Below are 56,572 nucleotides of genomic sequence, written 5' to 3'. Positions count from 1 at the left end.
GGCAGGCCGATGCATCACGAATACACGGAAAGCATCATGAGCCAATCGCCCTCTACTTCGCGCCCGTCGGGCTGTCCCATCGATCACGCGGCGCTTGCCGCGATGCCAAGCCCCACCGGCTGCCCCGTCAGCCCGCGCGCGGCCGAGTTCGACCCCTTTGGCGATGGCTATCAGCAAGACCCGCCTGAGTACGTGCGCTGGGCGCGCGAGCAGGAACCCGTGTTCTACAGCCCCAAGCTGGGCTACTGGGTGGTGACCCGCTACGAAGACATCAAGGCGATTTTTCGCGACAACATCACTTTCAGCCCGTCCATCGCGCTGGAAAAAATCACCCCCACCGGCCCCGAGGCCAATGCCGTGCTGGCGTCGTACGGCTATGCCATGAACCGCACGCTGGTCAACGAAGACGAGCCCGCCCACATGCCGCGCCGCCGCGTGCTGATGGACCCGTTCACGCCCGAAGAGCTCAAGCACCACGAGCCCATGGTGCGCCGCCTGACCCGGGACTACGTTGACCGCTTCATCAACGACGGCCGCGCCGACCTGGTCGACCAGATGCTGTGGGAAGTGCCGCTGACCGTGGCGCTGCATTTCCTGGGCGTGCCCGAAGAAGACATGGAGCTGCTGCGCCAATATTCCATCGCGCACACGGTCAACACCTGGGGTCGCCCCAAGCCTGAAGAACAAGTGGCCGTGGCGCATGCCGTGGGCAACTTCTGGCAGTTGGCCGGCAAGATCCTGGACAAGATGCGCCAAGACCCGTCCGGCCCCGGCTGGATGCAATACGGCTTGCGCAAGCAGCAGACGCATCCGGAAGTGGTCACCGATTCCTACCTGCATTCCATGATGATGGCCGGCATCGTCGCCGCCCACGAAACCACCGCCAACGCATCGGCCAACGCCATCAAGCTGTTGCTGCAACACCCCGACGCCTGGCGCGAAATCTGTGAAGACCCCGACCTGATTCCCAACGCCGTCGAAGAATGCCTGCGCCATAACGGCTCGGTCGCGGCGTGGCGCCGCCTGGCCACGCGCGACGTCGAAATCGCCGGTGTGCCGATTCCGGCAGGCTCCAAGCTGCTGATCGTCACGTCGTCCGCCAACCACGACGAAGGCCAGTTCAACGACGCCGACCTCTTCGACATCCGCCGCGAAAACGCCAGCGACCAACTCACCTTCGGCTATGGCTCGCACCAATGCATGGGCAAGAACCTGGCCCGCATGGAAATGCAGATCTTCCTGGAAGAACTTACGCGCCGCCTGCCGCATATGAAGCTGTCGGAACAGGCGTTTACCTATGTGCCCAACACCTCGTTTCGTGGGCCGGAGCACTTGTGGGTGGAATGGGACCCGAAGCAGAATCCGGAACTGGCGTCGCCGGCATTGCTGAATAATCAGCACCCGGTGCGCATCGGCGAGCCTTCGTCGCACGCCATCACGCGGCCCGTCGTCGTGCAGAGCGCGGTCCAAGCCGCTGACGGCATCCTGCGCCTGCGTTTGGTGTCGCCCGATGGCAAGCCGCTGCCGCGCTGGACGCCGGGCTCGCACATCGACGTGGAATGCGGCGACACGGGCTTGTCGCGCCAATACTCCTTGTGCGGCGATCCTTCGGAAACCGGTGTATTTGAAATTGCCGTGTTGAAGGAAACAGAAGGCCGAGGCGGTTCCGCGTGGATGCACGCCAACGCGACGCCCGGCGCGCGCTTGCGCATCCGTGGGCCGCGCAATCACTTCCGCATGAATGAAGCGGCCGACAAGCTGATCTTGATTGCCGGCGGCATCGGCATCACCCCCATCAGCGCCATGGCGCGACGCGCCAAGGAACTGGGCCTGGATTACCAACTGCATTACAGCGGGCGGTCACGCAGCTGCATGGCGATGCTGGACGAACTTGTCGCGTTGCACGGCGACCGCCTGCATGCCCACGTCAAAGACGAAGGCACCCGCGCGGATTACGCGGCGCTGTTGTCCCAGCCGGACGCCGGCACGCAGATTTACGCCTGCGGTCCGCAAGGCCTGCTGGATGGCTTGGCGGCGTGCTGCGCCGCGTGGCCGGAAGATGCGCTGCGCGTGGAACACTTCCATTCCACCTTGGGCACGCTGGACCCGTCCAAGGAACAGCCGTTTGAAGTCGTGCTGAAAGACTCGGGCATCGTCATCAACGTGCCCGCTGATCAGACCTTGTTGACCGCATTGCGCGGCGCCAATATCGACGTGCAAAGCGACTGCGAGGAAGGCCTCTGCGGGTCGTGCGAGGTGCGCGTATTGGAAGGAAATATCGACCACCGCGACGTCGTGCTGACGCGCGCCGAACGCGACGCGAACAACAAGATGATGGCGTGCTGCTCACGCTCGTGCGCGGGTGGCAAGGTGGTGTTGGAGTTGTGACGGTGAACTGACCGACCCGGCTACCAACCGCGCCATTGTGGATACCATCCGCCTGCACGGCGGATGGCTACACATTCATTAGTTCGTTTATCCCCCCTTCCCGCCCCGCCTGCGCCCAAGCGCCCGCGCCGGCGTTTTTGCGTGCGCCACCCCTAGTAAAAAAAGCGGTGTACATGCCGCCAGCAGGGAAACCACGCGGGCGGCAAACCCGTAACCCGCGTGATAGCGTGCCTCACGCGGGCGTCATCCCAGCCAGCAGCAGATGTATCGCAAGACTCGATCTGTAGGGAGCCGAGCATGCAGAAGAATCTGGCCATCTTCTTTGACGGTACGTGGAACGAACCCAACGACCGCACCAACGCCTACGAGCTTTACAAAGCCGCGCCGGAAACCAGCACGCAGGAAACCCTGTATATCGAAGGCGTCGGCACGCAAGGCCAAGGCCTGTGGGCCGCCATCGACAAATTCCTGGGCGGCGCATTCGGCGCCGGTCTGTCCGCCAATATCCGCCAGGGCTACCAATGGCTATGCCAACGCCAGGAAGCCGGCGACCACATCTTCCTGTTCGGCTTCAGCCGTGGCGCGTACTCGGCGCGCAGCCTGGCCGGCATGGTCCGCAAATGTGGCCTGCTCAAAAGCCCCACTGACGACAACGTTGCTGAAGCGTACGCGCTATATCGCGATGATTGCCTGCCCTCGTCCATCGACGCCATTTCGTTTCGCGCCCAGTTCTCGCGCGACACCGACCTGCATTTCGTTGGTGTCTGGGACACCGTGGGCAGCCTGGGGATACCCGTCGGCGGCATTTCGTTTCCCGGGTTTTCAAAGTTCTATAACTTCCACGACACCGAACTGAGCAACCACGTCCGCAACGCCTATCACGCCATCGCAACGAACGAATACCGCGAACCGTATTTCCCAACGCTATGGACAAGGCTGGCAACATCCGAACCGCGCCCGCCGGACAGGCCGGTTGAACAGCGCTGGTTCATCGGCGCGCACTCGGATATCGGCGGAGGATATCGCGACGGGAGTTTGCAGACACTACCGGCAGCGTGGATCCAGGAAAAGGCGCGGCAGGTGGGGTTGGAAGCCGGCACCGCGCAGCGCATCTCCACCGACTATGACCAGTGCAATCCGCACGACTCGTACAAGGAGTTCACCGAGAAGGTGCTGATCCATGTGAAAAAGCAGGCGCGGATTTGGGATGGCGAGACCGTGTTGAATCTGACGGTGGATGAAAGAGTGGTGAGGCGGGTGGAAGGGAACGCGGAGTATTTGAAGGAGTTTCCGAATTTCAGAGAGGCGGTGGCGGGCTTGCCGGTGGGGCGGGGGTAGCCCAGGCGCTTGCCTCGCACATCCAAATTATTAAACCTATCCAAGACCGGCTAGGTCCCGAAGTGATAGCGAGTCCTATTGCATCAGATATCCGGAAAGCGAGACCAAACAGCAGGGGGCACAAGAAAACCGGTGTCAGCACGAGCAGGCCTCTTACCGCCGAAGATCGTCGAGAAAGTTCCAGATACGTGTCGTCCAGATAGTTCGGGGCGCATTCGCGCAGCGCCGGAGCCACTTCCGGCGGCTCGTTCGGACTCGGAAGATCACGCTTCCATCCTGCGCAGGGAGGATTGAGCGTCGATCTGGGCATCACGCTTCCTCCGTCATGCTGATGCGGACGTAGCTGTTAAGGTCACCCCTGTCAGGCGCAATCGTGATTGATCTCATCACCGCCCTCTCCCCTGCACTCCAACCCACGCGAACCTTCGCTAGATCGCGACTCCCAATCCATCGCCTCCGGCCACTCCACCCGAGGCGCCCACCGCAATGCCAGGTTGTACGCCGGCACATCGTTCGCGTCGCGCGGTTCGATGTCGCACGGCGGCAAGGCTTGCGGGCCTTGTTGCATATAGGTGCAGACGTAGGCCCAGAGGTTGTCCAGGTCGTGGTTGTAGGTGCTGAGGTGAAAGCGTTCGATGACGTCGTTGGTACCGGGTTTGACGATGGCGAGGGACACGCCCCACTTGATCATCAAGCCCCCGCCGGAGGTGACGCCCCATTGCTCCCAGACTTCGGCGCGCACGTCGTCCCAGGGGTAGCTGGCGGTGGTGACGTACCAGCGGGTGAACGGGTTCCACCAGACCATGTGGAAGCCGTAGACGTAGATGCGGCGGCGGGCGCGGTTGAAGCGGATGGGGAGGTCACGTGGGGGGGAGACGTCGGCCAGATACAGAAATGCAGTCATCCAGACACCAATTGCCAAAACGAACACAGCAATCCACAGCGTCGACCAATCGCTCGTAGTGAACGCTCTGGGATGATCCACCAGCAAACTCCAAATGACGCCAGGTACTCCGATGATCGTCGCATAGAGCATAAATGGGATAAGCAGCAACAACACCCCACGTATGCGGGATGATCGACGAGACAGTTCCATGTAGACATCATCAACATGATTGGGCGCGTTTTCACGCAAGCTAGGAATTGCATCGGGACGGTCATTTGGGCCGGGCAAGTCGCGTTTCCATCCCAAGCAGGCCGGGCTGAGTTTGGGTTGAACCATTACGCGTCCTCGGTCATGCTGATGCGGGCGTAACCGGTAAGGTCATCCCTGTCAGGCCAGAACGTGATCTCGATCGTGGCGCTCTTGATACTGTGCATGGGTCCGAGCCAGTATCGACAACTCAAGACGGGAGATTCTCGGGTTGGCAAACTCTGATCTTCTGGCAGCAAGTATTTATACGAATCCAATCCAGGGGCCCACCGCATGCTGTTGTGGTGCATTGCCGCAAGCACGCCCTCTGACAGTTTTGGACCTCGCCGTCCGCTTCTTTCCACGCCAAAGCTCTCTAAAAGCAGCCTGAATTCGAAGCGCGATATCGTGGGGTCGAACCCTGGCAACACGATCCGATAGGCCAGTTCAATTCCCGATTCGACCCCGCCCGTTGCCTGGATCTGCAGAGTGTCTGACGTTAGAAGCAAATCGGTATCCATTACCCGCTTGGCGGAATGAAAGCCCAGGGTTGCATCCATTCCTATGACCGCAGCGTTCAACGCCGAAATCGCCGCGTCGATTTGGTCAGCCCCCTCCCAACGACGTTCTTGTTCTGCTTTGCCAAAGTAGGACCGACGGGCCCACATTTCCAGACTGTCCGACTCAAGAGACTTGGCGTTTTTTCCGACAACGAAAGCGGCCAGTCCAAGCACGATTCCCAGGCCCAGTGGCCCTAACAAGGCTCCGTCTACCAAGATGCCAAAGATGCTCGCGGCAGCACCGAAGAGTGAAATGAAGCCACTCAACTTGTACTGTTTTCCCGCGTCGACATCTCCCAATAAATCCGTCCGAACTTCCGCCGCGAAACTCCCCACCCCATCGGCCACCCCTCCCAACCCCGTGATCACCCCTCCCGCCTTGATCAGCGTCTTTCCCATCCCGATCGCCCGCGTCACAGCACCGCCCTCCGCCGCCGCCACTCGGCGCATGAACGGCTGCACGCTTTCGGCGCCAATCCTCAGCGTCAACCCACCCGCCTCCACACCCGCCCCCAGCAGCCCCACCCCTGCCCCATACAACGCGGCCATCGCTTCCGGATGCCTTGCACCAACAGTCTCCCGCGCCGCCTCCAGGCTGGTACGCACGCTGTCATGCAGGAAATACAAACTGACCAGTGGCAGCGCGCCATAACCCGACCCGACAGACAATCGCTTTAGACTCGTCAGCCCATTCTTCGCGAACTCCCGCGCGTGGGCCGCGCTTAACTCCAAACCCTTTAGCAGTTGCGCAGCCGGGGCTTCCAGGTTCTTCATGCCGACCGAGATCTTTCGCATCGCGCCATGCGACGCCTTGCGCGCCGCATCTTCCGCTTGACGGACCACACCTTCCACCTGGCGCGCCACATTTTCTACTGGATCGCCGGCTACTTTCTCAAAGGCGTTGATTCGCTTCCGGATCTCTTCCGCGCTGCCTTCCATCCACAACGTCACGTCAATCAGCGTATTGCGCACCGCCGGGTCCGGGATGCTGATCAAGCCGGCGAACACAAACGCGCGCACGCGCCGGCTGGCGTCTTGTTGCAGGGGCTCGCCGACGCGTTGCAGCTCTTCGGCGCAGATGGACAGCAGTTCCCCCACCGTGAGTTGAATCACCACCTGCGTCATCTGCGCCTTGCGGTACAGCCACGCACCGCCCACGTGAACCGCATCGACGGCGGCTTTGGAACCGGCGCTCAAATGTTGATTCAGGCGCTTGCTGGCGCCGTGCATGGCGGTCAGCAGTTGGTCGGCGGCGTCTGCCGCTCGGCCTTCTCGCCATGCACCGATTTCTTTGCTGCTGATGATGCTCTTGACGGCGTCGAAGTATTTTCTTCCGGCGTCGTTGGCAACCGCCCCGGCGCCGAACAGAGGGATAAAGGTGGTCTGCAAAAAGGTCTGATGGCCGTTCAAGGCCAGATAGGCGGCGCTGTTGGGATCACTTAGCAACGACTGCCACGCGGTGCCGGTAGGCCCCAGCGTTTCGGGTTTCGTCGACGCGGCGTCAGACGCAGGCATCGCATCGGTGATCCCGCCGTCCAAACATGCACCAACCGCAATCAAGCGCAGCAGACGCGATCGTTCATCGGTATCGGAATAGTCCATTGCCACGATGCGCTTCCACGCCGCGCTGCCCACTACCTGCGCCCAATCCTTGCCATACGCATCGATATCTTTTTCAAACCGCTTGATGTCGCGGTCATACCGCGCCTGAAAGCTCGCCCGGCCATGGCGGCGCGGTTCAGCGGGGGGATTTGTTTCCCAGTAGCGTTCTTTCAATCGTTCAATGCGATTGGTGATCTTGGCTTGCACACGTTCTTGCCGTTCACGCGCAGGGTCCCAGAACACGGGTGGCGTGCCGGACTCGCTGGGCATGATGTCGAGCAAGGGTGTCGGGCTATCCATTGTCTCGGCGTCGGCCTGCACGGCGTACATCTGTTGAATCGCCAGCAGGCATTGCGAGGTCAGGTAGGCATAGCGGCGAGTCGGCTCTTCGGACCACAAGCGCTTCTGCGTATAGGCGGCCAGGCGGACGTTGTTGAGTTCTTCGGCCATGCCGATCGGGTCGGGCAGAACCAGCCCGGTCACGCCTTGCGGCAAGCGGTGCTGCCGTTCCATCAGCGTCAGGTAGTTACGCATGCCCGTGGCTTGCGCCACGCGCGATGACCAGCTGTGGACACTGCCGAAGTCGTCGACACCGCTGACATACTCCGCCACGTGTTTGTTCAACGGATGCGCATGTTCCAGCGCCAGCGCGGTGCCTCCCGCCGTGGGATCGTCCCGCAACTTGGGCAGATCCACGATGACAAACCGTAGCGGGTAATTGGCATTCAGATCGTCGCCTGACTTGTACGCATCCAGCACGGCCGTCGGCCAAGGGTCTTGCGAATACGCGATCCAGGCCAGCTTGTACTGATCAATGTCGATACCAATGAACGACGCGGGCAAGTCGTGGGCGGCCTGAACGCAGCGTTCGGCCAGCGGAGCAGGCTCGTCGCGCGCCATCTCGTAGGGATTGAAATGCCGCATATGGCCCGCATCGGTCACTTGATAGGCATGCCATACCCTGCGGTCCAGCAGCACATACACATAGCCCTTGCGCATGATGCGCAGCGATTCTTGCAGACCAGGATGCGACAGCGCACCGCGCACATGTAAAAACGGGCTCTTGGCCACCACCGCCGGGCGCAGCAGCAGAATCGGCACGCCGTTGCGTTCGCAGGCGTTGCAACTGCCGGATGGCAGCGGCAAGGTTTCTTCGACGATGTCGACAAGCGATTGGCTGAGCGTCATGCGAACACTCGAAGGCCAAGGGTCTGGCTGGCAATGCAAAACGTTGCGGGGGTAGGCATGACGGGCTCCGTCGTCGTGTCGGCCATGGCGGCCGGGAGGCTTCCGAAGGAAGCGCTAGCCGGACTCATGCAACATCCATGCCAAGCGTCACGTCCTGTCAATAAGCTCCATGGAATCAATGGCTTGCCATGCGGCTAAGACACTTACGACGGAGCTCTGATCGGAATCCCTACGAAACCGCCGTTTTCCCCCAAGAAAACGGGCCAGTTTTGACCCGATAAAAGAATATCGCTATTGAATCAATGGCTTGTAGCGGGTCAAAATTGGCCCGATCGGGCCAAATCTGGCCCACGCTGTGAAGAATGACCGCACGCCCCTCTTCCCTAAGGATGCGAACCATGGTTCTCGATCTGTCATCGCACTATGTTTTGCTGGATGCCGCCGGGGCAAGAGGAACAAGCCCTGTACGTAGCGCACGTCCAAGGCCAGGCCCATGATGATGCCGCCCGCCAGCACCAGCAGCCACAAGCGTGCAGGATCGGCACGTGGTTGCTTCTGACACCCCCGCTTGCCTTGGTTCATGTCTTTCCGCAAAAAAAACCCCGACGATTGCTCGCCGGGGGAGTCCCTGCACACACAACACAGCTTGCTCAGTTCGAATACACCTTGATCTGGTCGCTTTTCAGCACGTCCGGGGTCAGGTTCTTTTCGATCCAGCCCATCGACGTGTCTTCCACCCCCGGCGTCACCAGCTCCGCCGGCACGATCGTAATGTCGGCCAGCACCTTGAACGGGTACTTGTCGCTCTTCTTGGTCACGCCGAACAATTGCGCTTCCAGGCCCTGGCCGTCAGCACGGTGCATTTTGACTTCGCGGCCGTAGCCCTTGAACGACACGTCGTGCATGGCGGCGGCCACTTGTTCCGGGGTGGGCCAGGCGCCGTTGTTGTCCTTGATGGCTTTCTCGTAGCCTGCTTTCAGGCCCTGGATGGCTTGCACCATGTGGTAGACCGAGTAGATCGGATAGGCGCCGGTCTTGTCGTGGAATTTCTTCACGAAGGCCTGGTGCTTCGGATCGTCCTTGGTTTCCGGGTGCAGGAAGTAGTGATCGCCGCGTGCGCCGACGTAAACGCCTTCGGGCAAGGCGTTGCCAAGGCGTTCCAGCGAGCTTTCGGCCAGCGACAGCACGAAGGTAGAGTTCTTGAACAGGTTGCGCTGCGAGGCCTGGCGCACGAAGTTGTCCAGGTCGCCGCCCCATGACGTGGACACGATGACGTCGGGTCGCAAGGCTTGCAGGCGGCTGATTTCCGTTGAGAAGTCGGCGGCGCCGAACTTGGGGAACATCTCGGCCACGACCTTTACGTCGGGCTTGAATTTCTTTAGCGCGGCCAGGAAGATGTCGCGCGAATCGCGGCCCCAGGCGTAGTCCTGGTTGACGATGGCAATCGTCTTGAAGTCGGGCTTGACCTTCATCAGGTACAGCACCTGCGCGACCATTTCGGTGGTGGCGTTGGCTTGCGTGCGCACCACATACTTGTACTTCTTGCCTTCCAGCGCCTTTTCCGTGCCGCAGTCCCACAGCACGTTCAGCACCTTCAGGTCTTCGGCAACGGGGGCCACGATGTTGCAGTGGCCGCTTGAAATAGCCGACAGCATCACGCGCGTGCCGCCCTCGGCCAGGCGGCGGTATTCGGACAACAGCTTTTCGCCACCGCCGCCTTCGTCGATGTAGCTGGGCACAAGCTTGACGCCGTCGATGCCGCCCGCGGCATTGATGTCCTGGATCAGGATTTCGGCCGCATCGCGCGCCGGCACGCCGAACACGGATGCCGAGCCCGACAGGAAGGTCGAGATGCCGATGTTCAGTTCCTTGGGCTTGTCGGCGGCGCCGGCCAGCGCCGCGAAGCCGGACAGCAGGGTGGCGCCTAACAGCGCGGCCAGTCTTGAGGTTTTCATGGTCTTGTCTCCAGTGTTGTAGTCGGGTCTATGCCCTTAGAAAACGATGGCGTCGCGCAGGCTGCCGCCGGTGGCGAGGTGATCGAACCCCTCGTTGATCTGGTCCAGCGAAAACGATTTGCCCATCATCCGGTCCACCGGCAGGCGGCCCGCCTTGTACAGGTCGATATAGCGGCCGATGTCGATGGCGGGTACGCCGGAACCCAGGTAGCTGCCGCGTATGTCGCGCTCTTCGCCGACCATCTGCGAGAGCGATAGCGGGAAGCTGAACTTGGGGTTGGGCAGGCCCGAGGTAACGGTCGCGCCGCCGCGCCGGGTCAGCTTGTAGGCGGTTTCAAAGGCGGGCACGGCGCCCGCCATGTCAAAGCCGTAGTCCACCCGGCCGCCGGCCAGATCGAACAGGTCGTCGTCGGTCTTGACCTGCTTGGGGTTGACGACGTGGGTGGCGCCCAGCTCTTTGGCCAGCGCCAGTTTTTCGTCGCTGAGGTCGATGGCCACCACGCGGCGCGCACCGGCCGCTACCGCAGCCAGCAAGGCCGACAGGCCCACGCCGCCCAGCCCGACGATGGCAGCGGTGTCGCCCGCCTTGATGCGCGCACGGTTCAACACCGCGCCCGCGCCCGTCAACACGGCGCAACCGAACAGCGCGGCTTCGCGATGGCTGAGTTCAACGTTGACCTGCACGCACGACCGGCGCGACACCACGGCGTATTCCGCAAAGCAGGACACGCCGGTGTGATGGTTCAAGTATTCGTCGCCGATGTGCAGGCGGCGGTCGCCACCCAGCAAGGTGCCTTGCGTGTTGACGGCGGCACCGGGTTCGCACAGCGCGGGGCGGCCTTCCATGCAGGGGTTGCAGCAGCCGCAGCTGGGCACAAACACCATGGCCACGTGATCGCCGGGTTTCAGGTCGGTGACGCCGGGGCCGGTCTCGACCACTTCGCCGGACGACTCATGCCCCAACACGATCGGCACGCCGCGCGGGCGGTCGCCGTTGATGACGGACAGGTCGGAATGGCACAGCCCGGCCGCCTTGATGCGCACCAGCACCTCGCCCGTGCCGGGCGGGTCCAGATCGACCTCGGTGATGGTCAGGGGCCGGGTCTGGGCATAAGGGCCGGGCACCCCTACGTTACGCAACAACGCCGCTTTGATTTTCATGCGCTGACATCCAAGTAGAAGCAATACGGGCTAGAAGCGATGCGGAGCGAAAGCAATACGGACCAGTAGCCATGCCGACCGGCAACCGGCCCGCAGGCACCGGCCCGATCACAGCCTTACACCGTGCGTCCGCCGTCCACGGGGAACTCCACCCCGGTGATGAATTCCGCTGCGTCGCTGGCCAGGAACAAGGCCGCCGCCGCCACGTCCGAGGGCTGGCAGAAGCGGCCCAGCGGAATGGTGGACACGAACTTGGCGCGGTTCTCGGGCGTGTCGGGCAGGCCCATGAACAGCTCGAACATGCCGGTGATGCCCATCACCGGGCAGATGGCGTTGACGCGGATGCCGTCGGGCCCCAGCTCCACGGCCATCGATTTGGACAGCACGTTGACCGCGCCCTTGGACGCGTTGTACCAACTAAGGCCGGGGCGCGGGCGGATGCCGGCAGTCGACCCCACGTTAAGAATCACGCCGCGCTTTTGCTTGCGCATCACGGGCACCACGGCTTGTGCCATGTGGTAGATCGACTTCACGTTGATCTCGAACATGCGGTCGAACATGGCCTCGTCCACGTCCAGCATGGGCTGGTTCTTGTGGGTGATGGCGGCGTTGTTGACCACGATGTCGACGGAACCAAATTTTTCCTGGCAGACGCGCACGACGTTGTCGATGTCGGCGCGGCTGGACACGTCGGCCTTGACCGCCAGCGCGGCGGCGCCCACTTCGGCAGCCACGCGGTCGGCGGCTTCCTTGTTGATGTCGGCGATGACGACCTTGGCGCCCTCTTTCGCATACAGCTTGACGATGCCCTCGCCGAAACCGCTGCCACCGCCCGTGACGATGGCGACCTTACCCTGCAACTGACTCATGACTTGACTCCGATATGCGTGGCGATCATTCGCCGTAGAACTGGATCAGCGTTTTGGTCGTGCTCATTTCTTCCAGCGCGATGAAGCCCTTCTCACGACCATGGCCGCTTTTCTTCACGCCGCCGAACGGCAGCTCCACGCCGCCGCCCGCGCCGAAGCCGTTGATGTAGACCTGACCGCACTTGATGCCGCGCGCCACGCGCTGCTGGCGTCCGCCGTTCTCGGTCCACACCGCGCCCAGCAGCCCGTAGTCGGTGGCGTTGGCCAGCCGGATAGCATCGGCTTCGGTGTCAAACGGCAGCGCCACCAGCACGGGCCCGAAGATTTCCTCGGTCAACAAGGTGCTGTCGTGCGAGGGTGCGGAAAACAGTGTCGGCTTCACGAAGTAGCCGCCAGAAGGCACGCCGTCGGCAATGGCGCCTTCGGCCGCTACGGTCAGGCCATCGGCCAGGCCCTTGGCGATGTAGCGGTTGACGCGGTCAAACTGCGCCTTGTTGACGACGGGGCCGCAGGTCAGGTCCATGTCCGGCGTGCCGGCGCGCACCTTGTAAAATTCGGCGGCCAGCGCCTTCATGAAATCGGCATAGACGCCGCGCTGCACCAGCAGGCGGCTGCCCGCCGTGCAGGTTTGCCCGGTGTTATGCACGATGCCCTTGACGATGGCGGGAATGGCCAGCTTGTAGTTGGCGTCGTCGAACACAATGTGGGCCGACTTGCCGCCCAGTTCCAGCACGCACTTGACCGCGTTGACGGCGGCGGCCTGCTGGATCAGCACGCCCACTTCGTTCGAGCCGGTGAAGGTGATGAAGTTGATGTCGGCGTGACGCGACAGGCTGGCGCCCGCCTCTTCGCCCAGGCCCGTCACGATGTTCAGCGCGCCCGGCGGAAAGCCCACTTCCAAGGCCAGCTCGGCCACGCGGATGATGGACAGGCAGGCGTCCTCGGCGGGCTTGACGACGCTGGCGTTGCCCATGGCCAGTGCCGGGGCCACGCTGCGGCCGAACATCTGCGCCGGGTAGTTCCACGGAATGATGTGGGCGGTCACGCCCAGCGGCTCGCGGATCAGCTGGACGGAATAGTCTTTCTGAAAAGGAATGGTCTGGCCGTGCACCTTGTCGGCCGCGCCGCCGTAAAACTCGAAGTAGCGTGCCAGCACCGTGATGTCGCCGCGCGCGGTGGACATGGGCTTGCCGGTGTCACGCGATTCCAGACGCGCCAGTTCTTCGTGATGCGCCAGCACGGATTCACCCAGGCGCAGCAGCAGGCGGCCGCGCTCCAGCGCCGTCATGCGGCCCCAATCGCCATCCAGCGCGGCGCGCGCGGCACCAACGGCAGCGTCCACGTCGGCTTGCTGACCACGCGGTATGGTGGTGAACACGTCGCCGTCCACCGGCGACACCACCTCTATGGTGCGCCCGTCCAGCGCATCGACCTGACGGCCGTTGATAATCATCTGCGTCATGCAAAGTCTCCGGTAATCAATTCAAGGTGATCGAGCCGCGCTCGATCGTCCAGATCTGGTCTGGGATATCGCCCAGCAGCTTCACGTTGGACTCCGTGATGACGACGCAAAGGTCGGGCTGCAATTCCTTCAGGCGCCCCAGCGCTTCGGTGTAGTCGCGCGCAAGCTTGGGGGCCAGGCCCTGGAACGGTTCGTCCAGCATCAACAGCCGCGTGCCGACCATGATGGCGCGCGCCAGCGCCACCATCTTTCCCTGCCCGCCAGACAGCGCCGAACCGGACCGGCCCAGCATGGGTTCCAGCTGCGGCACCACCTTCAGCACGGTCTGGATGCGGGCGGCGATTTCGGTCTTGGACTGGCCTTGCACTTCGCAAGGCAGGTTCAGGTTTTCGGCCACGGTCATGGTCGGGAAGATCACGCGGTCTTCGGGTGCATAGCCCACCTTCAACGCCGCGCGTTTGTGGCCGGGCATGGCCGTCAGGTCGGCGCCGTCGAACGCGATCTTGCCGGACTTGATCTTGGTCAGGCCCATGATGGCGCGCAGCAACGTGGTCTTGCCCGCGCCGTTGCGCCCCACGATGCCGATGGTTTTAGATGATTCAAAACTGGCGTTGACGTCGCGCAGGATGCGGTTGCCTGCCAGGTCTACGTTGATGGCCGATAGGTTCAGCATGGTTCAGGCCCCCAGCACTTCGCTTTTGATCTGCGGGTTGTTCAAGACTTCGTCCGGCGTGCCGTCGGCCGCCACCTTGCCGGCGATCCAGGCGGCCACGCGCGTGGCGTAGCGCGACACGATGTCCACGTCGTGCTCGACAAACCAGCTGGTCACGCGGCGCTCGTCCAGCGCGTGCATCACGGTTTCCATCAAGGCGAATTTGTCTTCGGACGCGACCCCGCTGGTGGGCTCGTCCATGATGAGCAGCTTGGGGCGCAGCGCCAGCGCCATGGCCACGTCCAGCAGCTTGCGCTTGCCCTCGGGCAGTTCGATGGAAGCTTCGTCGGCTTCGGGCAGCAGGCCCACCAGGTCCAGCGTGGCGTCCACTTCCGTTTCGTCGATGGTGCTTTCCAGCGAACGGAACCAGCTCAGTTCCTTGTTGCGGCGCGCGGCGGCAATCTGCACGCACTGGCGCACCGTGTGCTCGGTGAACAGCTGCGGTAACTGAAACGAGCGGCCCAGCCCCAGGCGCACGATCTTGCGCGGCGCCATGGCGGTGACGTCGCGCCCGTCGAAAACCACGCGGCCCTTGGACGGCGCCAGGTAGCCCGTGCAGATGTTGATGAAGGTGGTCTTGCCCGCGCCGTTCTGGCCGATGACGGCCAGACGTTCGCCTTCGTGCAACTCAAAGTTGATGTTGTCGGCCGCGATCACGCCGCCGAACGCCAGGTAAAGGTCTGTGGTTTGAATAAGCGGTTTCATCATCAGTTCCTGACCGGCGCTTGCGTATTGGCGGAAACGCGCGCTTGCAAGGTGGCGTTGGCGCGGGCGCGGGCCCGGGCCCGGGCCTCATCGCGCTTTCGCGTGGCGATGCGTTTCATGATCTGACCGACAAACCCGGTGGGAAACATGAAGATCACCAGGATCAGCGTCAAACCCAGCAGGAACTGCCACAGGCCGGGGAAGTAAGCGGCCGACACCAGCTTCACCGTTTCAAAACCGACGGCGCCCAGGAACGCACCGGCCGCATGGCCCGCGCCGCCCAGGATGGTGATGAACACGAATTCGCCCGAGCGCAGCCACGACCCGATCTCGGGGGTGACCAGGCCCTGCATCAAGGCCAGGATCGCGCCCGAGAAGCCGACCACCACGGCCGACAGCAAATACCCCTTCCACATGATGAAGTAGGCAGAAAAGCCCAGGTATTCAATGCGCGTTTCGTTGGTCTTGATAGCCGACAACGCCTGCCCGCTGCCCGAACGGAAGTAGCGCTGCACCCACCAGGCCAGCACCAGCGACAACACCAGCGTCAGCACCAGCAACGCACGTTCGAAGGACTCGCGCTCCATCAGCACGCCGGCCATTGTCGGGCGCACGATGCGCATCCCGTCCGAGCCGCCGGTCAACGTGTACAGCTTGCCCAGCAAGGCGAACAACACCATGCTCAACGCCAGGTTCAGCATGCCGAAGAAGATGCCGCGATAGCGCACCACGAACAGGCCGATCACGATGGCCGCCAGGAAGCTGGCGACGACGCCCGCCATAATCAGCAGCAGCGCGTCGGTGCCCGGCATGGCGCGCGCCAGGAACGCGACCGTGTAGGCAGAGATGCAGGAATACATGGCATGGCCGAACGAGATCTGGCCGGCCCGCGCCATCACCGACACGCCCAGCGCCGCGATGGCGTAGGTCAGGCCGATGACGATGGGGGTGATCGTCCAGGACAGGCTATAGCCAAGAGCTAGCGTGGCAATCGCGGCCACGAGGCTGAGTACGACGACTTTCATCAGATCCTCCGGGCTTGGGCGACGGTGAACAAGCCATGCGGCCGGATGATCAGCACCAACACCATGATGATGTACGGCACCGCCACTTCCAGTTCGGGCGCGGCGTACACGGCAATGGCGCGGATGACGCCGATCAGCAGCGCCGCGATCAGCGCGCCGGTGATCTGGCCCAGCCCCGCCGTGGCCACCACCGCGAACGACAGCACCGTCATGTCGGTACCTGCGCCCGGCACCAGCGACGTGGTGGGCGCGGCCAGCGCGCCGCCCAGCGCTCCCAGGATGGTGGCGATCACAAAGGTGACGTAGCCAATCTTCTTGGCGTTGATGCCCAGCGAGGTGGCCACTTCACGGTTGTGCGTGGTGGCGACCGTCTGCTTGCCCAGCTTGGTGTGGCGCAGGAAATACTCCAGGCACACGTAGGCCAGCACGGCCGTCACGGGCACCACCACCAGTTGGTAGGTGGTGTAAGTGATGTCGCCGATTTCGATATTGCCCAGGCGGTTCACGACTTCGCTGGCGCTGTAGGGCTGCGCGCCCCACAGCAGGCGCTGGATGTCTTCCAGCATCAGGAAGCCGCCAAAGGTGATCAGCAGTTTCAGGATGGGGTCGTAGTTCTGCGCGCGGCGGATCAGCACGAACTCCATGATGCTGCCCAACGCCAGGCCGACCGCGATGGCAGCCGCGAACAAGGCGGCGAACAGCAGGAAGGGGGAATCGGTTTTGGGCGCCAGGAACATGACGAGGCTGGCCGCGGCATAACCGCCGAAAGCGTAGAAGGCGCCATGGGCAACGTTCAAGATGCCCATCACGCCGAACACCAGGGTTAACCCCATCGACACCAGAAATAGCAGACTGGCGTACGCCACGCCATCCACCAAGGCGAGAGGCAGTAGATCCAAGGTCAAGCGTCTTCTCCCAATACGCTAAACACCTGCCCCGTCCGCGATGCGTTGCCGGGGCAACTGGCATCGCCGGCAAGGCGGCGTGGGCACATGGCCCGGGCGTGCGCGTGGCGCGCCCTTGTCTCGTTATCAACCTTGCCGCCTTGGCTTCGAACGCGAATCGAAGCGGGACGGAAGGCACTTTTAGGGACCGGCGCGATCACTGGCAAGCGCCACTTTTCGTACTAGTCCGATGTGCAGCGAAGTATAGGGACGCCCCTTTTGAGCGCCTATTTATCTTTGCGCAAGCCGGGTTTCACAAGCGATAGAGAGGCCGTGCTCGCCGTGTCGGGCGCATGCGGGTTTACCTGAATCATCGCGGCCATCGGCGCGCGCGTTTGGTAATCGGGGATGATGCGCAGGTGCGGTTCATCGGGCAATTGGACGTAACGGCCTAGTCCATCTGGCGTGAGCGCGCCGACGTCCATCCGGGCTAGCGCCGCGCCTTTGTCGTCGTCGATGGCGATGCGCAGGCCGGACGGATTCAGGCCATACGATTCGCCGGGCTGCGGGGTCAGCACGCGATCGCTGCGAGCTTGCGAAAACAGCGACAGGAAGTCGTCTGCGTCGAAGGCGGGGGGTGTGGGGGGGGTTGCACTGCCCGGCATCGCGGCCCAACCCTGCGCGGCGCGTGTGTACGTCGCCGTGGATGCGGGCGTGGACAGCGTGATGCGCGCCGCCTGCGCGGCGTTCCACGCGTACAGCCGCGCCGGCTTGCCGGTGTCGTCATGCAGGTGCGTGTGGCCGCCGTGCGCGGCGGGCGAGTCGACGGCCTCGTGCCATTGCCAGGCGGACAGCGCAACGCCCGCCGCCAGCAACATCAGCCAGCCACGCCCCGCGTTCATCGCCGCCTCCACCACAGCAGCAGGCCCGTCATCAAGGCCAGCAACGGCAAGGCCACGGTACTGGTCCAGAACACGGTGCGCATCTGGCGATTGGTCAGTTCAACGCGGCGGTTTTCGTAATGGCGCGGGCGTATCGTCAACAAGGCGTCTTCACCGGCCAGCAGCGTGACGGCGCTGGTAAAGAGCGCACCGTTGCCCAGCGTGGCGAAATGGCGGTTGGTGGCGAAATCGCTATCGCCCGCCACCAGCAGCGTGGGCCGCGCCGACCCGTCGGCGCTGGCAGCTTGTGCGTTGCGCGTGGCCAGCGCCATCAAGGTGTAGCGCCCCGCCTGCTGCCCGGGCAATTGCGCCTGTGCCGACGTCTGCGCCAGCGGCGTGACGGTCACGCCCTGCGGCAACGCATCGCCCGCGGGCTCCAGACCGGCCGCGCCGGGAAAGAAACTTAACGGCAGGCCGCGCGTCATCTTGTGGCGCGTGTAGTCGCTGACGGCCGGGCTGCCGGGATCGTTGCGGTAATGGCTGCCGGGGTCGAGCAGCGCGCCCATCGGCCGCGCGATACCGAAGTCGGCCAGCAGCGCATCCAGCCCGTGGCGCGTGTCCGGCTCCAGCAGCAACAGGGTCTTGCCGCCGCCGGCCGTCCAGCGGCGCAGCGCATCTGCGTCGTCGCCACCGAAGGGGGTGCGCGGCCCCGCCGCCACCACCACGGCGCAGGACGGCAAGGCTTGCGCCAGGCTGCCCGCGTTGATACCGCGGGTGGCAAAGCCCAGCGTTTGCAAGGCGTTGCGCGCCATCGCCATGCCATGCTGCTCGTGCACCTCGACGCGCGCCACCAGGTTTTCATCGTCGCCGTGGTCTTCCAGATCGTCCAGCGACGTCAGGCTGTCGAGCATGGCTTCGCGATGCCCTTGCGTAAAGCACACCGTTTGCGCGCCACGCTGGCTGATGCGGATCAGCGCGTTAGTGAAGTCGGTTTCGGTGCCGCCATTGATCGTCATCTTGCGCGCATCGGCCGCCAGCACCGCGCTGCCGGCGAACTGGATTCCCGCTTCGCGCGCCTCGGCCGGACGCAGCGCCGGGTCCACGCCGCGCACGCGGATCAGCGGGTTGGTATGTTCGTACTGGCGCAGCAGCTCCAGCGCGTCCACCATGCTTTTATTTCGCAGGTCATAGAACCACGTCACGTCCACCGGCTGTTTGATCTGGCGGGCTACTTCGACGCTTTCCGGCGACAGGCTGTAGAGGCGCTGCGCCGTCAGGTCCAAGCGGCCCAGATGGCGCGAGGCCCACAGGTTCAGCGCCAGCAGCAAGGCTGCAACGGCCAGCACCGGCAACCACAGCAGCAGGCGCCGGCCTGCGCGAAGCACGCGCGGGTTTGCGTTCATCGCAGCCTCCAGCGCTTCAGGTTGACGGCGGCCACCATCAAGGCCAGCAACGCCACGCTGGCCAGCGTGACCGTGGCCGGACCCGGCAACACGCCCCGGATGAAATCGACGTGTTGCGCCGACAAGGACAGCGCCTGAAAGAACGGCGACAAGGCGGGAAAGGCGTCCAGCGCGGCGGGGTAGTCGATGAACCACAACAGCACCAGGATGCCCCACGTGGCGCTGGCCGCCACGATCTGGTTGGTGCAGGCGCTGGACACGGCAATGCCGATGGCCAGGAACAGCGCGCCGTACAGGAACACGCCGACGTAACCGCCCACGATCGGCCCGTAGTCGGGCTGCCCGTACCACGCCAGCGGGAGCACGGCGGCGGTCGTGCCCGCCAGCATCAGGGCCAGCACGGTCAACCCGGCCGCGTATTTGGCCGCAACCAAAGTCGCGTCGGACAAGGGCAAGGTCAGCAGCAATTCCAGTGTGCCCTGACGCGCTTCCTCGGCAAACGCGCGCATGCTGACCAAGGGCATCACCAGGATCAGGAGGATGGTCATGTTGTGAAACGCGGTGACCATTTGCCCCGTGCTGACAAAGAACAGATTGAAGCTGAACAGATAGCCGGACAGTGCCCAGAACACGGCAACCACCACCAGTGCCACGGGCGAGCCGAAATCGGTGCGCAGTTCTTTTCGGTACAACGCCAGAAAGCCCTTCATGCCCGCCTCCGCATCACCGGGTCGTTAGGCGCCAGCGCGGCAAGCAGGCGGGCTTCCACGGCGTCATGCAGCGACAGCACCGCGCGCACCTGGGCGTGCGCCAACACGATGCGCAGCACGCGGTCGCACATGGCTGCGGACGGTTCGCCGCCCGCCGCCGTATCCCAACCGATGCGCCAATTGCTCAGCGCGGCGTCCTGTACGGTGGCGTCCACGCCGCGCACCCCCTCGCAGGCCAACAGCGCGGCGCGCAAGGCGGCGTGGGCGGCCGTTGGCAAGGCCAGCTGCAATTGCAGCGCGGCCTGCGCCTGCCCCAGCACCGCGTCTTCCACCAGCCGCCCCTGCTGCAAGATGACGATGCGGGTGCACAAGGCTTCCACCTCTTGCATCAGGTGGCTGCTGAACACCACTGCCCGGCCTGCCGCGCAGCGGCGGATCATGGCGCGGGCCTCGACGATCTGCACGGGGTCCAGGCCATTGGTGGCTTCGTCCAGCAACAGCACGGGCGGGTCGTTCAGCACCGCTTGCGCCAGGCCGACGCGCTGGCGCTGGCCCTTGGACAAGCGGCCGATGGCACTGCGCGCCACGGCTTGCAGGTCGAAGCCGTCGATGGCGCGTTCGATGGCAAGACGCCGCGCGCCCGCCCCCCCCCCCCCCTTCACCCCCGCGCCGAATTGCAGGTATTGCGTGACCGTCAGCGCGTCGTACAGCGGCGCGCGTTCGGGCAGGTAGCCGATGTCGGCGTTGCCCCGGCCCGGCGCGGGCTGCCGGCCGCACACGGTGACGCGGCCGCTATCGGGCGTGTAGAACCCGGCCATCAGGCGCAGGGTGGTGGTCTTGCCACTGCCGTTCGGCCCCAGCAGGCCCACGATTTCCCCGGGTGCCACGGACAGGCTCAGGGAATGCAGGACCTGCCGGGGCCCGAACGACTTGCAGACCTGGTGCAAAGCGACGGCCGGCTGCATGGGGCGCCTTGGGTTGGGCTTGCGTTGGTCGTGGTCAGTCAAAGACCTTGGTCTTGGCGTTTTGGGCGTGCTGCTCGGCGTCGTGGCTGTACCAGAGCTGGCCCTGGCGCGCATCGCGGATCTGCTTGAGCCGGTCGATGGCCTGCATGGACGCCGCGGTGTTCCAGGTGATGCCCGGGATGACGCCCGCCTCATTCTCGGCGGTGTAGATGGCGTCGGCCGCCAGCAGCACGGTGCCGGTGTTCTTCAGCTTGACCTGCAAGGACTGGTGGCCTTGCGTGTGGCCCTTGGTGTCCAGCAGCACGATGGTGCCGTCGCCGAACAGGTCGAAGTCGCCTTCCACCTGGATGAAGTCGTAGTCGCGCGTGGTGTCGAAGTCTTTCATGACATAGGCGGCGCGCTGGAATTTCTCGGGCCACCAGGCGGCGCGCAGTTCGGCCTTTTGCACGACGTGCTTGGCCTTGGGAAACATCTTGATGTTGCCGGCGTGGTCCAGGTGGAAGTGCGAATACACCACGTACTTCACGTCGCTGACGTCAAAGCCGGCGGCCTTGAGCTGGCGGTCGACGCCTTCGTCGCGGCCCTGGATGGAATTGAACGCGCCGCACAGGCCCTGCCCCCAATAGTTGGCGCAGTTGCCGTCGGCGGTGGCCTGGTTCATGCCGGTGTCGAACAGCACCAGCCCGCGCGGGTGCTGGATGACATAGGCGGGCACCGGGATCTTGATCTTGGTGCCCACGTCGACCATGGCGGTCATGAAGCCCTTGTCCAGTTCGATCTTGCCGACCGACAGCTGCATCAGCTTGATGTCGGGCGGCGCGTCGGCGGCCTGCGCGCCCGCCCCCGCCAACACCGCCACCATGCCCACCGCCCCTGCGAACTTCTTCCAGCTCTTGCTCATTGTCGTCTCCTCGGACCCACGGGTAACCGCCGCCGGAGGGCGACGGTCGATAGCAAGCCACCCGGTGTGTCCCGGGTTTTCTTTCGATAGGGTTCTGCTGTGCGGGGGAATGGCGCGGCGGATCGGTCCGCCGGCCCGGACGGCATCTGACGGCCGTTTTCTCTGTTGCGCACTCTGACGCAGCGCCGGGAGGCTGCCAATTAAGGATTTATTAAGCTGGGCTTCACGGCGGCCGAAGTGGTGACAACCCTAGGCCCGAGGCGATGTAGCCATCGACCCAGGCTGGCTACAGGCAGACGGCTATCGGCAGATGGCGGCGGATGTGGGCGGACCGATGGGGCGGACCGATGTGGCGGACCGATGGGGCGGACCGATGGGGCGGACCGATGGCGCGGACCGATGGCGCAGCGATGCGGCGATGCGGCGGTGCGACCGGGGCGATCAGCCCGCGTGACGCGCCTGCAATTCCGCGAACGATATCAGCGTGCCCGCCAATGCGCTGGCCATCACGGTGGGTGGGCTGGCCAGCCATACGCTGCCGGGGCCCGACCGGCCGGGGAAGTTGCGGTTGATGGCGCTGACCGTTACCTGCCCGGGGTCGGTGGATGAACCCGGCCCGCAGTTGGCGCAGGCGCCGCATGAGGGTTGCAGGATGCGGACGCCCACGGCGGCGAAGGTGCGGTCGTAGCCCCGCGCCACGCAGAAGTCGCGCACGGCCGTGGTGCCGTATTGCAGATACAGCGTCACGCCGTCGGGCAGGCGCAGGCCACGATCCACCGCCCAGGCCAGCACCTGGTGATAGGCGTCGAAGTCCTCACGCTTGCCGGCCGTGCACGAACCGCCGTAGGCGATGTCGATGCGCGGCCGCATGGCCAAGGTGGACAGGGCCACGCCGTTACCCGGGTCGCCCGGCGCCGCCACCATCGGCGACAGCTGCGTACAGTCCACGCGCAAGTGGCCGGCGTACGCGGCATCGGGGTCGCTGTGCATCCACGGCTGGATGGTCACGTCCACGCCACGGCGTTCGCGCAGAAAGCGCACCGTCTCGGCATCCGGGGCGACGATACCCGTCAGGCCGCCCAGTTCGGCAGTCATGTTCGTCAAGGTGGCGCGTTCGTCGATGGACAGCGCGGCGACGGCATCACCGGTGAATTCAAACACCTTGCCCACGCCCGCGCCCGAGCGGATGTCGGGCAAGGCCAGCAAGTGCAGCACCACGTCCTTGGCCGTGACGCCCGGCGGCAAGGCGCCCGCCAGCTCCACGCGCAGCGACGCGGGCAAGGTAAGCCGCACGGCGCCCGTGACGAACGCGTTGGCCATGTCGGTAGTGCCCACGCCAAAGGCCACGCAGCCCAGCGCCCCGCTGTGCGGCGTATGCGAATCGGTGCCCACCACCACTTGGCCCGGAAGCGCGTAGTGTTCGGCCATCATCGCGTGCGAAATGCCGGCGACGTTGCCACCGGCATCGCGCGCGGCCTGGGCTTCGGTCAGGGTGCGGTGATGCCGCAAGCCGTAGGCGTCGACAAAATCACGTTGCGCCTGGCACATGACGCGCACATTGGGCACGATGCCGGCCTTGACGTGATTGGGGCTTTCATCGACATACGACGTGTGGTCTTCGAACACCACGATGCGCGCGGCGTCCACCAGCCGCAGCGGGTGTCCGAAGCGGGCGTGCAGCATGTGCGCGGCCATGCCTGTGTAGTACTCGTGAATGAAGCGCCAGTCGGCGCGAAGAAACACGCCCGCGCCTTGCCTTGCATTGGCGGCCGTGACCGGCGTGGACAGTATGTGGCGCTGGATGATTTTCTCGAACAACGTGCAGGGCGCGGCGGCTGGCGGATGCGCCGGCTTCTCATCTGCCGTGGCGACGTCTTGCAGATGCGCCTGCCCGAACGCCAGCAGGCCACCCGCGCGCACGATGGCGGCGGCCAGGTCGTCGCGCCCCGCCACGATCTCGTCCACCGTGATGGATTCGCCCCGTTCCAGGCGCGCGACCAGGCCCAGGTCGGTGCTGGTGTACAGCCCGATGTTGTCGGCGTTCTGACGGTAGATGCGTTCAAAGCTCTCGGCGATAACGAGCCGCACGCCCGCCGATTTTTCCGCCATGGGGCTGTGTTCGCGCGACGATCCCTTGCCATAGCGCTTGCCCGCCACCACCACATTGATGCCCGCGCGCTTGATCGCATCGACGCCGATGGGTTGCGCGTCCGCAACCCGCAGACCGGTGTAGGGATAGCGCCCCAGCTTGTCGTCAAAGTGCGTCAGGATGGGCACCGGCGTGATCTCGTCGGTGGAAATATCATCGCGCAGCGGCGCGGCCGATGACGCGGCTACCGCCGCCCCTTGCAACTGCGCGGCGATACAGGCCGCGTCTTGCGACAGGAACAACAGGCGGGGCGCCGCGTCCAGCACGCGGGGCATTGTGGGAGGTACAACCGTCATGGCAATTTGTAGATATCCAAAGGTTATTCAGCCATCACCGCGGCGGCCTTGACCAGCGCCTGGCTCTTGGTGATTTCCGCGTTCAGCGTCTGCACCGCCTGCTCGGTTGTGCTGCCCTGCGACACAAAACCCTGGGGCGTCAGGGTTTTCAGCACGGCCGGATCGGCCATGGTGCGCTGCGTGGCCGCTTGCAGGGCGCGCACGATGTCGCCGGGCAACCGGGCCGGGCCGATCAGTGAAATCCACGCATCGTAGGCGTACCCCTTCACGCCGGATTCATCCAGCGTGGGCACATCCGGCAACGCCGCCACACGCTCGGGCGTGCTGACGGCCAGCGCGTGCAGCTTGCCGGCCTGCACCTGTGCCAGCACCGACGGCACGGCAAGGAACGCCACCTGTATCTGCCCCGACATCACATCCGTGATCAGCGCATTGCCGCCCCGATACGGGATGTGCATCATATTCACGCCCGCCTTGGACTTGAGCAGTTCGCCCGCCAGATGCAGCACGCTGCCATTGCCCGATGACCCATAGTTGATCTTGCCCGGCTGCGCGCGCGCGGCGGCCAGCAGGTCGCCCACGCTGCGATACGGCGAATTCTCGGCCACGGCCACGACCATGACGAGCGGCGTGGTGCCGATGACCGATATCGGCGTGATGTCCTTGACCGAGTCGTACGGCATGCTCTTGTACAGGCTGGGGTTGATGGCGTGGTTGGACGACACGATGGCCAGCGTGTAGCCGTCCGGCTTGGCGGCCACCAGTTGCCTAGTGCCGGGTATGCCCGCCGCGCCCGCCAGGTTTTCCACAATCAGCGGCTGCGCCAGGGTCTTGCCCAGGTTCTCGGCCACCACGCGCGCGACCACGTCGGCGGTGGAACCGGGCGAGGTCGGCACGATCAGGCGGATGGGGTGGTCGGGATAGCCGGCTGCTTGCGCGTGGGCCGTGGGCAACGCGGCGCTGAACGCCAGCGCACAGGTCGCCAGGAATCGAGTGGTGGGGGTCATGATGTCTCCGTATCGTCGCAGCGGGGTCTGATTGCCCCGGCTTGGGTCCCACGCCCGATGTCACGTCAAGGGCGCGGTTTGACTATAAGGAGCGCGTGGCGATTGCCGAAGTGTCGTCTGGGCAGGCCAGCCATCGCAAACCGAGATGCCGGGTCAGGCTTGCTGCGCCAGGAACTTGACCAGTGTTGCGGCGGTGGCCGACAGCTGCTGTTCACCGGGAAAAACGATGCACAGCTGGCGCCGCGCCCACTCGTCGGACAGCGGCCGTACCACCACATCCAGCGACTGAAGATAGAGTTCGGCCACTTGCTGCGGCATCACGGCAATGCCCAGGCCGGCATGCGTCATGCGGCATAGCGCGTCCAGGCTGGCGACGCGGATCTTCACGGCCAGCGTCGCGCCGATTGCGCGCGCCTGCGCCGCCAGCAATTGGGTCAGCGCGCTGTGTTCCCCCAGGCCCACGAAGGTTTCGCCCGCGATGTCCTGCAAGCTGAGCTGCCGCGCGCCGGCGCGGGGATGCTGCGACGGCAGCATCACCGCCAACCGGTCGCGCCGGTACGGCAACTGTTCCAGCCCTTCGGCCCCCGCCATGCGGTTGCAGATGCCGAAGTCGAAGGCGCGTTCGCGTACCAGGCGCAGCACGTCGGGGCTGTGCTGCTCTTCCAGGTCGATGTCCACTTCGGGAAACAGGCGCTGAAACGCCGCCACGTCTTCAGGCAAAAACTGCACGATGGCCGACAGGTTGGCCACCACGCGCACGCTGCCTTTCACGCCCGCATAAAAGCGCGACAGCTCGGCGCCCATGGACTCGACGTTGCCGATGATCTGTTGCGCGTAACGCAGCACCGTCTGTCCCGCCGGGGTGATCGACACGCCGCGCGTATGACGCTCGATCAGCGGCAGGCCGATCAGCGATTCCAGATCGGCAATGCGGCGGCTGACCGCCGAGGGCGCGATGAATTCGCGTTCGGCCGCCCGCGCAATGCTGTTCCCTGGCACACGGCCACGAACAGGCGAAGCGAGGTCAGGTCAAGTTTGCGTAGCAGGTTTTCCATGGCCGAACGGCGGGCGAAAAGCGAAGGCGAACGCGGCGGGCGATCCGCGTTGATGGGGGATCGTACACCAGCCGCTCCCCCGCCTTTGGCGGTGCAAGCATGGCCGCACGGCGCCACCCACGCGGCGGCCCCGGCCAGGGCCAGGGCCGCCCAAGCGCGGCCTGCCGGCCGGCGCGGCTACGCCGCCAGCGATCCCGCTTCCGGATGGCGATAACGTTTCAGCAAACCGGCCTGCCGCTCACGTGCCGCCGCCACGCTTTTCTCCTTGACGTGCCCGTAGCCACGGATCGAATCCGGCAGCATCGCCAGGTCCAGCGCGGCATCGCGATTGGCGGACGTCAGCGTGCGCGAGAACTCGTCGGCCAGCGCCAGGTAGTCCGCCGCCAGTTGGCGTTCCATGCGGCGCTCTTCGGTCTTGCCGAACACGTCCAGCCACGATCCCCGCACGCGCTTCATCGGCGCCAGCAACATGAAAGCCCAGCCCATCCACGCGCCGAACGCACGCTTTTGCAGACGGCCCTGCGCGTCGCGGCGCGCGAAGGCCGGTGGCGCCAGGTAGTAGCGCACGCGATAGTCCCGGCCCGGCTCGCCTTCAAACTGCGCTTGCAGCTTGGCCTTGAACGCCGGGTCGGTGTATAGGCGCGCCACTTCGTACTCGTCCTTGTAGGTCATCAGCTTGGCCAGGTTTGCCGCCACCGCGCGCGTCACCTCGCCGCGCTGCCCGCCAGGCAATGCCGCTTCGCGCGCACGCACCGCCTCTAGCGCCGCCAGATACCGCGCGGCATAGGCCTCGTCCTGGTACGCGCGCACATGCGCGGCCAGGCGCTGTATCAGGCCGTCCAGCGACTCGGGCAGCGCCACCACTTGCGCCGCCCTGGCCGGCCGCAGCGCGTCGGCACCCTGATGCGCCGCCCGGCGGCCCAGCTCGAAAGCGGCCAGGTTCTTTTGCACCGACACACCGTTGATCTCGATGGCGCGGCGCAGGCTGTCGCGGCTTAGCGGCAGCCCGCCGCGTTGCCACGCGTAGCCCAGCAGCAAAGGGTTGGCGTAGATCGTGTCGCCCAGCAGCGCCTCGGCCAGCGGCCCGGCTTCGATGAAGTCGCAATTGCCGCCCGTGCTTTTCGCCACCGCGGCTTCGGCTTGCGCACCGGGAAAGCGCCACGACGGTTGCGACAGAAACGCGGCCGTGGGCGCGGCGGCGCTGTTGACCACGGCGCGCCCGCGATCCGGGCGCAGGCGGGACAGCACCTCGGGCGATGCCGACACCAAGGCATCGCAGCCGATGACCAGGTCCGCTTCGCCCAGCGCCACGCGGGTGGCGTGCAGGTCTTGCGGCCCGTTAGCCAACTGCACATGGCTAAGCACCGCCCCGCCCTTTTGCGCCAGGCCGGCCATGTCCAGCACCGTCACGCCCTTGCCCTCGATGTGGGCCGCCGCGCCCAGCAGCGCCCCCACCGTCACTACGCCCGTGCCACCCACGCCCGCGCCCACCACGCGAAACGCGGCGCCCGGCGCGATGTGCGCGGGGTCCGGCAACGGAATATCGGGCGCGGTATCCGGCAAGGCCGATGCTCCGCCCGCCACGACGGGCTTGCGCAGCACCGCGCCTTCAGCCGTCACGAAGCTGGGGCAAAAGCCTTCCACGCAGGAAAAGTCTTTGTTGCACGAAGACTGGTTGATGCGCCGCTTGGTGCCCATGGGCGTGTCCAGGGGCTCGACGGACAGGCAGTTGGATTTGACCGAGCAGTCGCCACAGCCTTCGCACACGGCATCGTTGATGAAAGCGCGGCGCAGGGGGTCGGGATAGTCGCCCCGCTTCCTGCGGCGACGCTTCTCGGTGGCGCAGGTCTGGTCGTAGATCAGCACCGTGGTGCCGACGATATCGCGCAGCGCGCGCTGCACGTCATCCAGCGCCTTGCGGTGGTGCACTTCGACGGACGCGGGCAGCGCGGCGGCACCGGTGTATTTATCGGGCTCGTCGGTGACCACCACCGTCTTGACCACGCCTTCGGCCTGCATCTGCGCCGCAATCCGCGGCACCGTCAGCACGCCGTCCACGGGCTGCCCGCCCGTCATGGCGACAGCGTCGTTGAACAGGATCTTGTAGGTGATGGAAGCTCGCGCCGCCACCGCCGCGCGAATCGCCAGCAGCCCGGAATGAAAGTAGGTGCCGTCGCCCAGGTTGGCGAAGATGTGGCGTTCGCTGGTGAAATCCTTCTGCCCCAGCCACGCCACGCCTTCGCCGCCCATCTGGCTGAAGGTGTCGGTATTGCGGTCCATCCACATCGCCATGTAGTGGCAGCCGATGCCCGCCACGGCGCGCGAGCCTTCCGGCACGCGCGTGGACGTATTGTGCGGACAGCCGGAACAGAACCACGGTTTGCGTTCTTCCACCAGCGTGGGGCGGGCGGCCTCGCGTTCCTTGGCGTCGATCACGGCAAGGCGCGCCGCGATGCGCGCCCGCAATGCGTCAGACAGGTCGGCTCTGTCCAGGCGCGCGGCGATGGCGCGCGCGATCAGCGCGGGCGACAGCTCATAGCGCGCGGGCAGCAGCCAGTTGCCACGCGGGGATGACCATTCGCCGCCGCCGTGTTCGCGTTCGTCGAACTTGCCGAACACGCGCGGGCGTACGTCGTCGCGCCAGTTGTACAACTCTTCTTTCAGCGCGTATTCCAGGATCTGGCGCTTTTCCTCGACCACCAGGATTTCCTTCAAGCCGGTCGCGAATGCGCGCGCATCGCTTGCATCCAGCGGCCAGATGCAGCCCACCTTCAGCACCCGGATGCCGGCTTCCTGACAGGCGGCGTCGTCCAGCCCCAGGTCGTTAAGCGCCTGGCGCACATCCAGATAGGCCTTGCCCGCCGTCATGATGCCGAAGTGCGCGCGCGGGGAATCGATCACCACGCGGTTCAGCTTGTTGGCCCGCACGTAGGCCAGCGCGGCATACCACTTGTGGTCCAGCAGGCGCGCCTCTTGCGCCAGCGGCGAGTCCGGCCAGCGGATGTTCAGCCCGCCTTCGGGCAGCGCGTCTTGCGGCAGGACGATCCGCACGCAGTCGGGGTTGACGTCCACCGACGCGCTGGATTCCACCACGTCGGTCACGCATTTCATGGCCACCCACAAGCCCGTATAGCGGCTCATCGCCCAACCGTGCAGGCCGTAGTCCAGGTACTCCTGCACGTTGGACGGGTACAGCACGGGGATGCCGCTGGCGATCAGGACGTGTTCAGACTGATGCGCCACCGAGGAGGACTTGGCCGCATGGTCATCGCCCGCCAGCATCAGCACGCCGCCGTGCGCGGCGGAGCCGGCCGAATTGGCATGTTTCAGCACGTCCACCGACCGGTCCACGCCCGGCCCCTTGCCGTACCACATGCCAAATACGCCGTCGCGCGTGGCGCCCGGAAACAGGTTGACCTGCTGCGTGCCCCAGACGGCGGTGGCGGCCAGATCTTCGTTCACGCCCGGCTGGAACACCACATCGTGCGCGGCCAGGTGTTGCTTGGCCTTCCACAGCGCCTGGTCCAGGCCGCCCAGCGGCGAGCCCCGGTAGCCGGAGATATAGCCGGCGGTGTTCAGGCCCGCCTGCTGGTCGCGCAGCTTTTGCATCAAGGGCAGGCGCACCAGCGCCTGGGTGCCGCTGAGATAGACGCGGCCGGTGTCCTGCGTGTACTTGTCTTGTAGCGACAGGCCATGGGTCTCGGCCGCGCCCGGGGGTAAGGGGGCATTCACGCGTTTGTCTCCTGCGGATGGCGGGGTTTTTTCAGTGTTTTCCGCAGTGTAGGAAGCGCGCTGGCTATCGTATATTCATAGTTTCAGGTAGCGGGTATTCGGAAAACAGATGGCAAACGATGTCACCCTGCGGCAGTTGCGGTACTTTGCGGCGGCCGCCCGCAGCGGCCGGTTTTCCAGGGCGGCCACCGACGAACACGTGTCGCAATCAGCCGTCACGAATGCGGTTCTTGCGCTGGAGGCGCAGTTGGGCGTGCGTCTGTTCGACCGCCACCCGCACGGGGTGACGCTGACGCCGGAAGGCCACAACTTTCATCGGCGCACGCAAGACATCCTGGATTCCCTGGATGACGCCATCCGCGAACCCGGCTTTCAGCGTTATGCCCTGCGCGGCTCGGTGCGCATCGCCGCGTCATACACGGTGCTGGGTTACTTCCTGCCCGACCTGCTTGCCCGCTTTCGCCGCCGCTATCCCGATGTGACGCTGGACCTGGTGGACATGGACCGCCCGGATATCGAGGCTGCCGTGGCCGGCGGCGATGTCGAGTTGGGCATTGCGCTGCTGTCCAACGTGGACAAGCGCGATCGCTTTGCGCATCAGGTGCTGGTGCGGTCGCGGCGGCAGCTGTGGACGGCGTCGGGCCACCCCCTGCTGAATGCGTCGGCGCCGTCGCTGGCGGACATCGCCCGCTACCCCTACATCCTGCTGGAAGTGGACGAGGGTGAAAGGTCCACGCTGGGCTATTGGCGCACGCATGGCCTGACGCCCGACATCGCGCTGCGCACGCGGTCGATGGAGGCGCTGCGCGGGCTGGTCGCACACGGGTTCGGCGTGACCGTGCTGTCGGACATGGTGTATCGACCGTGGTCGCTGGAAGGCCGCAAGATCGAAGCGGTGCCCATCACCGACGCCGTGCCGCCCATGGAAGCCGGCCTGCTCTGGCACCCGCGCGCGGCCATGGCCAAGCCCGCCACCGCGTTTCGACAATTCATGATGGTGGCCTGCGGCGTCTGAGCGCCGTGCCGTCGGCCGGCTACACCAGCGCTGCACCCTTGCGGCGCGTGAACTGCGCCAGCGACCGCAAGGCCAGCGCATGCATGGCCGCCACCGAGGGCAACAAGGTTTCTTCCCTGCGGGTCAGTACACCCACGATGCGCTCGACCGTCGGCTCGCACAGCGGCACGAACGCCAAGCCGCTACTGACGGACGGTCGCGCCAGCACCGGCAGCACCGTCACGCCCAGCCCGCTGATTACGCTGGCCAGCAACGACGCGCGGTTCGACACCACCATGGCCGGGTCATCGATGGCGCCGCCCAGTTGCCGGTTCTTGAGCGTGTCGAAGGTGGCGTTGCCGATCAGGCGTTCACCCTCCAGCGCCGCCCACGGCACGGCCCCGCGCCGCCGCGCCAGCGGATGCGATTTGCGGCACACCAGCCCGAAGGCATCTCGCGCCACCGGGGTGAACGCCACCTCGGCCGTGCGCGGTACCTGGCCGGCAACGCCCACCTGCACCTCGCCGGTCAGCACCAGCCGGTGCACGTCCTGCGACGATTCATCCACGGCGCGGATGCGGATATCGGGGTGGCTGCGCGCGTAGCGTTCCAGCAGGCGTGGCAACCATTCATCGGCCAGCGACGGCATCACCGCCAGCGACACCGGCCCCGTATTGCCCATGCCCAACTGCCGCGCCGCATCCAGCACGCGGTCATGCGTGGCCAGCAATTCGCGCAGCAGGGGCGCCACCGCCAGGCCCAGTGGCGTCAGCTGGGCCCGCTTGCCGGCTTCGAACAGCGGCGCGCCCAATTGCTGTTCCAGGTCCTGCATGGCGGCGGACACGGCGGCCTGCGAGCGGTGCGTGCCCTCGGCCGCCAGCCGGAAGCTGCCATGGTCGGCCGCCAACAGGAATTGGCGCAGGTGCTGAATCTTCAGGGGTGTGGGCATGGCGGGTGTGGGTTGACTTCAGGTTTTCCGAAATTAACTTGAGTTAATTTGGATTGTCAAAATTCTGCCCTGGCTTGAACAATAGGTCCATCGTCAGCCCTTATGCATTGGAGCAATCGAATGGCCCTGCAAGTCCGAAAGATCATCAGCTACGTGGAAAAGACCTGCATCGAAGGCGGCAAGCCGGCCGAGCGGCCGCTGGTCATGATCGTGGCCGCCGCCGTGATCCGCAACCCCTGGGCGGGCCTGCCGTTCCAGGAAGACCTGCGCCCGCGGATTCTGGAAAACGCGCCGCCGCTGGGCGAACTGCTGGTGGCCGAAATACTGCGGCAAGCGGGGTCGGCCGACCAGATCGAAGCCTATGGCAAGGCCGCCGTGGTGGGCACGTCGGGCGAAGTCGAACACGCGTCCGCGCTGATACACACGCTGCGCTTTGGCAACGCCTATCGCAACGCGGTGGGCGGCACTAGCTACCTAGCCTTCACCAACACGCGCGGCGGCCCGGGTTGCGTGATTTCCGTGCCATTGATGCACAAGGAAGACGAAGGCTTGCGTTCGCACTACCTGACCGTGCAAACCAACATCAACGACGCCCCCGCCCCCGACGAAATCGTCATTGCCCTGGGCGCGGCAACGTCCGGCCGGCCGCACCACCGCATCGGCAACCGCTATTCCGATTTGCAGGAACTGGCGCAAGAGGCGCAAACGAAATGAGCACGCCACGTCGACGATCCGGCCGTGGCGCGCCGCTGGTGCTGCTGCACGGCGTGGGGCTGGACCACACGCTTTGGGACGATCTGGCGCCACAGCTGGAAGCCCGCTTTGACGTGCTGCGTTACGACTTGCTGGGCCATGGCGCGGCGCCCGGCATCCAGGGCGCCGCCAACATCGCACAATTTATCGCGCAGCTGGATGCCGAGCTGGATGCGGCGGGCTGGGGCGAAGCCAACGTGCTGGGCTATTCCATGGGCGGCCTGATCGCGGGCGCCTACGCCGCCGCCCGGCCTGAACGCGTAACCCGGCTGGTGCTGCTCAGCACGGTGTTCCAGCGCACGCCCGACGAGGTGCGGGCCGTGCAGGCGCGCCTGGTGGCCGCTGCCACACAGGACGTGGCGGCGTCGGCGGCGGTGTCGTTGCAACGCTGGTTCACGCCCGCGTTCGAAGCTGCCCGCCCCGAGCGCGTCGCCGCCATCGGCCATCGCTTGATAAAAAACAACCGCGCCAACTTCCTGGCGGCCTATCGTCTGTTTGCGCATGGCGACCCGCTGCTGACGCAAGCCGCGCCCGATATTGCCTGCCCCACGCTGGTGATGACGGGCAGTGATGACGTCGGGTCCACGCCCCGCATGTCGCGCGCGCTGGCACGGGCGCTGCCCGACGCGCGAGTGCGCGTGCTGGACGGGCAACGGCATATGCTGCCGGTGGAAGCGCCCGAGGCGCTGGCCTCGGCGTTGCACGGCTTTTTATTGCCGGGGGGGCAATCGGATGCACCACTGGACGGTATGCCCGACCGGGCGAATGACCCGGCGGCCCAGCCATTGCGCAGCCCGTCATCAAGCCCGTTTCCTGGCCATAGGATGTAGAAAGCCCAAGCCCAACGCCGTCCGCCACGCCCACACCACCGACCACGCAGACCCGCGCTGAATCGCCCGCCCGACAGAGGCGATCGGCCAACGCTCTGAAGACGGAGCGCAGATGGAGACAAATGCATGAATCGCAGAACCGTTTTGAAGCACCTTGCCCTGGGCGCAACGACGCCGCTGGCCGCATCATTGGGCTTGTCGTTGGGCTTGTCGCTAAGCCGGAATGCCGCCGCGCGCGAGGCGCCACTGCGCGTCATCGTGCCGTTTCCACCGGGCGGCGGCACCGATGTGCTGGGCCGCGTCATTGCCGCCACGCTGGAAGGCGCGCTGGACCGCCCCGTGGTCGTCGAAAACAAGCCCGGCGCCAGCGGCATGCTGGGCGCCGACTACACCGCCAATGGCGCCAAGGACGGCAGCGTACTGCTGTTTGCCGGGCTGGTGCCCTCCGTGCGCTACTACGCGCGTCCGCCTGAAGAGGTGCTCAAGCAGCTGGCGCCCGTCTGCCCCATCGCACGTTCTCCCTACATGGTGGCCGTCAATGCCGACCTGCCCGCCAAGACACTGGCGGACCTGGTGGCCCAGGCCAAGCGCGATCCCAAGGGCTTGACGTTCGGGTCGCCCGGCAACGCCACGCCGCAACACCTGGCGACCGAACTGCTGCAAGCGGCGTGCGGCATCGACATGCTGCATGTGCCGTATCGCGGCACGGGCCCAATGATGACGGACCTGCTGGGCGGCCAGATCCAGTTGGTGGTTGCCACGGTGGCCGCCGTTGAGCCGTATATGAAGGGCGGACGGCTGCGCGTGCTGGCCGTTACCAGCCGTGAGCGGCTGGCGAAATATCCCGACATTCCCACGGTTGCGGAAAGCGGCTACGCCGGGTTCGACGCGCAGATCCAGTTCGGCACGTATTGCGCGGCCGGCACGCCCGACGCGGTGATTGCGGCGTTGAACCAGGGCATCAACCGCGCACTGCAAACCGAGGCCGTAAGCGGCAAGCTGGCCGAACAGGGCTTTGCCCCCACAGGCGGTACACCCGCGCAGTTGCAACAGTCGCTGCTGGCCGAGATCCGCAACGTGGCTGGCTTGGTGCAGGCGGGCAAGGTCCGCGTGGACCTGTAGCGATTGTTTCCGCGCCGGTGCAATCGGCAGAGTTCGGGCTGACCTGTAGCGATCTGTAGCGGGCGGTAGCGAAGGGGCGCGCCGCGAACCAGTGGCGTGATTAGAATTCGGACTTCCTCCATTCCGCCCGCCCGCCATGTTCCGTCCCCATTCGCGCCTGCCCGCCGCCCTGCTTCTGTCCGCCGTGGTGGCCTGCGGCGCCGCGCAAGCCGCCAGCGGACCTTGCCCGCAGGCGGCCGGCATCGTGCGAACGGTCTACAGCAATACCGACAAGCCGGACGCCCAAGGCCGCATCCGCTTGAAGGACGGGCACGCCATCGTCACGCTTTCCGACGCGGACGTGGGCGCGCCGTTTGCCGTGGCATGCAAGGCATGGCCCGCCAATCCGGACCTGTTGCTGGTGGCGGTGCCGCTGATGCAGGACACCCCCGACCCCGAGAACGGCCACGTCGGCGATCTGGACGTGCTGGTGCTGGACAAGCAAACGTTGCAAGTGCGCCAACGGCGGCGGCTGGTGGGCCTGATGTCGGACGATGCGGTGCGCATCGCCGGGCTGGCGTTCGACACCGCGCGCTACGACGTGGCAACCGACAAGCGCGCGTTCGGCATCCGCATCGAACGCGAAGGGGCATCGCGCGCCAACCCGTTCGATGAAACCAGCTTGCGGTTATTCACCGTGCACGACAACGAGTTGCGCCTGGTGCTGGACGGCATGTCCGTCAACCGCTCGTCGGGCGTGTGGGACACCACGTGCGCGGGCGAATTTTCGGAAAGCGCCGTCAGCCTGGCAATAGGCGACACGCAACGCCGCGGCTACCGTGACCTGATCGCCACCGAATCCCACTCGACCAGCCGCGCTTCGGCGCAGCAAGGCGACTGCAAGGAAAAGACCGTCAAGCAAGGCAAGACCCGCCACACGCTGAAATTCGACGGCAAGCGCTACCGCATCCCGGCCGCGCTACGGTCCATGGATCGCGACAGCGCTGGATAAGCCAGATTTGCCGCGGCGCGATTGACAACCCAGCAGGCGGCAACAGCGCCGGTGGCCGGCCACACCGCTATCAGGCCGGCCCGCTTGATCCCCGCCCCGCTTCGGCGTTCGCATATTTCCAAGTTGTCCCCTTCAGTATTCTTAGTCGTCCTATAGCCGTACGCTGACCCGCTGTCCAAGATGTGCCGCATGACGCACTCAATGGGGGGCATCGTGAGTCACAAGCATGACTTCCGATTCAGCTTTGGCATCGTAGGCGGCATGGATTTTGACGTCGCCGAGTTCACGCTGGACGAGGGCTTCGGCGATCTGAATGATGCGGCAGGGTTAGCAGCCGATGTTCTGAACGTGACATTACAGATCAACAGAGCGGCGTTGCACTTAAACAATAGGGTCAAGTATTTCTCTCACGCATATCAGGCCGTATCAGACGACATCCTGGTGACCCTACCGGAGGGGAGCATTCGGCCATGATCGTGAAGATGGTGTTGATCCCGCTTTTCATAGTCGGCAACGTTATCTTGTCCTGCGCCTACGCGACGGGTTCGAAGATCTTTTACGACCTGTCGTCGGCTTGCGGATACACCGTCGAATCCGATAGGCCACTGTCCAGTCACTTGCACGATTGCTCGATGCTGTATGAAGACCCCGTAAATAGCCCCTTCTTCTACGGAGGCATAGTCTCCTTTAAAGCACGCGATCTTTCCTTTACCCAATTGGAGTCTGAAATTTGCGGACGGGCAATTAACCTCGTCAAGGCGCGACTATTACGATGCCGCCCGGGACACACGGCAGCGGATCCTTGCCAGGCATCGCTTTTCATTCCCGAAAAGCAACAATAGGGACGCCACCATCATCACGCGGCTCGAAGTTCAATATCTGCGCGAAACACCAGACTCGTTGGGAATAATGCCAACCAAAGAACGATACGATTGTTGGGACGGGGTCGCGCTCGGCAAAATTTGGGCCGTGCAGTATTCGCTCTGCTCATTGGTGAGCCACCACAAAGACCCGCTTTTCTCACGTGCGCGCTGGCAGTACCAAGTAATAAAAAGCCTCAACATCCGCTGCCCCCCCAGCCGTGACTGCCCTAGATTTTCAAGCGGGCGTCGAACCAAAGCCGGACCCGCCGCACGCTGTCGCTTGGCCGCAAGCCCTGCGCTCCACGCCCCCCCGCCGCTAACCAAGCCCCCCCCCACCGCTGGATAACCACCATTTACAAGCCGATTCGTCTCTGTGCATGCTGCCGTGTTGATCCGGCACAGATCGGGCGCAACCTGGAGACGACATGCCTAGTCAGGAATCCCCGCATACCGCCCACATTCGCGAGATCGAACAGGTGGGCCAAGGCCGGCCTACGCAGCGCGACGCGCATGTGGTGCGTAGTTGGCTGCGCTGCCTGGATCAGTACCAGCTCGATCCGGCGCAGGCTTGTGAAGCCTATATCGTGCCGGATGGCCGGTTGCGAGAACATCGGCAGCAATCCGAAGCGTTGATCCGCATTGCGCGCAGCGGGCTGGACCATCTGTTCCGGCAGGTGGCGGGACAAAACTATGTGTTGTTGCTGGCCGACCGGCAAGGCGTCACCGTGGAATTCCTGGGAGACCCCGCACAGACATCCAAGCTGCGCAAGGCGGGCCTGTACCTGGGGTCGGAATGGTCCGAACCGCGCGCCGGCACCTGCGCGGTGGGCGCCTGCCTGGAGACGGGCGAGGCGCTGACCATCCACCAGACCGACCACTTCGACAATACGCACACGCCGCTGTCCTGCACCGCCGCGCCCATCTATAACGCCGACGGGGAACTGGCCGCCGTGCTGGATATTTCCCTGCTCAGTTCGCCCAGCCTGAAGACCAGCCAGAACCTGGCGCTGCATCTGGTCAACAGCACGACGCGCCGTATTGAACTGGCCAACCTGATGGCGCGCACGCGCAACGAATGGGTGCTGCGCTTTGCGCGGTCTCCTGAGTTTTTGGACGTGGACCCGGAAGCGGCCATCTCGCTGGACGGCGCGGGCCGCATCCTGGGCATGACGCATTCGGGCGCCAAGCTGCTGGCGCGGGCGGCCGGGCTGGACTGGCGCCAACCGGCCGGGCTGATCGGACTGCCCGTCACGCGTTTTTTCGACGTGCAGTTGGACGATCTGCCGCGGTACACGCGCGGCCATGCGCCCCAAGACCGCCTGATCGTGGCGCGCGACGGCAACGCCCTGTTCGCCCACGCTATCGAACCGAACCGCAGCGCGCGTGGCGCCACCGTGGCCGTGCGCGGCACGCCATCCGCACTGCGCGGGCTGGACGGCGGCGATACCAGGATGGCGGCCTTGCAGAGCCGCGCCGCCAAGCTTGCGCGGCAAGGCCTGCCTATCCTGCTGCAAGGGGAAACGGGGGTGGGCAAGGAATATCTGGCGCGCGCGATTCACGAAGACAGCCGGCGGCCGGGCCGCTTCGTGGCGGTGAACTGCGCGGCCATTCCCGAATCCTTGATTGAAAGCGAGCTGTTCGGCTACCTGCCGGGCGCTTACACCGGCGCCGCGCCCAAGGGCCGCAAGGGGCTGATCGAAGAGGCGGACGGCGGCACGCTGTTTCTGGACGAAATCGGCGATATGCCGCTGGCGCTGCAAAGCCGGCTGCTGCGCGTGCTGGCGGAATCCGAAGTCACGCCCATCGGCGCCAATGCGCCGCGCGCGCTGCGTCTGGCGTTAGTGTCGGCCTCGCACCGCGACCTGGGCGCGCTGGTGCGCGAGGGGCGTTTTCGCGAAGACCTTTACTACCGCATCAACGCCGCCACGCTGACCGTTCCGGCGCTGCGCGAACGCCAGGATCTGGACTGGCTGATCGCGCGCGTGCTGGCGCGTCACCAGGATGAGTCGGGTGCGCCCGTCCTGTCGCCTGGCGCCTTGCTGGCGTTGAAGGCGCACACCTGGCCCGGCAATATTCGCGAACTGGCCAACGTGATCGCCGTGGCCGCCGCACTGTGCGAACACGGCGTCATCGAACCGGGCGACCTGCCCGACGCACTGGCCCCGGGCGGCGTGGCGGTGACGGCCGAGGAAGCGGCGCTGCGGTCCACGCTGGCCAGTTGCGCGGGCAATGTTTCCGAAGCCGCGCGGCGCCTGGGCCTGGACCGTTCCACGGTGCACCGCCAGATGCGCCGCTACGGATTGGGGCCGAGCCGGCGACGCTAGGTTTTTCCGCCAGGCGGTTCCCGCCCCTTCAGCCTCCACCCCTTTCTGCCCCCGGCGCTTTCTGCCCCCGCCGCTTTCTGCCCCCGCCACTTTCTGCCCCCGCCACTTTCTGCCCCCGGCGCACCGCACAGCCGCACCCCAAACAGTCGCCCCCCGCAGTCGCCCCCCACAGGCGCGCCGCACAGTTGCACCACAGTCGCACCACAGTCGCACCACCGCCGCGCCACACTGCCGCGCCACAGGTGTGGCGCCGCGCCACGCCGGATTGGTGCGGCGGGCTCTGCGCCACGGGGCTGCCGCGCTCAACACAAGCTGGCACGACATTTGCATGAAGAAGCTCAGGCAGCCACTGGCCGCTACAGGCCGGGGCGGCTTGCGGACGCATGCGGCCGCCCCCCAACTGAGCCCACCATGGGCAAGGAGACAAGCTATGCAGACCGCCCCCGCCGACGCCGCTTTGGACGCCGTGCTTGCCCGTCTGAACACCGCGCTGGGAAACAAGGACATGGCCGCCATCGCCGACCTGTTCCAGGAAGAATGCTATTGGCGCGACTTGGTGCTGTTCAGCTGGAACCTGCGTACGTTCGAAGGCCATGCACAGATTCGCGACATGCTGACGCAACAACTGTCGCAAGTCGAACCGGTGCGCTTCACGCGCGACGAACGTGAAGCGACGACCGACGACGACGGCCTCTTGCAGGGCTGGCTGCACATCGATACGAACCTGGCGCGCGGCTACGGCCACATCCGCGTGAAGGAAGGCAAGATCTGGACCCTGCTGACCACCATGTCCGAGCTCAAGGGCCACGAGGAACCCAGCGGCACGCGCCGCCCCATGGGCGCCGAACACGGCAGCCGCCGCGAACGCCAGACCTGGCTGGAAAAGCGTGAGCAGGAAGCCGCCGAACTCGGCTACAAGACACAGCCCTATGTGCTGATCATCGGCGGCGGGCAAGGCGGCATCGCGCTGGGCGCGCGGCTGCGTCAACTGGACGTGCCCACCATCATCATCGAAAAGAACGAGCGCGCGGGCGACAGCTGGAGAAAGCGCTACAAGTCGCTGTGCCTGCACGACCCGGTCTGGTACGACCACCTGCCCTACATCCCCTTTCCGGAAAACTGGCCCGTGTTCGCGCCGAAAGACAAGGTCGGCGACTGGCTGGAGATGTACACGAAGGTGATGGAGCTTAATTACTGGACGTCCAGCGTCTGCGAATCGGCGCGCTATGACGAGGCGAAAAAGGAATGGGAAGTCACCGTGCTGCGCGACGGCCAACCCGTGATGCTGCGGCCTAAGCAGCTGGTGCTGGCCACCGGCATGTCTGGCAAGCCCAACGTGCCGCGCTTTCCCGGGCAGGACGAGTTTCAGGGCGAACAACAGCATTCGTCCCAGCATCCCGGCCCCGACGCCTATCGGGGCAAGAACGTGGTGGTGGTCGGCGCCAACAATTCCGCGCATGACATCTGCGCGGCGTTGTGGGAAGGCGGCGCCAATGTGACGATGGTGCAGCGTTCGTCCACGCACATCGTGCGGTCGGACACGTTGATGGACATCGGCCTGGGCGGCCTGTATTCCGAAAAGGCGCTGGCCAGCGGCATGACCACACGCAAGGCCGACCTGACGTTTGCGTCGCTGCCGTACAAGATCATGGCGCAGTTCCAGATCCCGCTTTACAACCAGATGCGCGAACGCGATGCCGAGTTCTACAGCAAGCTGGAGAAGGCCGGCTTCATGCTGGACTGGGGTGACGACGGCTCGGGCCTCTTCATGAAATACCTGCGGCGCGGCTCGGGCTATTACATCGACGTGGGCGCCTGCGACCTGATCATCGACGGCAGCGTGAAGCTGCAATCCAATACCGACGTCAGCCACCTGGCGCGCGATGCCGTCGTATTGAAAAACGGCGTGACCTTGCCGGCGGACCTGGTCGTCTATGCCACCGGCTACGGCTCCATGAACGGCTGGGCCGCCGACCTGATCAGCCCGGAAGTTGCCGACAAGGTAGGCAAGTGCTGGGGCCTGGGGTCGGACACCACCAAGGACCCCGGCCCGTGGGAAGGCGAACAGCGCAACATGTGGAAGCCGACGCAGCAGGACGGGCTGTGGTTCCATGGCGGCAACCTGCATCAGTCGCGGCACTATTCGCAGTATCTGTCGCTGCAACTGAAGGCGCGCCACGTGGGCTTGCCGGTGCAGGTGTACGGCATGCAGACGGTGCACCACAGGCGCTAGCCCGGCGACCATGGGCCCGGCGCAAGCGGTTTCCGGCCGCTTGCGCCCTGCGCGCCCCGCAGCTTGCGCCCCGCCTCGCTGCGGGGTAAATTGTTGACAATTCAGCGTTCACATCACGCTTTAGCCCGATATTCTCCCTGTAATTCGGACGTATTGTTGACACTATGAGCAAAGTGCTAACGCTGCCAGGCGCGGCGCCTGGGGACGGCGAGACGCTGTCGGATCACATTTTCAAGAAGATCCAGGCGGCCATCGTCAAGGGCGAGATCGCCCCGGGCAGCAAGATTTCCGAACCCGAACTTGCGCGCATCCACGGCGTCAGCCGTGGGCCGCTGCGCGAAGCGCTGCATCGCCTGGAAGGCCAGAAGCTGCTGGTGCGCGTGCCGCATGCGGGCGCGCGGGTAGTGTCCTTGTCGCAGCAGGAATTGTCCGAGCTTTATGAGATTCGCGAATCGCTGGAAGGCACCGCATGCAGGCTGGCCGCCGAGCGCATGCCGCCGTCTGAAATCTCCGAGCTGCGCGAGGTGCTGCACGCCCACGAACGCGATGCCGCCTTTCAGGCCGGCGTGGGCTACTACCAGCAGGAAGGCGATTACGATTTCCACTACCGCATCGTCAAGGGCAGCGGCAACCAGATGCTGTTTCGCATGCTGTGCGACGAGCTTTACCAACTGGCGCGCATGTACCGCATCCAGTACTCGACGACGCCCAACCGCCCCCGGCAGGCCTACGCCGAACACCACCGCATTCTTGACGCCATCGCCGACCGCGACGGCGAGCTGGCTGAAATCCTGATGCGCCGCCATATCCGCGCGTCACGTATGAACATCGAACAACAGATCGCGCAAAGCACGCTGACGCGCACGGAGGCATGATGAACCACTCGTACCGCAAGACCCTGCCCGGCACCCGCCTGGATTATTTCGATGCGCGCGCCGCCGTCGAAGCCATCGCGCCCGGCGCCTACGCCGGCCTGCCCTACACGTCGCGCGTACTGGCTGAAAACCTGGTGCGCCGCTGTGACCCGGCGATGTTGACGGATGCATTGAAGCAGCTGATCGAGCGGCGCCGCGACCTGGACTTTCCGTGGTTTCCCGCGCGTGTGGTGTGCCATGACATCCTGGGCCAGACCGCGCTGGTGGACCTGGCGGGCCTGCGCGACGCCATCGCCGAGAAGGGCGGCGACCCGGCCAAGGTCAACCCGGTGGTGCCGGTGCAACTGATCGTGGACCATTCGCTGGCGGTGGAATTCGACGGTACCGACCCCGATGCCTTCGCGCGCAATCGCGCGGTGGAAGACCGCCGCAACGAAGACCGCTTCCATTTCATCGACTGGACCAAGCAGGCTTTTCGCAATATCGAAGTGGTGCCCCCGGGCAACGGCATCATGCACCAGATCAACCTGGAACGGATGTCGCCCGTGATCTACACGCAGGACGGCGTGGCGTTTCCCGATACGCTGGTGGGCACCGACAGCCACACGCCGCACGTGGACGCGCTGGGTGTGATCGCCATCGGCGTGGGCGGGCTGGAAGCCGAAAACGTGATGCTGGGACGCGCGTCGTGGATGCGCCTGCCGGACATCATCGGCGTGGAACTTACCGGCCGCGCGCAGCCGGGCATTACCGCCACCGACGTGGTGCTGACGCTGACGGAATTCCTGCGTAAAGAGAAGGTGGTGGGCGCGTATCTGGAATTCTTCGGTACGGGCGCCGCCAGCCTGACCTTGGGCGACCGCGCCACCATTTCGAACATGGCGCCTGAGTACGGCGCCACCGCCGCCATGTTCTCGATTGACCAGCAGACCATCGACTACCTGCGCCTGACCGGCCGCGAAGACGAACAGATTGCGCTGGTGGAAACCTATGCCAAGACGGCCGGCCTGTGGTCCGACAGCCTGGAAACCGCCGAATACGAACGCGTGCTGCGCTTTGACCTGTCGACGGTCGTGCGCACGCTGGCCGGCCCGTCCAACCCGCACCGTCGCCTGCCCGTCTCGGACCTGGCCGATCGTGGTATTTCCGGTGTGGTCGAAAACGAACCGGGCTTGATGCCCGACGGCGCCGTCATCATTGCCGCCATCACCAGCTGCACCAACACCAGCAACCCGCGCAACGTGATTGCCGCCGGCCTGTTGGCACGCAACGCGCGCCGCGCCGGCCTTGTCCGCAAGCCCTGGGTGAAGAGCTCGCTGGCACCCGGCTCCAAGGCCGTGCAGCTGTACCTGGAAGAAGCCGGGCTGTTGCCCGATCTGGAAGCGCTGGGCTTTGGCGTCGTCGCCTTCGCCTGTACTACGTGCAACGGCATGTCGGGCGCGTTGGACCCCGTCATCCAGCAGGAAATCATCGACCGCGACCTGTATTCCACCGCCGTGCTGTCCGGCAACCGCAACTTCGACGGCCGCATCCATCCCTACGCCAAGCAAGCCTTCCTGGCGTCACCGCCGCTGGTGGTGGCCTATGCCATTGCCGGCACCATCCGCTTTGATATCGAACGCGATGTGCTGGGCATGGATGGCAACGGCAAGGAGATCCGCCTGAAAGACATCTGGCCCAGCGATGAAGAGATCGACGCCATGGTCAAGACGGCGGTCAAGCCAGAGCAGTTTCGCAAGGTGTACGCGCCGATGTTCGGCATCCAGGAAGACCGCAAAGCAGGCGTCAGCCCCTTGTACGACTGGCGCCCGCAAAGCACTTACATTCGCCGTCCGCCGTACTGGGAAGGCGCGCTGGCCGGCGAGCGCACGCTGCGCGGCATGCTGCCGCTGGCGGTGCTGGGCGACAACATCACCACCGACCACCTGTCGCCGTCCAACGCCATCCTGATGGACAGCGCGGCCGGCGAATATCTGCACAAGATGGGCCTGCCCGAAGAGGACTTCAACTCTTACGCCACCCATCGCGGCGACCACCTGACCGCGCAGCGCGCCACCTTCGCCAACCCCAAGCTCTTTAACGAGATGGTGACCAACGAAGACGGCACGGTGAAGCAAGGGTCGCTGGCGCGCGTGGAGCCGGAAGGCCGCGAGATGCGCATGTGGGAAGCCATCGAAACGTACATGCATCGCAAGCAGCCGCTGATCATCGTGGCGGGCGCCGACTACGGGCAGGGTTCGTCGCGCGACTGGGCGGCCAAGGGCGTGCGGCTGGCGGGCGTGGAAGCCATCGTGGCCGAAGGCTTTGAACGGATCCACCGCACCAACCTGATCGGCATGGGCGTCTTGCCGCTGGAATTCAAGCCGGGCGTCAACCGCAAGACCTTGGCGCTGGACGGCACCGAAAGCTATGACGTGATCGGCGAACGCCAACCGCTGGCGGACCTGACGCTGGTGATTCATCGCCGCGATGGCCAGACCGTGCAGGTGCCGGTGACGTGCCGTCTGGACACGGCGGAAGAAGTGTCCATCTACGAAGCCGGCGGCGTGCTGCAACGCTTTGCGCAGGACTTCCTGGAAGCGGAATCCGTTGCGGGCGAAACCAAGAAGGCCGGCTGAACCGGGCTGCGCACCGCCGCCCTAACCATCACAGACACCAGGACATCCCCATGGCCCATGCCCCTCAGACCAGAATTACCGCCACCTACATGCGCGGCGGCACCAGCAAAGGCGTGTTCTTCAAACTTGACGACCTGCCCGAATCCGCGCATGTGGCGGGCGCGGCGCGCGACGCGTTGCTGTTGCGCGTGATCGGCAGCCCCGACCCCTACGGCAAGCAGATTGACGGCATGGGCGCGGCCACGTCCAGCACCAGCAAGACCGTCATCGTCGGCAAAAGCACGCAGCCGGATCACGACGTGGACTACCTGTTCGGCCAGGTCTCCATTGACCAGCCGTTCGTGGACTGGAGCGGCAACTGCGGCAACCTGTCGGCGGCCGTCGGCCCCTTCGCCATCACCAACCGCCTGGTTGACCCGGCGCGCGTGCCGGACAACGGCGTGGCGGTCGTGCGCATCTGGCAGGCCAACATCAAGAAAACCATCATCGCCCATGTGCCCATGACGGACGGCGCGGTGCAGGAAACCGGCGACTTCGAACTGGACGGCGTGACGTTTCCCGCCGCCGAACTGCGCCTGGAATTCATGGACCCGGCCGAAGACGGCGACGGCGGATCGATGTTCCCCACGGGCAATCTGGTGGACGATCTGGAAGTGCCGGGCGTGGGTACGTTCAAGGCGACGATGATCAATTCCGGCATCCCGACCATCTTTCTGGAAGCCGCTGCGCTGGGCTACACCGGCACGGAATTGCAGGACGACATCAATAGCGACGCCGCCGCGCTGGCCCGCTTCGAGACCATTCGCGCGCACGGCGCGCTGCGCATGGGCCTGATCGAAAAACTGGAAGAAGCCGCCAGCCGCCAGCACACGCCCAAGGTCGCTTTCGTGGCGCCGCCCAAGGCCTATGTGTCATCCAGCGGCAAGCAGATCGGCGCGGCCGATATCGACGTGCTGGTGCGCGCGCTGTCCATGGGCAAGCTGCACCACGCCATGATGGGCACGGCATCCGTGGCCATCGCCACCGCCGCGGCCGTGCCGGGCACGCTGGTCAACCTGGCCGCCGGCGGCACGGAACGCGACAACGTCAACTTCGGCCACCCCTCCGGCACGCTGCGCGTGGGCGCGCAAGCGCAGTTGGTGGACGGCGAATGGAAAGTCACCAAGGCCATCATGAGCCGCAGCGCGCGCGTGCTGATGGAAGGCCGCGTGCACGTGCCGCGAATCGGGTTCTAAGGCGGGGCGGCGCAATCAGGCAGGCGCGGGCTTCGCGCCTGGGCCTGGGTCCAGCACTTTCAACACCGCCGCCCCCGTCGCCAGCACCTGCCCGGCGACGCTTAACTCCCCCCGCATGAACACCAGGCTGGACGTGGCGCGCAGGACGTCTCCGCGCACTTCCAGGAACTGGCCCGCGCGTGCCGCCGTGAGAAAGTGCGTGTCCAGTTGCACCGTGACGCACGCGCGGCGGTCCAAGGCTTGCCAGGCGATGGCGCTTAAACCGTGGTCCAGCAGCGCGGTCAACAAGCCGCCATGTACGACGCCAGCCGGGTTCAGGTGATTCTCGGTTGCCAAGAGTCCATAGGCCCACGCCTGCCCTTCCTTGCGCACCCACAAAGGGCCGATCAGCCCGGCGAAACCGGGCAGTGATTTGCGGTGCCAGCCATCGGCGGCAAGGGATTCGGGGCTGGGTGGGTGCGACATGGCATCAGTTCCGCGTGGACAACAGTTGCGACAGCGTGTGCGCTTCGGCTTGCAGTTCCTTGGCCAGCGCATGCGCGCGGGCGTCGTCCAGTTGTTCGGCCAGGCCCGCCGCCACCAGTGAATGCGTCATGCGCTTGTGGCTGTTCAGCACGGGCACGGCGATGACGACGACGCCATTGATGTAGTGGTTGCGATCCAGGCTGTAGCCGTCGCGCCGCACGGCGTCGATGTCGGCCTTCCATTCCGCGTAGGCGGGCGCCTGGTCCCAGCGCAGCGCCTTGAAGCGGCGTTCCAGTTCTTTGTCCGACAGGTCTGAAAACGCGGCCACCAAACGGCCCGTTGCGCTGATCAGCGCGGGAAAGCGGCTGCCCACGTCCACGTGCAGCCGGAACGGCGCGGTCGAGCGCGACAGCGCCAGCACCACCATGTGTTCACTGCCCGCGACTTCCACGCCGATGGCCGTGACGTTCGCGCTGCTGGACAGCTTGTCCAGCACCGGCTGCACCAACGCCGGGAAGGGGCTGCTTTCAATCACGCTGCGCGCCAGTGTCAACATGCCCACGCCCAGGCTGTAGCGCTTGGTACCGGTGTCGACCTTCACCAAGCCTTCTTCCACCAGCACACGAAGTATGTGCAGGCAGGTGCTGGTGACCATGCCGAGCTCCTGCGAGATGGCCTTCAAGGTCATGGCCTCGCCGCCACGGCCCAGCAATCGCAAGATGGCGATTGACCGCGTTACCGCCGGCACGGGGCGCACGCGCGGCCCCGCCACGGCGGCGGATTCCTGGGAACTGGCTTCACTCATCGGGCTCTCCGGTTTTTATTGCGGCAAGCATACCTTGCGCGGCGCGAAACGCGTCCCGTAATTGCCGCCCGTAATTGCCGCCCGTAATTGTATATATACAATCGATAAACGTAATTGACAATTTAAAAGCCGGCGCGCATAGTCTGTTCAACGGCTTGCCGACCCACACAGGTACGACGACATGACGACGCTGACGCAGACCACCTCCTACGCGGACGCCCAGGCGCTTTGCACCGCGGACAAGCTTTGGGAATTGTTCGACGGCAACCGCGAGCGCATGAACATTGCGCACGAATGCGTCGACCGGCACACGGGCAAGGACCAGCCCGCCATCATCCTGGTGCGCGCGACCGGAGGTGATGAAACCTTCAGCTTTCAGCAGATAGCCCGGGCGTCCTCGCGCTTTGCGCACTACCTGGCGGATCAGGGCATCGGCGCGGGGGACCGCGTGGCCGTCATGCTGGAACCGTCGCTGGCGTTCTATGTGGCGATGTTCGGTGCGATGAAGCGCGGCGCGATTGCGGTGCCGCTGTTCACCCTGTTCGGCCCCGACGGCATCCGGCTGCGCGTGCAGGACTGCCAGCCGCGCATGCTGGTCACTAACGCCGACAAGGCGCCGATGGTGCCGGCCGCGGACGACATGCGCGTGGTGATCGCGGACGACGCATTCCTGGCGTCGCTGGACCGCTTCCCCGCGCAGTACGACTGCGATACGCGGGCCGATGACCTGGCCATCTTTCAGTACACATCGGGCACCACGCGTGAACTGCCCGACGCCGTGCGCCACACGCATCGCGCGCTGGTCACCTTGATGTTGGCCGCGCTGTACGGCACCGGCGTGCGCCCCGGCGCCCGCTACATGTGCCCGTCATCCCCCGCTTGGGGGCATGGCTTGTGGCACGGCACGCTGGCGCCCTTGGCGATGGGCGTGACCATCGGCGCCTATGCCGGCAAGTTCAACGCCGAACGCCTGCTACAAGCCTTGCAGGACCACGAGTTCAACAACATCTCGGCGGCCGCCACGCATTACCGGATGATGCGCAACTGCGGCGCGGCGGGCCAATATCGCTACCAGATCGACAAGGTGTCGTTCACCGGCGAACCCATCGATAGCGAGACCTCTGCCTTTGTCCAGGCAACCTTTGGACGCCCCGTGTGCAGCATGTACGGCACGACCGAAATCGGCGTGTGCCTGGTGAACTACCCGGGCGCGGCGGACTTCACCGTCAAGCCGGGCTCGCTGGGCAAGCCCGTGCCCGGCCTGCGCGTCGAAGTGCAGGACGCCAGCGGCGCACCCTGCCCGCCCGGCGTGACGGGCGAACTGAAACTGTGGCGACGCGATGCCTGGGTAGCCACCAAGGACCTGGGCCGCGTCGATGAAGACGGCTACTTCTGGCATGGCGGCCGCGCGGACGACGTCATTATTTCCGCAGGCTGGACGATGAGCGCCGTTGAAATCGAAGACGCCATCCTGAAGCACCGCGACGTGACCGAAGCCGCCGCCATCGGCGTGCCCGACGCGCTGCGCGGCCAGGTCGTCAAGGCGTTCGTGGTGTCGGCCCGTCCGGGTGACGACGCCTTTGTGGAAGAGATTCAGAACACCGTGCGCAGCCAGTTGGCGCAGCACGAGTATCCGCGTCAGGTGGTGTTTGTGCCCGAGCTGCCCAAGACGCCGGCCGGGAAGATTCATCGCCGCAAACTGCGTGAACAGGAACTTGTCGCCGCGCCATCGGCCGACGGCAACGCCGCCACGTCCCCTGACACCCGCAACGACACCCGCACCGACACCCCCACCAACAAAACACCCGCCGCGCCCGCCGCGCACGTATGACCCATCCCGAGGAGACATCATGCTGACCGAGACCAAACCGCAAGCGCAGTCCCAAGCCCAGGCACCCACCAAGACCGAACGCAGCTTCCCGAAGATCACCGAGCGCGGCCTGGACGAACTGCGCGCGCGGATCGGCGTGAAGATCGGCGCCACCGCCGAGCCGTGGTGCTACGAAGCCACGCGCGACAACATCCGCCACTACGCGCACGGCATCGGCGACGACAACCCGCTGTGGTCGGACCCCGACTACGCCGCCAAGACGCGGCATGCCGGCATCATCGCCTTGCCCAGCTTTTTGTTTTCCACCAGCCGCATCGTGTCCGGCTACGTGGGCGGCCTGCCCGGCGTGCACGCCATGTGGTCAGGCGCCGACTGGACCTGGCACAAGACCGTCAAGCGCAACGACGTGATCTCCACCGAAGCGCACCTGAAAGACCTGGTGGAACACCAGACGCGCTTTGCCGGCCGCGCGGTGCAACAGATCTATCACGTGGACTTCTTCAACCAGGACGGCGACAAGGTGGCCGAGGCCGACAGCTGGTGCTTTCGCACCGAACGCGACCACGCCCGCGAACAAGGCAGCAAGTACAAGGAAGTGCGCGCCCGCGAACCGCGCCGCTACAGCCCTGAAGAAATCAAGGAAGCCTACAAGCTGTACGCGCAGGAAGAAGTGCGCGGCGCCACGCCTCGTTACTGGGAAGACGTGAAGGAAGGCGAAGAACTGCCCGTGATGTTCAAGGGCCCCATGACGGTGACTGGCTTCATCGCCTATGCGCAAGGCTGGGGCGGCCTGTACATCCGCGCCAACAAGCTGGCCTGGCAACTGATCGACGCGCATCCGGGCGTGGGCATCACCAATCGCTTCGGCATTCCCGACGTACCGGAACGCGTGCACTGGGAAGAAGAATTCGCGCTGGAAGTGGGCGCGCCCGGCGCCTACGACTACGGCCCCGAGCGCAACTCGTGGTTGACGCATCACCTAACGAACTGGATGGGTGACGACGGCTTCCTGCGCAAGTCCACGTGCAAGATCCGCCGCCACAACCCTGAAGGCGACATGCTGTTCTTCAAGGGACGCGTCAAGCGCAAGTACGTGGAAGACGGCCGGCACCTGGTTGAAATCGAACAGGAAGCGCGCAATCAGGACGATGAACTGTCCGTGCTGGGCTCGGGCGTGGTTGAATTGCCCACCCGTGCGTAAGGCGCATCCCGCGCATCGCGCACTTGGCCCTTGCGGCTGCATGATGCATGGGCGGCGCGGGCGCATCGCGCGCCCCGCACCCTGATTTCCGACGGCTGACCGGCCGCCGCTGCTTACCATGATCGCGCGCGGGTTTGCCGCCCGCGCGTCCGACATGACCAAACCGAGGTCAATGATGTCTGGTTCATCGGAGCATGCCGCACACGCCCCGCCCGCCCGCGCCGCCGGCGCGCTGGAAGGCATTCGGGTCATCGATCTATCCAGGGTGCTGGCCGGGCCGCTCTGCACCCAGATGCTGTCGGATCAGGGCGCCAGCGTCATCAAGGTCGAGCCGCCCGGCGGCGACGAAACGCGCGCGCTGGGCCCGCCGGTCAACGCGGACGGCGACGCGGCCTACTTCACCGCCGTCAACCGGGGCAAGCGCGCCATTGGCCTGGACTTGTCTTTGCCAGACGGTCGCGACGTGCTGCTGCGCCTGCTGCAAGAGGCCGACGTACTGGTCGAGAACTTCATCCCCGGCACCATGGCCAAGTGGGGCCTGGATTACGAAACAGATTTGAAGCCGCGCTTTCCCCAGCTGATCTATTGCGCCATTTCAGGCTTTGGCGAAGACGGCCCGCTGGGCGGCCTGCCCGGCTACGACGCCATCCTGCAAGCCATGTGCGGCTTGATGAGCGTGAACGGGGACACGGCCAGCGGCCCGACGCGCATCGGCATCCCCATCGTTGACCACCTGACCGGGTACACCGCGCAGTCGGGCATCTTGCTGGCGCTGTACCACCGTGCGCGCACGGGCCAGGGCCAGCGCGTGGACGTGACCTTGTTCGACACCGCGTTAAGCCTGCTGGTGCCGCACGCCGCCAACTGGATGCACACGGGCAAAACGCCGGGGCTGATGGGCAGCGCACATCCGAATATCGCGCCTTACGACCGGTTTGCGTGCCACGACGGCGAGATCTTTTTGGGTGTGGTGAACGACCGCCAGTTCCGCAAATTCTGCGACTACGCCGGTCTGGGCGCCTTGCTGGAAGATGCGCGCTTTGCCACCAACCGCCAGCGGCTGGAACACCGCGACGTTTTGCGCGCCGCCATCGAGGAAGCGCTGGCCCACCGCACGCGCGCCGAACTCTGCCACGACCTGATGGGGCTGGGCGTGCCGGCCGGCCCGGTCAACAGCGTGCCCGAAGCGTTTGAACAGGCGCACGCGGTGCATCGCGGCATGCGCGTGTCGCGCGACGGCTACCAAGGCATCGGGCCGGCGACGCGCCTGTCCGAGGCGCCCGCGCGCATTGGCCGTCCCCCGCCCGGATTTGCAGAACACACCGATGAAGTCTTGCGGCAGGCGGGCTTTGACGAGGCGCGGATCGCCAGCTTGCGTGAAGCCGGTGCCTTACCGCGCGCGCCGGCGCAAAAGCGATAGCAGGCAGCAGCAGCAGCAGCACGATCACGACCCTATAAAAAAATCCAGGAGACCACCATGAAACCCTTACGCATGATCGCCGCGCTGGCGGCATCCGTTCTGTTCACGCAGCCGGTCTGGGCGGCGGACAGCTATCCATCCAAGCCGGTGCGCATCATCGTGCCCTACCAGGCGGGCCAAGGCACCGATGTGGCTGCCCGGTATCTAGGCGAGTATCTGGCGCGCAGCATGGGCCAGCCGTTCATCGTCGAAAACAGGCCCGGCGCGGGTGGCAACATCGGCGCGTCCGAGGCGGCTCGCGCCGCGCCCGACGGCTACACCTTGCTGATGGGCACTAACGGCACCCACGTGCTGAATCAGTACATCTATGCGTCCACCAACTTCGACCCCGCGAAAGACTTCACGCCCATCATGCTGGTCAGCTCGTTTCCGATGGTGTTGCTGACCGCGCCCGGCTCGCCCTACAACAGCCTGTCCGACCTGCAAGACGCCGCGAAGTCCAAGGCCGACAGCATCAATGTCGGCATGCCCAGCACCACGGCGCGGCTGGTCTTTGAATTGCTCAAGCAGCAAGGCGTGGCCAGCATCCGGGGCATTCCGTACAAGGGTTCGGCAACCGCCACCACGGACTTGATGGGCGGTCAGGTGCAGCTGGGCATCGACACCGTCAGCGCCGCGCGCTCGTTCATCACCAGCGGCAAACTGCGCGCGCTGGCCGTTACGTCGTTGAAGGAATCCGCGTTGCTGCCGGGCGTGAAACCGGTGTCGGCGCAAGGCTTGCCGAACTTCCAGGTGATTGCGTGGAATGGCCTGTACGCCCCCAAGGGCACGCCGCCCGCCGTGGTGCAAAAGCTGAACGCGGAACTTGCCAAGGCCTTGGCGCAGCCCGAGGTGCGCCAGCGCCTGCTGGAGCTTGGCCACGAGCCCGGCGGCGGCACGCCCGCCGAACTGGAAGCCTTTGCGCGTAGCGAGCGGCTGAAGTGGCAACCGCTGATCATTCAAGCGGGACTGAAAGCGGAATAACCCGCGCCGCACCTGCTTTGACTCCACACGCCCGGGCCTTGCGCCCGGGCGTTTTGCATGGCCGCTCGCCCCACGGGTTAACCCCAGCAGAATAAATACCTATAACCTCAGAGAATATAACTATCGCTAGCCCTGCCCGCTAGACACCCAAATCAAAACAACCCTTCCGGAGACAAACCATGGCGCTGCCCACCCTCAAGCATTTCATCAACGGCCAGTACTTCGAATCCAAGGGTTCTGAATATTTCGACCTGATCAGCCCCGTCACCGCGCAGCCTATCGCTCGCTCGCCCAACGCCAACGCCGCCGACGTCGACGCCGCCTATGCGGCCGCCAGCGCCGCCTTCAAGACCTGGGGCCGCAGCACACCGTCCGCGCGCCAGCAGGCGTTGCTGAAGCTGGCCGACGCCGTCCAGGCCAACAGCGACCGCCTGGTCGAAGCCCAAAGCCGCAACACCGGCCAGCTCAAGCACCTGATTGCCTCGGAAGAAGTCGCCGTCTGCGTAGACCAAATCCGCTTTTTTGCCGGTGCCGCGCGCTTCCTGGAAGGCAAGGCCACCGGCGAATACATGGAAGGCTTGACGTCCAGCATCCGCCGCGAACCGCTGGGCGTGGTGGGCCAGGTCACCCCCTGGAACTACCCCCTGATGATGGCCGTCTGGAAGATCGCGCCGGCGCTGGCGGCGGGTAACACGGTGGTGCTCAAGCCCAGCGACACCACGCCCGAAAGCACCTTGTTGCTGGCCGAACTGGCCGCGCCCTTCTTCCCCTCCGGCGCGTTCAACGTGGTGCTGGGCAACGCTGCCACCGGCGCCAAGGTGGTGTCGCACAAGACCCCCGCGCTGGTGTCCATCACCGGTTCGGTGCGAGCCGGCCTGCAAGTGGCTGCGTCCGCCGCCGCCAACCTGACCCGCGCGCACCTGGAACTGGGCGGCAAGGCGCCGGTGGTCGTCTTTGAAGACACCGACCTGGACCGCGCCGCGCAACACATCGCGCTGACGGGCTTCTTCAATGCCGGGCAGGACTGCACCGCCGCCACCCGCGTCATCGTGGCCGAATCCGTGCATGACGCCTTTGTTGCCAAGCTGGTGGCCGCCGCCATCGAAACCCGGTTCGGCGACCCCGACGATCAGGACGCGCTGTATGGCCCGCTGAACAACGCCGCGCAGCTGGAACGCGTGCAGGGCTTCATCACCCGCCTGCCCGCGCATGCCCGCGTCGAAACCGGCGGCCGCCAAGCCGCCCGCGCCGGTTACTACTTTGAACCCACCGTCATCACCGGCCTGCAACAGCAGGACGAAGCCATCCAGACCGAAGTCTTCGGCCCCGTCATCACGGTGCAGAAATTTGCCGACGAAGAACAGGCCATTGCCATGGCCAACGACGTGGAATACGGCTTGGCCGCCAGCGTCTGGACGCGCGATCACGGCCGCGCGCAGCGCCTGTCGCGCGAGTTGGACTTCGGCACGGTATGGATCAACACGCACATTCCGCTGACCGCCGAAGCCCCGCATGGCGGCTTCAAGCGGTCGGGCTATGGCAAGGACTTGTCCGCCTATGGCTTCGAGGAATACACGCGCGTCAAGCACGTGATGAGCGCACACGACTGACCGGGGAAACATCATGAGCACCCAACACACGCCCACCACGCAAGCCGACGCCCTGCGCGAACGCGTTGCCCGCGCGCACCACGAATTGTTCACGCTGCGTGACACAGCCGCGCTGGAACGCTATTTCTCACCGCGTTTCATCGAGCATTCCCCCTTGGTCAAGAACGGGCTGGACGGCCTGTCCGTTCTGATCCAGGAACATCCCAACCTGAAGCACGAGGCCCATCGCGTGCTGGTGGACGGCGACCTGGTCGCCATCCACGGCCGCTACACCGGCCTGGGCGAACAGCCGCTGGTGGGCTTTGACATCTATCGCGTGGCGGACAACCGCATCGTTGAGCATTGGGACGGCCTGGTGCCCGAAGCGCCGCCCAACGCCAGCGGCCGCACGCAGCTTGACGGGCCGACGCAGCCGCGCGCCGACCAGGACGTTGATGAAAACCGCGCGCTGGTACTGGGCTTTTTCACACGCGCGCTGATCGAAGGCGACTACCAGGCGTTCATCGACGACTGCAACGGCGATGCCTTTCATCAGCACAGCCCCGACATCGCCGACGGCGCATCAGCCGTGGTGGACTTTCTGAACCAGTTACGCGAATCCGGCCAGGGCCTGCAATACAGCCGCATCCATCGCTGCGTGGCCGAAGGCGACTTCGTGCTGACGCATTCCGAAGGCAGCATCGCCGGCCAGCGCCACGCGTACTTCGAGCTGTGGCGCGTGCAAGACGGCAAGGTCGCGGAACTGTGGGACGCCATCGCGCCCGTGCCCGACGACAGCCAGGCGCTGCATCGCCACGGCATCTTCTAGCGCCGTGGCATGATGCACGTTTTCCCTTTGCGCCGGAGCCCCCCATGACCGCCCACGCCATCGTCTACGCACCGATCGGCCAAGGCACCCGCTCGGAGCAGGTCGTCGAACGCCTCAGCAATGCGATCGTCGCCGGCCTGCTGCATGCCGACGAGCAACTGCCCAACGAAAACGAGTTGTCGCGCCTGATGGGCGTGTCGCCCGTGACGGTGCGCGAGGCCCTGAACACCTTGCGCGCGCGCCAGCTGATCGACACCCGGCGCGGTCGCAATGGGGGCAGCTTCGTGTGCCCGGTGCCGGCGCAGATGATGCACGACCGCCACCCGCTGCGTCTGGCCACGCCGGGCGATCTGGCCGACCTGGGCGAACTGCATTGCGCCGTGATCGGCCACAGCGCCAAGCTGGCTGCCCAGCGTTCAACGGCCGACGATCACCGGCGCCTGGCGCAAGAGATCGATCAATTCGAAGCGGCGGTGGCGGCGCAGGCGCGCGCCCAGGCGGACATGCGCTGCCTGCTGTTGCTGGCCACCCAAGCACAGTCGGCCCGGCTGGCCAACCAAGAGCTTGAAATCCAGGCGGAATGGGCGCCGCTGGTTGCGGCGCTGTATCCGCACGGGTCGGTGCACGCCGCGATGGCGGCGGCGTACCGCCGGCTGCAAGCGGCGCTGCATGATGGCGACGAGCACGCCAGCAGCGCGCTGGCCCTGGACATGATCAGTACGCAGACGGACCACCTGCTTGAACACAAACTGCGGTTGGACGCCACGGCGCCGCCGCCACAACAGACCTAGGGCCGCTGAACGCCGGCGGCAACCTTGGCTACAGGAGACGGCAGATGAACGAAGACGTGCATATCGACCGGGCCCACGGCATTCTGGACTGCGTTGTGAACGACGCCCGGAACACCGCCGCCGCGCTGGCCGAGGCCGCCGCGCAGATTCTGTCGGGCCAGACCCCGGTGCCCGGTAGCGGCCTGCGGCTGTCGGCGGACCATCGCCGCGCGTTGCAAACCCACATCCAGGTGGCGCTGCAACTGAACCCCTGGTGCAACGGCGCGGGCTTCGCCAGCTTTGAAGCGCACGCCGACAGCGATGACGGCTACTGGACGCTGGAATGGTGGCAGCAAGAGGGCCGTTCCCTGCAACACGTGCCACTGGAACGCAACCAGGAAACCCGGCGGCGGCTGGATTTTCGCGCGTTCGCGTGGTTCGACCAGCCCGCCCGACGCCACCTTCCCGTCGTCGAAGGCCCCTACGTGGACTACATCTGCAACGGCGCCTACACCATCACCGCCGCGCATCCGGTGCTGGTCCGCCAGGCGTTCGCCGGCGTGGCCGCCGTGGATGTGCTGGTCTCAACGCTTGACCGCATGCTGCTGCCCGCGTTGCGTCGCATCGGCAAGCCGGCGTTGGTGTTGAACGCCGATTCGCGCGTGGTCATGTCCACCGCCCACCGCATTCGTACCGGCAGCCTGTGGCAGCCGCAACACGGCGACCGCCTTATCGGCGCCCCCGGCGCACTACGCCTGGCGGTGCTGCCCTT

At 65.3% G+C, this 56,572-nt stretch carries 44 protein-coding genes; 21 read left to right on the top strand and 23 right to left on the bottom strand.

The annotated features are described in order from the left end of the window. Nucleotides 1–36 precede the first annotated feature (36 nt). Complete coding sequence (locus ACNPP0_RS00875) at nt 37–2,388, top strand: cytochrome P450/oxidoreductase (RefSeq protein ID WP_448704785.1); 2,352 nt, start codon at nt 37–39, stop codon at nt 2,386–2,388. Between the two features lie 297 nt (nt 2,389–2,685). Next, the gene (locus ACNPP0_RS00870) at nt 2,686–3,726 is read left to right on the top strand and encodes a T6SS phospholipase effector Tle1-like catalytic domain-containing protein (RefSeq protein WP_448704777.1); all 1,041 of its coding nucleotides are present in this window, start codon (nt 2,686–2,688) and stop codon (nt 3,724–3,726) included. Nucleotides 3,727–4,087: 361 nt separating this feature from the next. Here ACNPP0_RS00870 and ACNPP0_RS00865 read toward each other — a convergent pair whose 3' ends face one another. The 20 genes from ACNPP0_RS00865 to ACNPP0_RS00770 form a co-directional block, all read right to left on the bottom strand. Continuing rightward, a complete protein-coding gene (locus ACNPP0_RS00865; protein ID WP_448704776.1) occupies nt 4,088–4,630 on the bottom strand; it encodes a DUF6708 domain-containing protein in 543 nt (180 codons plus the stop codon). A gap of 317 nt (nt 4,631–4,947) precedes the next feature. Further along, a complete protein-coding gene (locus tag ACNPP0_RS00860; RefSeq protein ID WP_448704775.1) occupies nt 4,948–8,208 on the bottom strand; it encodes a T6SS effector BTH_I2691 family protein in 3,261 nt (1,086 codons plus the stop codon). Between the two features lie 291 nt (nt 8,209–8,499). Next, nucleotides 8,500–8,790, bottom strand: a complete 291-nt coding sequence (locus tag ACNPP0_RS00855) for a hypothetical protein (protein WP_448704774.1) — start codon at nt 8,788–8,790, stop codon at nt 8,500–8,502. 68 nt (nt 8,791–8,858) lie between these two features. Beyond that, entirely contained in the window at nt 8,859–10,163 is a 1,305-nt protein-coding gene (locus ACNPP0_RS00850; protein WP_332610122.1) for an ABC transporter substrate-binding protein, read from the bottom strand. A 36-nt stretch (nt 10,164–10,199) separates the two neighbouring features. Then, the gene (locus ACNPP0_RS00845) at nt 10,200–11,324 is read right to left on the bottom strand and encodes a zinc-dependent alcohol dehydrogenase family protein (protein ID WP_448704773.1); all 1,125 of its coding nucleotides are present in this window, start codon (nt 11,322–11,324) and stop codon (nt 10,200–10,202) included. A 116-nt stretch (nt 11,325–11,440) separates the two neighbouring features. Then, a complete protein-coding gene (locus ACNPP0_RS00840; RefSeq protein WP_046807567.1) occupies nt 11,441–12,193 on the bottom strand; it encodes a glucose 1-dehydrogenase in 753 nt (250 codons plus the stop codon). Between the two features lie 25 nt (nt 12,194–12,218). Next, nucleotides 12,219–13,655: an aldehyde dehydrogenase family protein gene (locus ACNPP0_RS00835; RefSeq protein ID WP_448704772.1), complete on the bottom strand. Its 1,437-nt coding sequence runs from the start codon at nt 13,653–13,655 to the stop codon at nt 12,219–12,221. Between the two features lie 16 nt (nt 13,656–13,671). Continuing rightward, nucleotides 13,672–14,328, bottom strand: a complete 657-nt coding sequence (locus ACNPP0_RS00830; RefSeq protein WP_332610118.1) for an ABC transporter ATP-binding protein — start codon at nt 14,326–14,328, stop codon at nt 13,672–13,674. Nucleotides 14,329–14,331: 3 nt separating this feature from the next. Then, nucleotides 14,332–15,072 (bottom strand): ABC transporter ATP-binding protein, encoded by a 741-nt coding sequence (locus ACNPP0_RS00825; RefSeq protein WP_448704771.1) that lies wholly within the window; start codon nt 15,070–15,072, stop codon nt 14,332–14,334. A 2-nt stretch (nt 15,073–15,074) separates the two neighbouring features. Continuing rightward, a complete protein-coding gene (locus ACNPP0_RS00820) occupies nt 15,075–16,097 on the bottom strand; it encodes a branched-chain amino acid ABC transporter permease (protein ID WP_448704770.1) in 1,023 nt (340 codons plus the stop codon). Further along, nucleotides 16,097–17,002, bottom strand: coding sequence for a branched-chain amino acid ABC transporter permease (locus ACNPP0_RS00815; RefSeq protein WP_448704769.1), 906 nt, complete (start codon nt 17,000–17,002; stop codon nt 16,097–16,099). The genes ACNPP0_RS00820 and ACNPP0_RS00815 overlap by 1 nt, the downstream gene beginning before the upstream one ends. Nucleotides 17,003–17,268: 266 nt before the next feature. Then, nucleotides 17,269–17,883, bottom strand: a complete 615-nt coding sequence (locus tag ACNPP0_RS00810) for an electron transporter SenC (protein WP_448704768.1) — start codon at nt 17,881–17,883, stop codon at nt 17,269–17,271. Then, a complete protein-coding gene (locus ACNPP0_RS00805) occupies nt 17,880–19,265 on the bottom strand; it encodes a GldG family protein (protein ID WP_448704767.1) in 1,386 nt (461 codons plus the stop codon). Before ACNPP0_RS00805 ends, ACNPP0_RS00810 begins: the two co-directional genes overlap by 4 nt. Then, nucleotides 19,262–19,975, bottom strand: coding sequence for an ABC transporter permease (locus ACNPP0_RS00800; protein WP_332610110.1), 714 nt, complete (start codon nt 19,973–19,975; stop codon nt 19,262–19,264). Before ACNPP0_RS00800 ends, ACNPP0_RS00805 begins: the two co-directional genes overlap by 4 nt. Beyond that, entirely contained in the window at nt 19,972–20,940 is a 969-nt protein-coding gene (locus ACNPP0_RS00795) for an ABC transporter ATP-binding protein (protein ID WP_448704766.1), read from the bottom strand. Before ACNPP0_RS00795 ends, ACNPP0_RS00800 begins: the two co-directional genes overlap by 4 nt. Nucleotides 20,941–20,974: 34 nt before the next feature. Continuing rightward, on the bottom strand, nt 20,975–21,841 hold the full coding sequence (locus ACNPP0_RS00790; RefSeq protein WP_448704765.1) for an N-acyl homoserine lactonase family protein: 867 nt from the start codon (nt 21,839–21,841) through the stop codon (nt 20,975–20,977). Between the two features lie 441 nt (nt 21,842–22,282). Continuing rightward, complete coding sequence (locus ACNPP0_RS00785) at nt 22,283–24,286, bottom strand: aconitase family protein (protein WP_448704764.1); 2,004 nt, start codon at nt 24,284–24,286, stop codon at nt 22,283–22,285. Nucleotides 24,287–24,309: 23 nt separating this feature from the next. Continuing rightward, nucleotides 24,310–25,293 carry a Bug family tripartite tricarboxylate transporter substrate binding protein gene (locus ACNPP0_RS00780; protein ID WP_448704763.1) on the bottom strand — a complete coding sequence of 328 codons (984 nt, stop codon included), beginning with the start codon at nt 25,291–25,293 and terminating at the stop codon, nt 24,310–24,312. A gap of 153 nt (nt 25,294–25,446) precedes the next feature. Continuing rightward, nucleotides 25,447–26,292: a LysR substrate-binding domain-containing protein gene (locus tag ACNPP0_RS00775; protein WP_448704762.1), complete on the bottom strand. Its 846-nt coding sequence runs from the start codon at nt 26,290–26,292 to the stop codon at nt 25,447–25,449. Nucleotides 26,293–26,525: 233 nt separating this feature from the next. Beyond that, nucleotides 26,526–30,080 carry an indolepyruvate ferredoxin oxidoreductase family protein gene (locus tag ACNPP0_RS00770; RefSeq protein ID WP_448704761.1) on the bottom strand — a complete coding sequence of 1,185 codons (3,555 nt, stop codon included), beginning with the start codon at nt 30,078–30,080 and terminating at the stop codon, nt 26,526–26,528. Between the two features lie 109 nt (nt 30,081–30,189). Here ACNPP0_RS00770 and ACNPP0_RS00765 point away from each other — a divergent pair, with 109 nt between their 5' ends. Next, nucleotides 30,190–31,095 carry a LysR substrate-binding domain-containing protein gene (locus tag ACNPP0_RS00765; RefSeq protein WP_332610097.1) on the top strand — a complete coding sequence of 302 codons (906 nt, stop codon included), beginning with the start codon at nt 30,190–30,192 and terminating at the stop codon, nt 31,093–31,095. A 19-nt stretch (nt 31,096–31,114) separates the two neighbouring features. On the opposite strand, the gene ACNPP0_RS00760 is transcribed toward ACNPP0_RS00765, so the two are convergent. Then, nucleotides 31,115–32,023, bottom strand: a complete 909-nt coding sequence (locus ACNPP0_RS00760) for a LysR family transcriptional regulator (RefSeq protein ID WP_332610095.1) — start codon at nt 32,021–32,023, stop codon at nt 31,115–31,117. Nucleotides 32,024–32,143: 120 nt separating this feature from the next. On the opposite strand from ACNPP0_RS00760, the gene ACNPP0_RS00755 reads away from it, so the two are divergent. The 10 genes from ACNPP0_RS00755 (at nt 32,144) to prpF (ending at nt 45,867) form a co-directional block, all read left to right on the top strand. Continuing rightward, complete coding sequence (locus tag ACNPP0_RS00755) at nt 32,144–32,737, top strand: amino acid synthesis family protein (RefSeq protein WP_448704760.1); 594 nt, start codon at nt 32,144–32,146, stop codon at nt 32,735–32,737. Further along, a complete protein-coding gene (locus ACNPP0_RS00750) occupies nt 32,734–33,606 on the top strand; it encodes an alpha/beta fold hydrolase (protein ID WP_448704759.1) in 873 nt (290 codons plus the stop codon). Before ACNPP0_RS00755 ends, ACNPP0_RS00750 begins: the two co-directional genes overlap by 4 nt. A 126-nt stretch (nt 33,607–33,732) precedes the next feature. Continuing rightward, nucleotides 33,733–34,728 carry a Bug family tripartite tricarboxylate transporter substrate binding protein gene (locus tag ACNPP0_RS00745; RefSeq protein ID WP_448704758.1) on the top strand — a complete coding sequence of 332 codons (996 nt, stop codon included), beginning with the start codon at nt 33,733–33,735 and terminating at the stop codon, nt 34,726–34,728. 136 nt (nt 34,729–34,864) lie between these two features. Then, entirely contained in the window at nt 34,865–35,719 is an 855-nt protein-coding gene (locus ACNPP0_RS00740; RefSeq protein WP_448704757.1) for a PA3715 family protein, read from the top strand. Between the two features lie 189 nt (nt 35,720–35,908). Further along, on the top strand, nt 35,909–36,193 hold the full coding sequence (locus ACNPP0_RS00735) for a hypothetical protein (protein WP_448704756.1): 285 nt from the start codon (nt 35,909–35,911) through the stop codon (nt 36,191–36,193). Between the two features lie 814 nt (nt 36,194–37,007). Further along, nucleotides 37,008–38,906 carry a sigma-54-dependent Fis family transcriptional regulator gene (locus ACNPP0_RS00730; RefSeq protein WP_448704755.1) on the top strand — a complete coding sequence of 633 codons (1,899 nt, stop codon included), beginning with the start codon at nt 37,008–37,010 and terminating at the stop codon, nt 38,904–38,906. Between the two features lie 430 nt (nt 38,907–39,336). Beyond that, nucleotides 39,337–41,139, top strand: a complete 1,803-nt coding sequence (locus ACNPP0_RS00725) for an NAD(P)/FAD-dependent oxidoreductase (protein ID WP_448704754.1) — start codon at nt 39,337–39,339, stop codon at nt 41,137–41,139. Between the two features lie 164 nt (nt 41,140–41,303). Further along, the gene (locus tag ACNPP0_RS00720; protein ID WP_448704753.1) at nt 41,304–42,014 is read left to right on the top strand and encodes a GntR family transcriptional regulator; all 711 of its coding nucleotides are present in this window, start codon (nt 41,304–41,306) and stop codon (nt 42,012–42,014) included. Next, nucleotides 42,014–44,632: a Fe/S-dependent 2-methylisocitrate dehydratase AcnD gene (gene acnD, locus ACNPP0_RS00715; protein ID WP_448704752.1), complete on the top strand. Its 2,619-nt coding sequence runs from the start codon at nt 42,014–42,016 to the stop codon at nt 44,630–44,632. Before ACNPP0_RS00720 ends, acnD begins: the two co-directional genes overlap by 1 nt. 50 nt (nt 44,633–44,682) lie before the next feature. Continuing rightward, nucleotides 44,683–45,867, top strand: a complete 1,185-nt coding sequence (gene prpF / locus ACNPP0_RS00710) for a 2-methylaconitate cis-trans isomerase PrpF (protein ID WP_448704751.1) — start codon at nt 44,683–44,685, stop codon at nt 45,865–45,867. A 15-nt stretch (nt 45,868–45,882) separates the two neighbouring features. On the opposite strand, the gene ACNPP0_RS00705 is transcribed toward prpF, so the two are convergent. Next, entirely contained in the window at nt 45,883–46,332 is a 450-nt protein-coding gene (locus tag ACNPP0_RS00705; protein WP_332610078.1) for a PaaI family thioesterase, read from the bottom strand. Between the two features lie 4 nt (nt 46,333–46,336). Beyond that, complete coding sequence (locus tag ACNPP0_RS00700; protein ID WP_332610077.1) at nt 46,337–47,137, bottom strand: IclR family transcriptional regulator; 801 nt, start codon at nt 47,135–47,137, stop codon at nt 46,337–46,339. Between the two features lie 181 nt (nt 47,138–47,318). On the opposite strand from ACNPP0_RS00700, the gene ACNPP0_RS00695 reads away from it, so the two are divergent. From ACNPP0_RS00695 to ACNPP0_RS00660, 8 genes are all read left to right on the top strand, one after another. Continuing rightward, nucleotides 47,319–48,968, top strand: a complete 1,650-nt coding sequence (locus ACNPP0_RS00695) for an acetate--CoA ligase (protein WP_448704750.1) — start codon at nt 47,319–47,321, stop codon at nt 48,966–48,968. A 19-nt stretch (nt 48,969–48,987) separates the two neighbouring features. Then, complete coding sequence (locus tag ACNPP0_RS00690) at nt 48,988–50,169, top strand: FAS1-like dehydratase domain-containing protein (RefSeq protein ID WP_448704749.1); 1,182 nt, start codon at nt 48,988–48,990, stop codon at nt 50,167–50,169. Between the two features lie 172 nt (nt 50,170–50,341). Continuing rightward, a complete protein-coding gene (locus tag ACNPP0_RS00685) occupies nt 50,342–51,589 on the top strand; it encodes a CaiB/BaiF CoA transferase family protein (protein WP_448704748.1) in 1,248 nt (415 codons plus the stop codon). Nucleotides 51,590–51,646: 57 nt separating this feature from the next. After that, nucleotides 51,647–52,612, top strand: a complete 966-nt coding sequence (locus ACNPP0_RS00680) for a Bug family tripartite tricarboxylate transporter substrate binding protein (protein WP_332610072.1) — start codon at nt 51,647–51,649, stop codon at nt 52,610–52,612. A 179-nt stretch (nt 52,613–52,791) separates the two neighbouring features. Continuing rightward, nucleotides 52,792–54,222, top strand: a complete 1,431-nt coding sequence (locus ACNPP0_RS00675; RefSeq protein WP_448704747.1) for a gamma-aminobutyraldehyde dehydrogenase — start codon at nt 52,792–52,794, stop codon at nt 54,220–54,222. Nucleotides 54,223–54,235: 13 nt separating this feature from the next. Further along, a complete protein-coding gene (locus ACNPP0_RS00670) occupies nt 54,236–55,030 on the top strand; it encodes a nuclear transport factor 2 family protein (RefSeq protein WP_332610070.1) in 795 nt (264 codons plus the stop codon). A 44-nt stretch (nt 55,031–55,074) separates the two neighbouring features. Next, entirely contained in the window at nt 55,075–55,821 is a 747-nt protein-coding gene (locus ACNPP0_RS00665; protein WP_332610068.1) for a FadR/GntR family transcriptional regulator, read from the top strand. Between the two features lie 44 nt (nt 55,822–55,865). Continuing rightward, nucleotides 55,866–56,572, top strand: a 707-nt coding sequence (locus tag ACNPP0_RS00660; protein ID WP_448704746.1) for a cache domain-containing protein, incomplete at its 3' end; no start/stop codon positions are given.

The organism is Achromobacter semiaridum (assembly GCF_053543755.1).
This window is presented reverse-complemented; position numbering and strand designations above follow the sequence as displayed.

Excerpts from the sequence above, each read along its gene's own strand:
- ACNPP0_RS00805 (WP_448704767.1), bottom strand. The coding sequence starts at position 19,265 with ATGAACGCAAACCCGCGCGTGCTTCGCGCAGGCCGGCGCCTGCTGCTG.
- ACNPP0_RS00800 (WP_332610110.1), bottom strand. The coding sequence starts at position 19,975 with ATGAAGGGCTTTCTGGCGTTGTACCGAAAAGAACTGCGCACCGATTTC.
- ACNPP0_RS00670 (WP_332610070.1), top strand. The coding sequence starts at position 54,236 with ATGAGCACCCAACACACGCCCACCACGCAAGCCGACGCCCTGCGCGAA.
- ACNPP0_RS00845 (WP_448704773.1), bottom strand. The coding sequence starts at position 11,324 with ATGAAAATCAAAGCGGCGTTGTTGCGTAACGTAGGGGTGCCCGGCCCT.
- ACNPP0_RS00665 (WP_332610068.1), top strand. The coding sequence starts at position 55,075 with ATGACCGCCCACGCCATCGTCTACGCACCGATCGGCCAAGGCACCCGC.
- ACNPP0_RS00810 (WP_448704768.1), bottom strand. The coding sequence starts at position 17,883 with ATGAACGCGGGGCGTGGCTGGCTGATGTTGCTGGCGGCGGGCGTTGCG.
- ACNPP0_RS00750 (WP_448704759.1), top strand. The coding sequence starts at position 32,734 with ATGAGCACGCCACGTCGACGATCCGGCCGTGGCGCGCCGCTGGTGCTG.
- ACNPP0_RS00825 (WP_448704771.1), bottom strand. The coding sequence starts at position 15,072 with ATGAAACCGCTTATTCAAACCACAGACCTTTACCTGGCGTTCGGCGGC.
- ACNPP0_RS00785 (WP_448704764.1), bottom strand. The coding sequence starts at position 24,286 with ATGACGGTTGTACCTCCCACAATGCCCCGCGTGCTGGACGCGGCGCCC.
- ACNPP0_RS00790 (WP_448704765.1), bottom strand. The coding sequence starts at position 21,841 with ATGAGCAAGAGCTGGAAGAAGTTCGCAGGGGCGGTGGGCATGGTGGCG.
- ACNPP0_RS00745 (WP_448704758.1), top strand. The coding sequence starts at position 33,733 with ATGAATCGCAGAACCGTTTTGAAGCACCTTGCCCTGGGCGCAACGACG.
- ACNPP0_RS00695 (WP_448704750.1), top strand. The coding sequence starts at position 47,319 with ATGACGACGCTGACGCAGACCACCTCCTACGCGGACGCCCAGGCGCTT.
- ACNPP0_RS00675 (WP_448704747.1), top strand. The coding sequence starts at position 52,792 with ATGGCGCTGCCCACCCTCAAGCATTTCATCAACGGCCAGTACTTCGAA.
- ACNPP0_RS00820 (WP_448704770.1), bottom strand. The coding sequence starts at position 16,097 with ATGAAAGTCGTCGTACTCAGCCTCGTGGCCGCGATTGCCACGCTAGCT.
- ACNPP0_RS00755 (WP_448704760.1), top strand. The coding sequence starts at position 32,144 with ATGGCCCTGCAAGTCCGAAAGATCATCAGCTACGTGGAAAAGACCTGC.
- ACNPP0_RS00830 (WP_332610118.1), bottom strand. The coding sequence starts at position 14,328 with ATGCTGAACCTATCGGCCATCAACGTAGACCTGGCAGGCAACCGCATC.
- prpF (WP_448704751.1), top strand. The coding sequence starts at position 44,683 with ATGGCCCATGCCCCTCAGACCAGAATTACCGCCACCTACATGCGCGGC.
- ACNPP0_RS00860 (WP_448704775.1), bottom strand. The coding sequence starts at position 8,208 with ATGACGCTCAGCCAATCGCTTGTCGACATCGTCGAAGAAACCTTGCCG.
- ACNPP0_RS00795 (WP_448704766.1), bottom strand. The coding sequence starts at position 20,940 with ATGCAGCCGGCCGTCGCTTTGCACCAGGTCTGCAAGTCGTTCGGGCCC.
- ACNPP0_RS00700 (WP_332610077.1), bottom strand. The coding sequence starts at position 47,137 with ATGAGTGAAGCCAGTTCCCAGGAATCCGCCGCCGTGGCGGGGCCGCGC.
- ACNPP0_RS00835 (WP_448704772.1), bottom strand. The coding sequence starts at position 13,655 with ATGACGCAGATGATTATCAACGGCCGTCAGGTCGATGCGCTGGACGGG.
- ACNPP0_RS00690 (WP_448704749.1), top strand. The coding sequence starts at position 48,988 with ATGCTGACCGAGACCAAACCGCAAGCGCAGTCCCAAGCCCAGGCACCC.
- ACNPP0_RS00760 (WP_332610095.1), bottom strand. The coding sequence starts at position 32,023 with ATGCCCACACCCCTGAAGATTCAGCACCTGCGCCAATTCCTGTTGGCG.
- ACNPP0_RS00765 (WP_332610097.1), top strand. The coding sequence starts at position 30,190 with ATGGCAAACGATGTCACCCTGCGGCAGTTGCGGTACTTTGCGGCGGCC.
- ACNPP0_RS00850 (WP_332610122.1), bottom strand. The coding sequence starts at position 10,163 with ATGAAAACCTCAAGACTGGCCGCGCTGTTAGGCGCCACCCTGCTGTCC.
- acnD (WP_448704752.1), top strand. The coding sequence starts at position 42,014 with ATGAACCACTCGTACCGCAAGACCCTGCCCGGCACCCGCCTGGATTAT.
- ACNPP0_RS00705 (WP_332610078.1), bottom strand. The coding sequence starts at position 46,332 with ATGTCGCACCCACCCAGCCCCGAATCCCTTGCCGCCGATGGCTGGCAC.
- ACNPP0_RS00680 (WP_332610072.1), top strand. The coding sequence starts at position 51,647 with ATGAAACCCTTACGCATGATCGCCGCGCTGGCGGCATCCGTTCTGTTC.
- ACNPP0_RS00735 (WP_448704756.1), top strand. The coding sequence starts at position 35,909 with ATGACGCACTCAATGGGGGGCATCGTGAGTCACAAGCATGACTTCCGA.
- ACNPP0_RS00730 (WP_448704755.1), top strand. The coding sequence starts at position 37,008 with ATGCCTAGTCAGGAATCCCCGCATACCGCCCACATTCGCGAGATCGAA.
- ACNPP0_RS00780 (WP_448704763.1), bottom strand. The coding sequence starts at position 25,293 with ATGACCCCCACCACTCGATTCCTGGCGACCTGTGCGCTGGCGTTCAGC.
- ACNPP0_RS00875 (WP_448704785.1), top strand. The coding sequence starts at position 37 with ATGAGCCAATCGCCCTCTACTTCGCGCCCGTCGGGCTGTCCCATCGAT.
- ACNPP0_RS00855 (WP_448704774.1), bottom strand. The coding sequence starts at position 8,790 with ATGAACCAAGGCAAGCGGGGGTGTCAGAAGCAACCACGTGCCGATCCT.
- ACNPP0_RS00720 (WP_448704753.1), top strand. The coding sequence starts at position 41,304 with ATGAGCAAAGTGCTAACGCTGCCAGGCGCGGCGCCTGGGGACGGCGAG.
- ACNPP0_RS00865 (WP_448704776.1), bottom strand. The coding sequence starts at position 4,630 with ATGACTGCATTTCTGTATCTGGCCGACGTCTCCCCCCCACGTGACCTC.
- ACNPP0_RS00685 (WP_448704748.1), top strand. The coding sequence starts at position 50,342 with ATGATGTCTGGTTCATCGGAGCATGCCGCACACGCCCCGCCCGCCCGC.
- ACNPP0_RS00840 (WP_046807567.1), bottom strand. The coding sequence starts at position 12,193 with ATGAGTCAGTTGCAGGGTAAGGTCGCCATCGTCACGGGCGGTGGCAGC.
- ACNPP0_RS00740 (WP_448704757.1), top strand. The coding sequence starts at position 34,865 with ATGTTCCGTCCCCATTCGCGCCTGCCCGCCGCCCTGCTTCTGTCCGCC.
- ACNPP0_RS00870 (WP_448704777.1), top strand. The coding sequence starts at position 2,686 with ATGCAGAAGAATCTGGCCATCTTCTTTGACGGTACGTGGAACGAACCC.
- ACNPP0_RS00725 (WP_448704754.1), top strand. The coding sequence starts at position 39,337 with ATGCAGACCGCCCCCGCCGACGCCGCTTTGGACGCCGTGCTTGCCCGT.